The sequence below is a fragment of the Spirosoma harenae genome (genome assembly GCF_054776975.1).
In genome coordinates, this window is record NZ_BAAHBD010000006.1 from 461,372 (window position 1) to 519,042 (window position 57,671).

At 46.6% G+C, this 57,671-nt stretch carries 41 protein-coding genes (2 of these 41 running past the window's edge); 29 read left to right on the plus strand and 12 right to left on the minus strand.

What is annotated here, in order from left to right; genetic code table 11:
* A protein-coding gene (locus tag ACYVE4_RS05620; protein ID WP_460995992.1) for an ABC transporter permease crosses the window boundary here: on the plus strand, positions 1 to 172 show its final stretch. 2,279 nt of this gene lie to the left of the window's left edge; 172 of the gene's 2,451 nt are visible here — the last part of the coding sequence; its start codon lies off the left edge, out of view; its stop codon occupies positions 170 to 172.
* A 1-nt stretch (position 173) separates the two neighbouring features.
* On the opposite strand, the gene ACYVE4_RS05625 is transcribed toward ACYVE4_RS05620, so the two are convergent.
* Positions 174 to 1,196 carry a glycoside hydrolase family 43 protein gene (locus ACYVE4_RS05625; protein ID WP_460995993.1) on the minus strand — a complete coding sequence of 341 codons (1,023 nt, stop codon included), beginning with the start codon at positions 1,194 to 1,196 and terminating at the stop codon, positions 174 to 176.
* Positions 1,197 to 1,423: 227 nt separating this feature from the next.
* Here ACYVE4_RS05625 and ACYVE4_RS05630 point away from each other — a divergent pair, with 227 nt between their 5' ends.
* From ACYVE4_RS05630 to ACYVE4_RS05650, 5 genes are all read left to right on the plus strand, one after another.
* The gene (locus ACYVE4_RS05630) at positions 1,424 to 2,533 is read left to right on the plus strand and encodes a DUF2911 domain-containing protein (protein ID WP_460995994.1); all 1,110 of its coding nucleotides are present in this window, start codon (positions 1,424 to 1,426) and stop codon (positions 2,531 to 2,533) included.
* Positions 2,534 to 2,579: 46 nt separating this feature from the next.
* On the plus strand, positions 2,580 to 5,006 hold the full coding sequence (locus ACYVE4_RS05635) for an ABC transporter permease (RefSeq protein ID WP_460995995.1): 2,427 nt from the start codon (positions 2,580 to 2,582) through the stop codon (positions 5,004 to 5,006).
* 71 nt (positions 5,007 to 5,077) lie between these two features.
* Positions 5,078 to 7,513: an ABC transporter permease gene (locus ACYVE4_RS05640; protein ID WP_460995996.1), complete on the plus strand. Its 2,436-nt coding sequence runs from the start codon at positions 5,078 to 5,080 to the stop codon at positions 7,511 to 7,513.
* A gap of 26 nt (positions 7,514 to 7,539) precedes the next feature.
* Positions 7,540 to 7,998: an SRPBCC family protein gene (locus ACYVE4_RS05645; protein WP_460995997.1), complete on the plus strand. Its 459-nt coding sequence runs from the start codon at positions 7,540 to 7,542 to the stop codon at positions 7,996 to 7,998.
* The gene (locus tag ACYVE4_RS05650) at positions 7,995 to 8,861 is read left to right on the plus strand and encodes an alpha/beta hydrolase (RefSeq protein WP_460995998.1); all 867 of its coding nucleotides are present in this window, start codon (positions 7,995 to 7,997) and stop codon (positions 8,859 to 8,861) included. The genes ACYVE4_RS05645 and ACYVE4_RS05650 overlap by 4 nt, the downstream gene beginning before the upstream one ends.
* A 67-nt stretch (positions 8,862 to 8,928) precedes the next feature.
* Here the strand turns inward: ACYVE4_RS05650 and ACYVE4_RS05655 are convergent, their stop codons facing one another.
* Both ACYVE4_RS05655 and ACYVE4_RS05660 read right to left on the minus strand, forming a co-directional pair.
* Positions 8,929 to 13,248 carry an SdrD B-like domain-containing protein gene (locus tag ACYVE4_RS05655; RefSeq protein WP_460995999.1) on the minus strand — a complete coding sequence of 1,440 codons (4,320 nt, stop codon included), beginning with the start codon at positions 13,246 to 13,248 and terminating at the stop codon, positions 8,929 to 8,931.
* A gap of 391 nt (positions 13,249 to 13,639) precedes the next feature.
* Positions 13,640 to 14,188 (minus strand): DNA-3-methyladenine glycosylase I, encoded by a 549-nt coding sequence (locus ACYVE4_RS05660; RefSeq protein ID WP_460996000.1) that lies wholly within the window; start codon positions 14,186 to 14,188, stop codon positions 13,640 to 13,642.
* 116 nt (positions 14,189 to 14,304) lie between these two features.
* Between ACYVE4_RS05660 and ACYVE4_RS05665 the strand changes: the two genes are divergently transcribed.
* From ACYVE4_RS05665 to ACYVE4_RS05675, 3 genes are all read left to right on the plus strand, one after another.
* On the plus strand, positions 14,305 to 14,910 hold the full coding sequence (locus ACYVE4_RS05665; protein ID WP_460996001.1) for a Crp/Fnr family transcriptional regulator: 606 nt from the start codon (positions 14,305 to 14,307) through the stop codon (positions 14,908 to 14,910).
* 83 nt (positions 14,911 to 14,993) lie between these two features.
* The gene (locus ACYVE4_RS05670; protein ID WP_460996002.1) at positions 14,994 to 15,434 is read left to right on the plus strand and encodes a carboxymuconolactone decarboxylase family protein; all 441 of its coding nucleotides are present in this window, start codon (positions 14,994 to 14,996) and stop codon (positions 15,432 to 15,434) included.
* Positions 15,435 to 15,546: 112 nt separating this feature from the next.
* Positions 15,547 to 16,065 carry a DUF4269 domain-containing protein gene (locus tag ACYVE4_RS05675; RefSeq protein ID WP_460996003.1) on the plus strand — a complete coding sequence of 173 codons (519 nt, stop codon included), beginning with the start codon at positions 15,547 to 15,549 and terminating at the stop codon, positions 16,063 to 16,065.
* 16 nt (positions 16,066 to 16,081) lie between these two features.
* Here ACYVE4_RS05675 and ACYVE4_RS05680 read toward each other — a convergent pair whose 3' ends face one another.
* The 3 genes from ACYVE4_RS05680 to ACYVE4_RS05690 all read right to left on the minus strand — a co-directional run bounded on the left by ACYVE4_RS05680 (position 16,082) and on the right by ACYVE4_RS05690 (position 18,141).
* Positions 16,082 to 16,360 (minus strand): helix-turn-helix domain-containing protein, encoded by a 279-nt coding sequence (locus ACYVE4_RS05680; RefSeq protein WP_460996004.1) that lies wholly within the window; start codon positions 16,358 to 16,360, stop codon positions 16,082 to 16,084.
* Positions 16,357 to 17,004, minus strand: coding sequence for a hypothetical protein (locus tag ACYVE4_RS05685; protein WP_460996005.1), 648 nt, complete (start codon positions 17,002 to 17,004; stop codon positions 16,357 to 16,359). Before ACYVE4_RS05685 ends, ACYVE4_RS05680 begins: the two co-directional genes overlap by 4 nt.
* A gap of 96 nt (positions 17,005 to 17,100) precedes the next feature.
* Positions 17,101 to 18,141 carry an NAD(P)-dependent alcohol dehydrogenase gene (locus tag ACYVE4_RS05690; RefSeq protein ID WP_460996006.1) on the minus strand — a complete coding sequence of 347 codons (1,041 nt, stop codon included), beginning with the start codon at positions 18,139 to 18,141 and terminating at the stop codon, positions 17,101 to 17,103.
* Positions 18,142 to 18,332: 191 nt separating this feature from the next.
* Between ACYVE4_RS05690 and ACYVE4_RS05695 the strand changes: the two genes are divergently transcribed.
* A complete protein-coding gene (locus ACYVE4_RS05695; protein ID WP_460996007.1) occupies positions 18,333 to 20,753 on the plus strand; it encodes an ABC transporter permease in 2,421 nt (806 codons plus the stop codon).
* A gap of 100 nt (positions 20,754 to 20,853) precedes the next feature.
* On the opposite strand, the gene ACYVE4_RS05700 is transcribed toward ACYVE4_RS05695, so the two are convergent.
* Positions 20,854 to 21,309, minus strand: coding sequence for a hypothetical protein (locus ACYVE4_RS05700; protein ID WP_460996008.1), 456 nt, complete (start codon positions 21,307 to 21,309; stop codon positions 20,854 to 20,856).
* Positions 21,310 to 21,345: 36 nt separating this feature from the next.
* Here ACYVE4_RS05700 and ACYVE4_RS05705 point away from each other — a divergent pair, with 36 nt between their 5' ends.
* Both ACYVE4_RS05705 and ACYVE4_RS05710 read left to right on the plus strand, forming a co-directional pair.
* Positions 21,346 to 23,772, plus strand: a complete 2,427-nt coding sequence (locus ACYVE4_RS05705) for an ABC transporter permease (protein WP_460996009.1) — start codon at positions 21,346 to 21,348, stop codon at positions 23,770 to 23,772.
* 103 nt (positions 23,773 to 23,875) lie between these two features.
* Entirely contained in the window at positions 23,876 to 24,415 is a 540-nt protein-coding gene (locus ACYVE4_RS05710; protein WP_460996010.1) for a hypothetical protein, read from the plus strand.
* Position 24,416: 1 nt separating this feature from the next.
* On the opposite strand, the gene ACYVE4_RS05715 is transcribed toward ACYVE4_RS05710, so the two are convergent.
* A complete protein-coding gene (locus ACYVE4_RS05715; RefSeq protein ID WP_460996011.1) occupies positions 24,417 to 25,589 on the minus strand; it encodes a hypothetical protein in 1,173 nt (390 codons plus the stop codon).
* A 127-nt stretch (positions 25,590 to 25,716) separates the two neighbouring features.
* On the opposite strand from ACYVE4_RS05715, the gene ACYVE4_RS05720 reads away from it, so the two are divergent.
* The 4 genes from ACYVE4_RS05720 to ACYVE4_RS05735 all read left to right on the plus strand — a co-directional run bounded on the left by ACYVE4_RS05720 (position 25,717) and on the right by ACYVE4_RS05735 (position 34,185).
* Complete coding sequence (locus tag ACYVE4_RS05720) at positions 25,717 to 26,433, plus strand: DUF5020 family protein (RefSeq protein ID WP_460996012.1); 717 nt, start codon at positions 25,717 to 25,719, stop codon at positions 26,431 to 26,433.
* Between the two features lie 279 nt (positions 26,434 to 26,712).
* On the plus strand, positions 26,713 to 29,118 hold the full coding sequence (locus ACYVE4_RS05725) for an ABC transporter permease (RefSeq protein ID WP_460996013.1): 2,406 nt from the start codon (positions 26,713 to 26,715) through the stop codon (positions 29,116 to 29,118).
* A gap of 64 nt (positions 29,119 to 29,182) precedes the next feature.
* Positions 29,183 to 31,648 (plus strand): ABC transporter permease, encoded by a 2,466-nt coding sequence (locus ACYVE4_RS05730; protein WP_460996014.1) that lies wholly within the window; start codon positions 29,183 to 29,185, stop codon positions 31,646 to 31,648.
* Between the two features lie 104 nt (positions 31,649 to 31,752).
* Positions 31,753 to 34,185: an ABC transporter permease gene (locus tag ACYVE4_RS05735; RefSeq protein ID WP_460996015.1), complete on the plus strand. Its 2,433-nt coding sequence runs from the start codon at positions 31,753 to 31,755 to the stop codon at positions 34,183 to 34,185.
* Positions 34,186 to 34,262: 77 nt separating this feature from the next.
* Here the strand turns inward: ACYVE4_RS05735 and ACYVE4_RS05740 are convergent, their stop codons facing one another.
* A complete protein-coding gene (locus ACYVE4_RS05740) occupies positions 34,263 to 34,733 on the minus strand; it encodes a Uma2 family endonuclease (protein WP_460996016.1) in 471 nt (156 codons plus the stop codon).
* A 58-nt stretch (positions 34,734 to 34,791) separates the two neighbouring features.
* On the opposite strand from ACYVE4_RS05740, the gene ACYVE4_RS05745 reads away from it, so the two are divergent.
* The 13 genes from ACYVE4_RS05745 (at position 34,792) to gldG (ending at position 56,585) form a co-directional block, all read left to right on the plus strand.
* Positions 34,792 to 37,215: an ABC transporter permease gene (locus ACYVE4_RS05745; protein ID WP_460996017.1), complete on the plus strand. Its 2,424-nt coding sequence runs from the start codon at positions 34,792 to 34,794 to the stop codon at positions 37,213 to 37,215.
* 62 nt (positions 37,216 to 37,277) lie between these two features.
* Positions 37,278 to 39,701 (plus strand): ABC transporter permease, encoded by a 2,424-nt coding sequence (locus ACYVE4_RS05750; protein ID WP_460996018.1) that lies wholly within the window; start codon positions 37,278 to 37,280, stop codon positions 39,699 to 39,701.
* A 4-nt stretch (positions 39,702 to 39,705) separates the two neighbouring features.
* Entirely contained in the window at positions 39,706 to 42,132 is a 2,427-nt protein-coding gene (locus tag ACYVE4_RS05755; protein WP_460996019.1) for an ABC transporter permease, read from the plus strand.
* A gap of 91 nt (positions 42,133 to 42,223) precedes the next feature.
* A complete protein-coding gene (locus ACYVE4_RS05760; RefSeq protein ID WP_460996020.1) occupies positions 42,224 to 44,674 on the plus strand; it encodes an ABC transporter permease in 2,451 nt (816 codons plus the stop codon).
* Between the two features lie 89 nt (positions 44,675 to 44,763).
* Positions 44,764 to 47,208 carry an FtsX-like permease family protein gene (locus ACYVE4_RS05765; RefSeq protein WP_460996021.1) on the plus strand — a complete coding sequence of 815 codons (2,445 nt, stop codon included), beginning with the start codon at positions 44,764 to 44,766 and terminating at the stop codon, positions 47,206 to 47,208.
* A 19-nt stretch (positions 47,209 to 47,227) separates the two neighbouring features.
* Complete coding sequence (locus ACYVE4_RS05770) at positions 47,228 to 48,142, plus strand: hypothetical protein (RefSeq protein WP_460996022.1); 915 nt, start codon at positions 47,228 to 47,230, stop codon at positions 48,140 to 48,142.
* A 147-nt stretch (positions 48,143 to 48,289) separates the two neighbouring features.
* Positions 48,290 to 48,865: a hypothetical protein gene (locus ACYVE4_RS05775; protein WP_460996023.1), complete on the plus strand. Its 576-nt coding sequence runs from the start codon at positions 48,290 to 48,292 to the stop codon at positions 48,863 to 48,865.
* 92 nt (positions 48,866 to 48,957) lie between these two features.
* Positions 48,958 to 51,345, plus strand: a complete 2,388-nt coding sequence (locus ACYVE4_RS05780; RefSeq protein ID WP_460996024.1) for an ABC transporter permease — start codon at positions 48,958 to 48,960, stop codon at positions 51,343 to 51,345.
* Between the two features lie 409 nt (positions 51,346 to 51,754).
* Positions 51,755 to 52,201: a hypothetical protein gene (locus ACYVE4_RS05785; protein ID WP_460996025.1), complete on the plus strand. Its 447-nt coding sequence runs from the start codon at positions 51,755 to 51,757 to the stop codon at positions 52,199 to 52,201.
* Positions 52,202 to 52,209: 8 nt separating this feature from the next.
* Positions 52,210 to 52,707, plus strand: a complete 498-nt coding sequence (locus ACYVE4_RS05790; RefSeq protein WP_460996026.1) for a hypothetical protein — start codon at positions 52,210 to 52,212, stop codon at positions 52,705 to 52,707.
* Positions 52,708 to 52,878: 171 nt separating this feature from the next.
* Positions 52,879 to 54,564: a hypothetical protein gene (locus ACYVE4_RS05795; protein WP_460996027.1), complete on the plus strand. Its 1,686-nt coding sequence runs from the start codon at positions 52,879 to 52,881 to the stop codon at positions 54,562 to 54,564.
* A 28-nt stretch (positions 54,565 to 54,592) separates the two neighbouring features.
* Positions 54,593 to 54,781, plus strand: coding sequence for a response regulator transcription factor (locus tag ACYVE4_RS05800; RefSeq protein ID WP_460996028.1), 189 nt, complete (start codon positions 54,593 to 54,595; stop codon positions 54,779 to 54,781).
* Positions 54,782 to 54,917: 136 nt separating this feature from the next.
* Entirely contained in the window at positions 54,918 to 56,585 is a 1,668-nt protein-coding gene (gene gldG, locus ACYVE4_RS05805; RefSeq protein WP_460996029.1) for a gliding motility-associated ABC transporter substrate-binding protein GldG, read from the plus strand.
* A 71-nt stretch (positions 56,586 to 56,656) separates the two neighbouring features.
* Here gldG and ACYVE4_RS05810 read toward each other — a convergent pair whose 3' ends face one another.
* The 3 genes from ACYVE4_RS05810 to tatC form a co-directional block, all read right to left on the minus strand.
* A complete protein-coding gene (locus ACYVE4_RS05810) occupies positions 56,657 to 56,878 on the minus strand; it encodes a hypothetical protein (protein WP_460996030.1) in 222 nt (73 codons plus the stop codon).
* 2 nt (positions 56,879 to 56,880) lie between these two features.
* Entirely contained in the window at positions 56,881 to 57,504 is a 624-nt protein-coding gene (locus tag ACYVE4_RS05815; RefSeq protein WP_460996031.1) for a Uma2 family endonuclease, read from the minus strand.
* Between the two features lie 90 nt (positions 57,505 to 57,594).
* Positions 57,595 to 57,671 carry the 3' end of a twin-arginine translocase subunit TatC gene (gene tatC / locus ACYVE4_RS05820; protein WP_460996032.1) on the minus strand. 787 nt of this gene lie beyond the right edge of the window, so only the last 77 of its 864 coding nucleotides appear in the window; its start codon lies off the right edge, out of view; the stop codon is at positions 57,595 to 57,597.

Genomic DNA, 57,671 nt, shown 5'->3' on the forward strand with positions numbered 1-57,671 from the left:
CTGGTGGGCTATGAGCAAATGGCTGGATGAATTTGCTTACAAAATTTCCATCGATTGGTGGATGTTTGCGCTGGCAGGACTGCTTACGCTGACCGTTGCGTTACTCACCGTTAGTTTTCAAAGTATAAAAGCTGCGCTGGCAAATCCAGTCAAAAGTTTACGTTCAGAGTAGCCTATGGCCGATTGACTTGCCATTTGATTTCTACTTTTTCGGGCGTAACCGTCATTGGGAGCCACAGGTAGCGCGAATCTTCGAGATTGGACTTGTTCCAGCGATCGGCCATGAATAGGAATTTACCCCGTTTTGCGTCGAGCGGTAGTACGTACGTACTTTGTGATTGAAACGTCGTTTCGGCATTCGGTCCTACGCAGGGATTGTCGTGCAACTCCCAATCACCCAAAGGCGAATCAGCAACAGCAACGGCGGCTGGGCTTGGGCTCCAACCTGTACAATCGGAAGTAATCATGTAGTATTTGCCAGCGTGTTTAAACACCGCCGGAGCCTCGCGCCGTTTGTTCTTCAGCGCACGAACATAGGTTGGTGTCGCCCGCAGATAATCATCGGATAAGAGGGTGATCAGAATGGTATTATTTGCCTCCGATGAGTGAATCAAATACGCTTTCCCATCATCGTCCTGAAAGACTGTCATGTCGCGTGAGTCGTGTCCATTAGGTTTTATACTGCGTAAGTACCGATAGGGTCCGGTTGGGTTCGTACTGACGGCCACACCGGCATGCGCATAGCTATAGTCGTTATGGTCAATATGCACCCACATGACGAATAACTTTGTTTTTTGGTTATACACCACTTTGGGCCGTTCGATGACGTGGCTCGTATCCAGATCACTTTTACGGTTGTTGGTCGTTGCCGATAACACTACACCTTCAAATTTCCAGGTTTTTAAATCCGTGGAAGAGTAACAGGAAATCCCCCCCGCCGGTACGCGATAGCATTCCCAATCCTGACCGGGTACGAGCCAGGTTTTGCCTTTTTTGATTTCACCAAACCAGTAATAGGTTCCGTTGTGCTGAAGCATACCCCCGCCGTGTGCGTTAATAAACTTCCCATCCGTATCAGTCCAGACACCACCTTGACCTGGTGCTACTGGTGTAGGATTTTTGACTACCTGCGCCTTAACAAATGCGCCCCCTACCCAGTGCAGGAATACAAACAGTAAGACAGACGTATATTTCATTAGCCAGCAGTTTCATAATGGAGTATTGCCGTAAAAATAGAGGATTCAATGATTCATTCGTAGACAAAATGACTAACCTAAAAAACAGACTTAGCGTCTGTCCGCTCTCTGTCCAATTGCGGACATTTTCAAGGCACATCTCAAGCATAAACCACTGATTAACAAACTATTACATACACGGCATAACATTTGAGGTTATGTAGAATGACGTACACCTACCTGACTCCATGCGTATTCCAATAGTCTTTATCAGCTTATGCTTGTATTCGCTTGTCAGTCAGGCGCAGCTCACAACGGCACCGATTGGCGGAAACAAAAAAGCATCGGTTTCAGAGCAAATTGGTCTGACTTCTGTTACTGTCCATTACGATCGGCCCGGTGTGAAAGGGCGCGAAGGAAAAATCTGGGGAACCCCCATTGCTCACTACGGATTTCAGGATTTAGGCTACGGCCCCGGCCAACCCGCTCCCTGGCGAGCTGGGGCAAATGAGACTACAGATATTACATTCTCGAATGATGTACGGGTTGAAGGCAAGCCATTGGCGGCTGGCACATACGGGCTATTTATGAACCTTGGCGAACAGGAAACCACCGTCATTTTCTCCAAAATCGTTGTCTCCTGGGGCAGTTACTATTACGATCCGGCGATGGATGTTTTACGCGTTACGGTAAAGAATCAATCGCTCGACAAATCGGTGGAATGGTTAACCTATTCATTTATAAACCAGACGGATAGTTCGGCAGCGGTGGCCTTGTCATGGGAAAAGCGTATGATTCCGTTCACAGTTAGTGTCGATTTGGTCGGCCAGCAAATGGCTTCCTTCCGACGTGAATTACTTTCAAAACCGGGCTTTACCTGGCAATCCTTGGTGCAAGCCGCTACGTATTGCCTGGAAACCAGCCACGATCTGAAGCAGGGACTCATCTGGGCCGATCAGGCCATTACTGCCCGCTACGTTGGTCAGAAAAACTTTCAGACATTGAGTACCAAAGCAGCTATTCTATCGGCCATGTCCAGACCCGACGAAGCGACAGCGTTGATGAAAGAAGCTATACCGATGGGCAACATGAACGAGCTTCACCAATATGGCCGAAGCCTACTAGCTAGAAAGCAGAATCAGGAAGCCTACGTAGTTTTTAAAACTAATTATGACAAAAACCCAAATCAGTTTACGACGAACCTCGGTATGAGTCGAGCGCTGATAGCGATTGGCAAACCCAAGGATGCCTTACCTTATTTACAGGCAGCGTTACCACTGGCACCCAACGCAGTAAATAAGAGCAATGTGGAAACCATGATCAAAGCTATTTCAGAAGGTAAACCCGTTGTTCAGTAAGAAAAACAAAACTATAGCTAGCCATTTACCCAAAACCCTCTGCCCTATGCTACTCAACTATCTCAAAATCGCCTGGCGGACCCTTCGGAAACAGCAGGGATTTACGTTCATCAATATTTTTGGACTGGCTACGGGTCTGGCCTGCTGTATGCTCATCATGCTCTACGTACTGGACGAGCTGAGCTATGATCGTTATAATGAAAAGGCCGACCGAATTTATCGGGTACAGTCCGACATCAAATTTGGCGGAAACGATATGCATTTTGCGGTTTCGCCAGACCCGATCGGTCCGACGCTGAAGAAAGACTATCCACAGGTAGAGCAGTTTGTACGCCTTCACCAACAGGGAACATGGTCTGTCAAGCGAACAGGCGAGTCGACCAATTTGCGCGAAGACAACATTACGTTTGCCGACTCAACGCTGTTTGATGTCTTTACGTTGCCGCTCATATCGGGCGATCCTAAACGGGCACTGGCCGAACCCAATTCGGTAGTCATCAGCGAATCGGCTGCGAAACGACACTTTGGAACCCAGAATCCAATGGGTCAGACGCTGGTATTCAATAATAAACAGACGTTTAAGGTCACGGGTGTCATGCGCGATATGCCTAGGAACGCACACTTTCAGAGTAATTTCTTCCTGAGTATGCTGAATGATAAGTATACCTGGGGGCAATGGCTCAGCAATAATCACCACGCCTATATTCTGATGAAACCGGGTACGGATGTACAAGCATTTGCGAAAAACTTCGATACGGTCATTGAGAAATACGTTGGTCCGCAAGCCCAGCAATTCATCGGCGCAACGATGGACCAGTTTCGCAAGGCAGGGAATAGTATTGCTTTCTGGCTTATCCCATTAACAGATATCCACCTCCATTCGAAACAGCAAGTAGAACTGGCACCGAACGGCGATATTCAATACGTATACATTTTCTCGGCGGTAGCGCTGTTTATCTTGTTGATTGCCTGCATCAACTTTATGAATCTGGCGACGGCCCGCTCAGCGAATCGGGCTAAAGAAGTGGGAGTTCGCAAGGTGATGGGCTCTGAACGGCAGCAACTGATCGGCCAATTTATGACGGAATCGGTACTGACAACCGTACTGGCAATGGTGCTGGCTGTATTTATAGTTGGGCTGGCCCTGCCAAGCTTCAACTCTCTCGCGGCTAAAGAATTGGCTCTTAGCCAGTTAGTATCCCCTTATTATTTCCCTGTTCTCGTTTCATTACCGATTGTCGTTGGCTTGTTAGCCGGAAGCTATCCAGCGCTTTTTCTCTCTTCGTTTCAGCCAATTACGGTATTGAAAGGCAAAATCAACGTAAGCTTCCGAAGTGCCGGACTACGTAGCGGATTGGTCATTTTTCAGTTTGCAATGTCAGTGATCCTTATTGTCGGCACTATCATTGTTTACCGTCAAATTACGTTTATTCAGCATAAAAACCTGGGTTTTAACCGCAATGAGATGCTTACCGTTTATGGTGTAGATGCTATTGGCAATCAGGCGGAAGCCTTCCGTCAGGAAATTCTGCGTCTACCGGGTGTAGTCAACGGCAGTATTTCGGGCTATCTACCCACGCCATCCAATCGCAGTGATAATTCATTTTTCGCTGAAGGGCAAACCGATATGAACAAAGGCGTCAGCATGCAAAGTTGGGCAGTTGATCATAACTACGTCAAGACAATGGGAATGAAGGTAGTTCAGGGTCGCGATTTCTCCAGCAAATTCGGTTCAGATTCGGCGGGCATTATTTTGAACGAAGCCGCCGTACGGGTATTTGGATTTAAAAATCCCGTTGGCAAACGCATCTGGCGATACAATGATGCTCAGCTAAAAGAGCGCAAAACCTTTACTATAGTTGGCGTCGTTAAAAACTTCCATTATGAATCGCTCCGTCGCGACATTGGGGCATTATCAATGTTCCTTGCCCCCAATTCTGGAGCGGCTTCATTCCGGATTAGCAGCGCCGATTTGCCCGCACTTGTCAAACAAATTGAAGCGAAATGGCGACAGATTGCTCCTGGTCAGGCCTTTAGCTATCAGTTCATGGACGATAGTTTCGATCAATTATACCGGTCTGAGCAACGCATTGGTACCATTGCGCTGACCTTTGCCATATTAGCAATCCTGATTGCCTGTTTGGGTTTATTTGGATTAGCTGCGTTTATGGCCGAGCAACGGACCAAAGAAATCGGCATCCGCAAAGTACTAGGCGCGTCGATTCCCAGCCTGATTGGTCTACTCTCCAAAGACTTCCTGAAACTTGTCTTGATTGCCATTGTCATTGCGTCGCCTATTGCCTGGTACATGATGAACCAATGGCTAGCCGATTTTGCGTATAAAATTGACATTGAGTGGTGGATGTTCGCCCTGGCAGGTATATTAGCCGTCGGTATTGCGCTGCTAACCGTCAGTTTCCAAAGTATCAAAGCCGCGTTGATGAATCCCATAAAATCATTACGATCAGAGTGATGAGTGATGAACGATGAGTTATGATCGAACATTCATCCCTTATCACTTATCGTTCATCACTCCCAATACCTATGCTTAAAAACTATGTCAAAATCGCCTGGCGGACGATTCGTCAGCAACGTATATATAGTCTGCTCAACATCTCTGGCCTTGCGCTCGGAATGGCTACGTGTGGACTACTGATTCAATACGCTCGTTTTGAAACCAGTTACGACCGGGTAGCAGTCGACCGCACTGTAACAGATGACAAACCCATTTATCGAGTAGAAAGCCTTTTTTACGGAGCTGGTCATAAAAGCGAGCATTGGGCGACAAGTACGAACGGTTATGCGCCAGCGATGAAAGCTAACTTTCCAGAAGTGGAAAGCTTTACCCGAATCTTCTGGCGAAACTCGGAGCGAGTCGTTCGTTACGAAAAACAGAAGTTTCGCGAACCACACGTTTGCCTGGTCGATTCCAATTTCTTTACCTTCTTTGATTACCCTGTTCAGCAAGGTGATCGGAAAACGTTTCTGAACGAACCAAATACAGTTGTACTGTCGGAATCAGCAGCCAGGAAATATTTCGGCTCACAGAACCCGTTGGGTAAAACACTCGAAATCAGTACGCTGGCAAAAACCCAAACGTATCAGGTAACGGGTGTTTTCGCCGATCTGCCTGTCAACTCGACTATGCAGTTCGACATGCTGATTTCGGGCAAAACGGCTACACCCAAATTCTGGAATTTCTGGTATCAGCATGCGAGCTATACGTTTGTTCAGCTCAAGCCGAACACTGATCCTGGTCGAGTTGAAGCCAAATTCCCCGCCCTCGCTGAGCAGCACAAAACGGAGCAGGCGATGAAAGACGAAACATGGGGCATTAAACTCGTACCCCTCCGCGAATTACATCTCAATCCGGCCACGCCCAACGAAATTGAAGTGAAAGGCAACCGAACTGTTGTGCGGTTTCTAACGATCATTGCGCTTGTTATTCTACTGATTAGCTGGGTCAACTACAGCAACTTGACTACGGCGCGAGTGATGTATCGAGCTAAAGAAGCGGGCGTTCGACGGATGATTGGCTCAACACGATGGATGTTACTGTTTCAGTTTGTCATCGAGTCGTTGTTGCTGCACACGATTGCGCTGTTGGTGGCAATTCCATTGCTCCTGCTGGCCACACAATGGCTACCTGATTCGCTGCATTTACATTCAGCACAAGCCGTTTGGAGCGATCCAATTGTTGTCTTCGGGATGATTGCTTTATGGCTCGTCGGGATTTTGATAACAGGCTTATATCCAACATTTTCACTGCTTCGCATTGCTCCCGTATCAGTACTAAAAGGTCGCCTGTTGTTTTCGGGAAAGGAGCGAACGATGCGCCAGTCGCTGGTGGTCGTGCAGTTTGTTATTTCGGTGATTCTGATGGTCAGTACGTTGGTTGTATATCGACAAACGGCCTACATGATGAACCAGCGTGCCGGCGTTTTAACTGATCAGGTTGTTGTTCTCAAATCGCCAATTCATACACCTAATCACGCTGAAAAAGTAGAACGGTTTAAAAAGCAGGTCAATGCGCTGGCAAACGTATCGAACGTAACGGGTTCGGGAGCCGTTCCCGGCAAAGAAGTCGGGCAATTTCTGGCGAATCGTCGTTTTGAGGCACCAGACGCCAGCAACCGACTTTTCGAAATGCTGAAGGTCGATTTTGACTTCATGCCGACATATGGCCTGAACGTGATTGCCGGTCGTGGTTTTGACAAAACTCGCCCTGCCGATTCAACTGCTTTGGTACTCAATGAATCAGCGATTAAGCAATTTGGCTTTACGTCGCCCGAACAGGCAATAGGCCAGAAAATCGCGCTGGAGACCACGCCCGACCGAGCCAACGAAATTATCGGCGTAATCAAAGATTACCACCAACGTTCACTCCATCAGACCTTTACACCCATCATTCTATTTATGGATCCAAAATTCGGCTGGATTCCCACAGAATATTATTCCATAAAATTCCACGCCGATGATCCACAGAACTTGCTGGATCAGGTATCAGCCATTTGGGAAACTACGTTCCCGGAATCATCGCTGGATTATTTCTTCCTGGACGAGTTTTATGGAAAACAATACCAGTCTGACAAACAGTATGGTCTGTTATTCAGCATTTTTTCGGGCCTTGCCATCTTTATTGCGTGTCTGGGATTGTTCGGTTTAGCGACGTTCAGTGCCCAGCAGCGCACCAAAGAAATCGGCGTCCGCAAGGTATTGGGAGCCAGCGTCGCCAGCATCGTTACGTTGCTTTCCAAAGATTTCCTGAAACTGGTTCTGATTGCGATTGTCATTGCCAGTCCGATAGCCTGGTGGGCCATGAATCACTGGCTAGAGAATTTTGCCTACAAAATTAATATTGGCTGGTGGATATTTGCGCTGGCAGGCTTGTTAGCTATTTTGATCGCTTTTGCCACCGTGAGTTTTCAAAGCATCCGGGCCGCACTGGTAAATCCAGTTCGCTCGCTACGCTCGGAATAGCTTGGGATTGCCAGCGTTTCTATAACATGGTAGCAGACAGAATTATACACCGAATTATTCATATTGATGCGCCCATTGCCAGCGTCTGGAACGCACTGACGAATCCTGATGCGATGAAAACCTGGATGGCCGATTCAGTGATTAACATAACTGATCTGGCTGTTACCTGGCAGGTTGGCAGTTCATTAGTTATTCGTGGAGATTTGCATGGAATACCCTATGAAACCCAGGGCATTGTCTTAAACGCCGAGCCGGAGCAATTTCTCCAGTATACCAATTGGAGTTCCCTGTCGGAATTGCCGGATACACCCGAGAACCATTCAGTTATTGCCTTTCGCTTAACGTCAATGGACAAGGCGACAACACTTACCTTCACGGAACGTAATTTCGCGACCGAAATAATCTATAAACACTCCGAATTTTACTGGAATACGACGCTGGAAATCCTGAAAAAATTACTGGAAGAATCGAAGTCAACGGAATGAGAGTTGCCCTGACTATTTTTATCCTGATCGCCTATCGCATTGGTGCCATTGCTCAAACAACACCAGCGACGCAAACGCGCACCAGTAAGCCGTTTGTGTTAGGCACTATCGAAGAAATTTACTCAGCACAACTAGGCGAGAGAAGAACGCTGAACATATACCTACCTGCTGATTACAAGCCAACTGACACTACAAAATACGCCGTCATTTATCTACTCGACGGATCAGCTGACGAAGATTTTATTCATGTCGTCGGTCTGGTTCAGTTCAACAACTTCCCCTGGATTGACCGAGTCCCTAAAACCATTGTCGTTGGCATTGCGAACGTAGACAGGCGACGCGATTTTACGTATCCGACGACGGTTGAAGATGATAAAAAGCGTTTTCCAACTACCGGCCATTCCGATAAATTCATCGCCTTTATTGAGAAAGAATTACAGCCATTTATTGAGAAAACCTACAAAACAAACAACTCAAAAACGATTATTGGGCAATCGCTTGGTGGATTGTTAGCCACCGAAATTCTTCTAAAAAAGCCAGCTCTCTTTACTAAATACATTATCATTAGCCCAAGCCTTTGGTGGGATAATGGCTCGCTATTAGATCGAGCTTCCGGGCTATTACCAAACCACATTACGCAAAAGACCGACGTGTATATTGGCGTTGGGAAAGAAGGTCTGGCTCCTACAAAAATCCCTCATGTGATGGAAGTAGATGCGAATCTGTTAGTCGAAAAATTAAAGAAAATCAGTGGAAAACAGACTACCATCCATTTCGACTATCTACCTCAGGAAGATCACGCGACCATAACGCACCAGGCCGTTTTCAACGCATTCCGGCTGCTGTATCCTGCGAAAGAATAATCATTACCTGTGACGAAACAGCATTCGTCACAGGTAATAAGAGGTATTATATCCATCAAAAGGATGATTAGTGAATTGGATCACCGATGCGCCGGGGCCGCTTGGTTTGCTGCATAAGGAAAGGAACGCAACGATCATCGGGACAGCCACATATCGTTGGCAGCAGCATAACCGTCCTATCTGCATAGCATCCTGATCGGTTGTAGACCCGAACTGTATAGGCTGTCGCTACGGCTGGATTGGCTAGTGTTGTGGCAATGACACCATGAGTAGGGATTGCCTGAGCTGGCCCCGACAGCGAAGCCGCCGGATTGAACGTATCGCCCAGCGAATACTGATAGGTATTTGTGGCATTAAATTGACTCAACACCAATCGCCCATTGTGTTGCGGAGAATTACCCTGACAGGTAGCCGCTACCGTGATGGCCTGGAAAGCAGATAAACTGTCAAGCTCCAGAATAAACGGGCAGCAGGAAAAGGTAGGGCAATCGCCATTTGAGAGGGGTGCTTCCAGACTGTATGCTCCCGGTTCGCGGATGGTCAGTGTATGACTGCGCTGATCGGGAATCAGGATACCATCTTTAAACCAGTTGTATGAGGAGCGTCCAGCAGGGGCCGTCAGGATATACTCATCTCCAGGGCACATCAGCGTCGGTATGGAGGTACACACTTTCGATGTATCGCCCGGAATCATAGCCGTATTATACAAAATTCCGGTACTATCCACCCTGGCCTGAAAAGTCAGGGTTAGCTTCTGGCCAGGACTAATACTCGCTACGCGCCAGCTGCTTACGGGCGTCCCTTGGGTAAAAGTTGTAGCGGCTGGAATAGTAGCCGAGTTGGCGAGATAGTGTAGCCCGGCCGATATGGAGTCAATTACGACGACATTTGTAGCCGAAGTCGATCCGGTATTTGTCAATGCGATCGTATAGGTTAACAAATCTCCGATTTTAGCAACGGATTTGTTAACCAACTTTTGCAGAGAAAGCACTGGAACTGCGGGAGCTATTGAGCAAGACGCTGGTGCGGTATACGTGGTACTTACCGAGCTGCCACACTGAGCAGTCAACGCACTCACTACTGTAACGGTTTGAGACCCTAATCCGCTGGTAAGTCCTGTCAAACTATAACTGATTGTCGGTTGCCCAGCTGTAACACTGACGACTTGGGTGATAGCGCCCTGACTTATGGTCAAACTTTGAGCGGGACCGTCTGTAAGTTGAACAGTTCCCGACACACTATACTGATTTGTGGCTGAGTTACAGACTGACGCATCGGCGGAAACCCCCTGTATCACGCAGCAACTGGCCTGGGCCAACGTCGTGCTAAGCACTGTATAGCAATTGGGGCCGTTATAGAGGATTACCTGATAGGCTGTGCCGGTACTGCTTGTAGGATTGCTCAGGCCCGTAAACGATACAGAGGACGTTGAAACAGGCTGGCTACCGGTAGCCGTATACGATGGAACACCACCGGTAACCAGAAACGCTTTATCTGCATTTTGAATGGAATTAATGGTGATTTGCGCGTTATGCTGGACGTCCCCATTCTTACACGTAGCTGGTGTCGTATGGATGCCAGCAGTCGTAATTGGCAGGCAGGTAAAGCCAACATCCAGGGAATGATCGATATGGCCATACGCTCCCGTCGTCAAACTAATGACCGGGGCCGTTATACCCGCTATGGTAGTCATCTGGGCATCAGAATCGTTAAGGTCATTTGCTGTTGCTGAAACGCTGTTCGCCGTTGTCAGTTGATACGTACCAGAATTGATAGAAAGGATGCCGTTGGCAAATTGGTTACCACTACCAAACACGAGCTGATAGACTGTATTCGGAAGCAGATTTGTCGTTGAGATCGTACCAGTTACGGTACTGCTGGTCGGTAAATTGTTGAAATAATATTCACCATCCGCATTCGTGGTGGTCGTGGCTACTAAAGTGCCACTTCGATAAATTGATACATGAACGCCAGCCAAAACAGGTTCGCACGCGTCCTGAATACCATCGGTATCCACATCCAGCCAAACCCGGTTTCCAATCTCAAGAAGCTGTGGTTGGCTGCACAGAATTTCCAAATCCCCCAAACCAGCTGCTTTTCCAAACGTACCATCGCGAGTTCCTGACGTAGGCGACGAATACAGAGCAAAGGCATTATTCACCAAGCCAGTCGTATTATTCATGTGCCGGATGCCGCCGGAAAACGCAATAAAGTTATAGGCCGTGTTAATGCCGGTTGGGTCCATAACACCAGTCACGACCTCGCCTGAGCCGGGCCGTAATGCTAATGAACCTAAGCCAATTTCGGCATGGTAGAGGCCATCTGAACCAGCCCCAGCTCCTGAATCATCGACATAAAACTCCCCAAAACCAGGTCCTTGATTGTTCCTGGGGCGGCTCCCAACAAAAGGACCTGCTTTGGCCGCATTTTCCAGAACAAAAACACCCTGTCTTGAAAAAGCGCGGAGAATGTCTCCGGCTACGCGGCCACTATAATTACCGGTTCCCGACAGGTCATAATTTCGGTGTCCCTGCTGGAAACCGGCACGATCACCGAGTGCCAAAATCATAGAGCCATCAATGTCGAACTCAATATCAGTCAGGATCGGTTGGGGGCGGATTAAGGTAATAGATGCATTTGCACCACTGCTGAATGTAACTGATGTAATTTGGCTACTGAATGAATTACTCCAGGGAAACCAGCCCGTTATGTTCGCGTCTGCCCAATCTGCATAGCCTTTTGGGTACGTGAGGGGAAAATCAAAAACAGGCTGGGTATTGAAGGTATTTGTCGTTGGATCGAACGAAAATACGCCAGCCCGTAGATTGGATTTGGAACCCGACAGCGCGTCACAAACCGACCCGACATACACCTTATTCTTTGAGAATTTGACCGCCCACGAACGTTGAGTACCATTAACACAACCTAAACTTGGTACTGCGTAAGGCCCATTCGCCAATCGTATATCTTTCGTATTACCTGTTGTATTATAGACACTTAGATCCAGCGCATAGAGGGAATTATTCTTTACATTCATGAAATAGAGCGTGTTTCCATCACTGGACATACTCATTCCCCCAATGCCTACCGTCCCAATCAAACTAAACGACTGAGGATCGGCTGAAGGCAGTGTCTTATCACCGACTAGTCCACGAGCTGTGTTCGAAGGTACGCTACCCACATCAACTCCTACATCACTCAGATTGATGTAAACAGGGGCAGACGGGGTGTTCGGGCTAGTTAGATCTGTAATATAGATCGCATCCAGCCCCCCTGGGCCTAAACCGGCGTGACGCTTTAACATGGCTGCGCTAAACAGTTGTTTTGTTACTTTATTGTAAGCTTGCGCCCATAAAGAACCGGTTAGGGAAGTAGCCATACTAAATGATCTTGGCGTACTGGTTCCGTTCCCGCCCGAATTATAGGGAATGCCAATTAACCCCTGGCTAGTACCAGCTGAGCCAGTTACTAAAGGATTTCCGCTGGTATATAAGGGCAAAACAAGCATTGGGTTATCCTGACAATAATCCGTTGGATCGTTGAGACCCAGATTTACATCACAGCGGCTGTGATCAATAAACTGGACGGTTGTCCGACTGTTGACTCCCTGACGCGTCGAACTTTGTAAATACATGGCTGGGATCGCTGAGAATTCTACGCGCACTGGGTACACTAAGGATGCATTAGTGGTCCATATGCCGTAGGCATCGGTGGTTGCGGAAACCGGCGTACCAACACAGGGATATATCGTTACAGCGATACCCGCTACACCGTTGGCTTCCCCAGACTCCTGTGTACCATTGGCATTGTAATCATTGAAAACCTGTCCGCCTAAGTTACCCGACGAGCATACGGTTGGTAAACAGGATACAGGAGCCGTGAAGGAACCCGTTGCTGAGCAGGCTGCACTCGTTGACCATTGTGCCGTTATGGCTCCAGTTGCCCCCGTAGCATTGACCTCAAAGGCGACAACCTGGGGCGAAACAATTGTCTGTGAGCCTGTTGGCGTCGATGTACCACCGTTCCCATAATTTACGGAAATGACACCCGGTGTAATGGTTCGACTTTGGGTACCAGTGGTAACAACAATATGGCCATTGGATGGTGTATTCTGCCAGGCAACTTCTACACTAACAGTCGCTTTGCTTAGGCCACTTACTGAATAACAGCCTGACGTTATAACTCGGCTGATAGTCAGCGAACATTGGGCTTTTGCAGTCCCCATCGCAACCATGAACAAGACCAATGTGATAACTAACTTGATGTACGCTACATCGTACGTTTGATGAGTAATCCCAGAAAAAAGCAGGTTGAAACAAGTAAATGGGGATGTTTCGGTTGTTGTATGGACTGGCAGTCGCCGTTTCGCATAAATAAAAGTTAACATGTAATAGCAATTAGTATTATAAAAAAGTTACGCAATAGTATCTTTTAGAAACAATACTTGTGCCACTATAAAATTTAATTTATACTTATGCAATTTACTAATCAAAAATGGGCAATCAATCACCTATAAGTGAATTGATTGCCCATTTTCTGTTTGCGCATCACGCTCTTTACAATTTATATGCCACTTATCAGTTATATGTATCTTAAATTTTTAATTTACATCTCAATAAGTAGACTATAGAAACCTAAATAGCTGTTTCTTAACCTACTTTGTAAAAAAATAAGTAAAATTGGGGCGATGAAGTGAAGTAATTTGACTCTATAATAATTTAATCTCAAAAGCGTAGATCGACTCAATCCGCTTAGACTAATAGAGACGAGTGGGTTTATCAATTGGTTGCCCATTTGGGTCCCGTTTCCAAAACAGTCTGGTAAACGGAGCAATCGGCCGTATGTGCGCCGGGTAAATAGCCGATACTCATAAGAAACTCGTTTACAATTTCACCACCTGTGAAGCGGAACGTTTTCTTGAACAGCTTTACCCATTCTTCCTTTGTTTTCGGATGCTGTATGTCTAGCCATGCAGCAAATGAACCATGCTCTTGCTGCAATCGCTGAATGGTTTTTGCATTTTCGATGGCAGCATTGATTTTCAGACGATTACGAATAATCCCCGGATCAGCCATAAGTCGCTCGCGGTCGGCATCGGTATAAGCCGCAACTTTCGTCAAATCAAAATTATCATAAGCTTTGCGGAATGTAACTTCTTTTTTCAGGATCGTTTCCCAACTCAGACCAGCCTGGTTGATTTCCAGCACCAGACGGCAAAACAATTCATTGTCATCGTGAATCGGGAAACCATAGAGGTGATCATGATACGCTTTATGGAGAGCTTTACGCTCTCCAGACATGGATTCGATAGCACGGCAGTAGGACATTAGATCGTTTTGGGGAATTGGTGAATAAAAACAAACCGATTCTGCTTCATCAACGGCTTTCTTTGTAAAGATTTGACGGAAACGGTGTAGTAAAAGTACGTCTATTCAACTTATTCATGAACCAGTTTAACGAATCAGTGAGCCCAAGGGAGCCACATCCTTTATTCAGGCACATACAAAAACAGATCGCCGTTGATCCGGAAAGTGAAGGAGCTATTCTGGCTTACTTTCAACCGCTTCAAGTCAGAAAAAAGCAGAATCTGATTGAAGCGGGTCATGTGTGTAATACGCTTTATTTTGTTGTAAACGGTTGCCTGCGGTTGTTCTTTCTGAACGAAAAAGGAGTTGAACAAACCACTCAGTTCGCTATCGAAAACTGGTGGCTAACCGATTTTTTGGCCTTTCCTCATCAGCGCGTTACGGAGTTTTCCATTCAGGCGGTCGAGAATTCCGAATTGCTTTCTATTAGCTTGTCGTCTTACGATCAACTACTCATGGAATTTCCTCAGGTAGAGCGTTATTTCCGATTGATCTATCAGCGAGCTTACGGGGCTTCACAAGTCAGAATGAAATACCAGCACATTTATTCTCGTGAAGAGATGTATCACCATTTCTTAAACCACTTTCCTCAATTTGTTCAACGAATACCGCAATACCTACTTGCTTCGTATCTCGGATTTACCCCCGAATACCTGAGTGAGTTACGTAAGAAGCGTTCTTAAACCAGTTTAAGTTTTTCCAGAAATCGACCACCGACCTTTGTCATGCCAAATGCAATAACACAAAGCGTTAGCCGATCAACATCATGGAAACTCGATTAAACATGCAAGCAACTCAACCTCAATTGTTTAAAGATTTGTTTGTTCTATCAACTCACGTACAATCTACCTCATTAACCAAAACCCATCAGGAGCTTATTAAGTTAAGAGCATCGCAACTAAACGGGTGTGCCTTTTGTCTCGACATGCATACCAAAGAAGCCATGAAATCGGGCGAAAGCATCCAGCGTATCGTCTTGTTAGATGCCTGGAAAGAAACCACTTTGTACACAGAAGAAGAAAAAATTGTTCTGGCGTTAACAGAGGCCGTTACTTTAATCAGTCAACACGGTATAACGGACGAGTTGTATAAACGAGCGGAGCAAACATTCGGTGACGTATATCTGGCTCAGATCATTATGGCCATCGTTACTATTAATGCCTGGAATCGAATTGCGATCAGTACGCAGTTACAACCAGGCGCCTAATTGTCTGGAGCAAAGTCTTTATCAGGAATCCGGTAGTTAACAGGTTTATAGATTGTAAGCCCGATAGCTACCGGATTCGTAATATTGTGGCTTCATCGGCTGTTTAGCAGTTATGTTGTTTGAGACAATAGACTATTTGATCGAAGGCACACCCAGGCAACGGGAAGCATACACCACACTAACCAAACACGCTGTTCTGGCAAAGCTTGAACCATTTACACCCATATTGGTAGGCACCATTCCGATCAACATTGATATTGAATCCAGCGACCTGGATATTATCTGCTACTGGGCTGATAAACAAGCCTTTTATTCGGCAGTACAAATCAGTTTTGGCAACGAAAAGGCATTTAGCATCCGGGAATCTTCAGCGTTGGGCAGAGATGCCATCGTAGCAAATTTCTGGGTCGACAATTTTGAGGTAGAGGTTTTTGGTCAGAACATGTCTACTACGCAGCAAATGGGTTATCGGCACATGCTGATCGAACATAAACTGCTGATCGAACGTGGCGAAGCGTTCCGGCAGCAAATCATTGCTCTCAAAAAACAGGGCTACAAGACCGAACCAGCCTTTGGTAAATTACTTGGCCTTGGAGCCGATCCCTACACAGAATTATTAGCCTACGAATAGTACGATTCCACACAGCTCAATTAAACGACTGGCGATACTCGATTGGCGATACGTTGGTCTTGCGTTTGAAAATTTTGTTGAACGATTGTGGATGCTCGAAGCCAAGTTGATAGGCAACTTCGGCGGTGGTCAGGTTGCTCGAACTCAGAATCTCCTTCGCTTTCTCAATCAACTTATTCTGAATGTGTTGCTGCGTGCTCTGCCCCGTAAGCGAACGAAGCATATCGCTCAAATAACGGGGCGATACAGCCAGTTGATCCGAAATATACTGCACCGTTGGCAAGCCTTCAGTCAAGGTTTTCTGCTTGTCGAAAAGTCGTCGAGTAACGTTTCCAGCTTCGTCAGAATATCGTGATTGACGGCTTTGCGGGTGATAAACTGACGATTATAAAATCGATTGCTGTAATTGAGCAACAGGTCAATCTGCGAGACAATCACATCCTGGCTAAACTGGTCGATAGGCTGTTCCAATTCGTCGCCGATGTTTCTAAACACGCCCATGATCGTCATTTTCTCTTTTTCCGACAAGTGCAGCGCTTCGTTAGACGAATAGGAGAAGAAGCCGTAATTTTTGATGGTCTTGCCTAGTGGATAGGAGCGAATAAAATCCGGGTGAATCATCAGCGTAAAGCCTTCGTAATTACCCTGCGGTTGTGGCTCGGCTTCCGAAATCAGTTGATTTGGCGAAACAAAACAGAGTCCGCCTTCATTGAAGTCGTAGTACGTTTGCCCATACCTTGCCTTGCCGGTGAAGTGTTTTTTGTACGAAATCTTGTACAGATTCGTCATCAACCCCTTTCCAATATCAGTAACATCGGCCCGGATATTCTCGTAATTGCTCAGGCTAACCAGCGGATGCAGTGGTTTAGGTAATCCCAATGCCTCATGCAATTCGGCAACCGAATGGAAATAGTATGGTTGTTTCTGTTCTTTTTTCATATCAGGCTGGGCAGCTTCACCCCTAAATCCCCTGAAGGGGACTTTATTAGTAAATACAATAAGTCCCCTTCAGGGGATTTAGGGGTGAAAACAATTTTACAACGTGGACATATCAATCACAAAACGGTATAACACATCGCCTTTCAGCATCCGTTCAAAAGCGGTGTGAATGTCTTTGATGTTGATTAGTTCAATGTCGGCTACGATGTTGTGTTCGGCGCAGAAATCCAGCATTTCCTGGGTTTCTGGCAATCCCCCCGCCCCAGAACCCGTTACAACTTTATTGCCCATCGCTAACGTAAACGAAGACAATTGCCAGGGCTCGGCAGGCATTCCGACATTAATGTAGATTCCATTCGTTTTGAGCAACGCCATGTACGGGTTGACCTCATGATTGGCAGCCACTGTATCAATAATGAAATGGAAAGACTTGGCTGCCGACTTCATTTGCTCTTCATCTTTTGTCACAACGAAATGATGCGCCCCCAGCTTTTTAGCCGCTTCCTCTTTATTGGGCGACGTACTTAGCACAGTCACTTCGGCCCCAAAGGCTACCCCAAATTTCACAGCCATATGCCCCAAACCGCCCAAACCGACAACAGCCAGTTTATGCCCTTTACCGACGTTCCAACGGCGTAGGGGCGAGTAGGTTGTGATGCCTGCACATAGCAGTGGAGCTACAGCGGCAAAGTCCAAGTTTTCGGACACATGATGCGCAAAATCTTCGTGCAGAACGATGTTATTAGCATAACCACCGTACGCAGGCATTCCATAATGGTCCAGATTATTATACGTAACCACCGGACTCACCGTGCAAAACTGTTCCTGCCCATTTTGGCACTCTTCGCATTCCCGACACGAATCCACCATTACACCCACCGCAGCCCGGTCGCCGGATTTGAATTTCGTTACGTGGTCGCCGACCTGCGAAACGATACCAACAATTTCGTGACCAGGTACCATGGGAAACAGGCCAGGAAACCATTCGTTACGGGTCAGGTGAATGTCGGTATGGCAAACTCCACAATAGGCAATGTCGATCAGTATATCGTGTGGGCCAACATCCCGTCGGCTAAAATTCCAGGGGGCTAAATCGGTCTCAGCGCTTTGAGCGGCATATCCTTTCGAGTAAATCATAAGTACTGTTTTCAAATTGCGTTGACAAAGGTCCATGCTTACGCAAAAACAACTGTTGCCAAATCCGCAGATGTTGTAGCCAAAATGCGGTGTGCGCCCTTAACATCTTTTAACGGGCTCGCAATCAACTCCTACGACAAACGTAAATACCTTCACGGCGTCAAAAGTCCGTAGTCAAATCCGTTTATTTTATGCTACAGAATTATCTCAAAATCGCGATTCGGAACCTGCTTCGGCGAAAATTCTACGCCCTCGTTACGCTGCTCGGCCTGACCGTCGGCATTACGTTTCTCCTACTTATTGGCAATTACATTCAGGGCGAACTAGCTGTCAATAAAACGCTACGTCATGCCGATCGGCAGTATCTGCTACAGAGTCGCTGGAAGGAATCAACCATGGGAATGGATATCACTACACTGGGGCTTATTGGCCCGACGCTCAAGCAAGTATATCCAAATCTGATCGCAAATTATTACCGATTTTACGGTGTAACAGCCATCATCTCGAAAGGGCAAAATCATTTTCGGGAAGGAATCGAAATCGGCGATTCGACGATGCTATCGATGTTCGGATTTCCGATGGCCTACGGCGATCCTAAAACAGCGATGCTGGCTCCTAATTCCATTGTTATTACGTCCGAAATCGCACAGAAGTATTTTGGAAGAACGAACGTACTCCGAGAACAACTAACCGTTCAGACGCCCATCGGCGGCAAGCAACTATTTACGATAACAGGCGTATTAGAAAACCCACCTAAGAACAGCGTAACCGATCTGCTACCCACTCGCGATCAGGTTTTCATTCCCATGCGGGATGTCGGGTATTTTACACCAGCAGATGGCGTAAACTCCTGGCAGAATCAGTACATTCCTAATTATCTCGAACTCCAGCCGGGCGTCACTGCTGATCAACTTACTAAGCCGCTTGAGCAAATGCTGGCTACCTATGCACCACCCGGTTTTAAGGAAAATTTGCATCCTTACCTGAGCCCACTGGATACATATTATCTGAAAGCACAAAATGGTCTGGTCGAAAAAATGGTGCTGACGTTGACCATAATCGGCCTTTTCATTCTGCTAATGGCTGTGGTAAATTTCGTCAATATTACCATCGGCATGTCGGCGACACGCTTGCGTGAAATAGGTGTTAGAAAAGTACTTGGCGGTTTGAAAAAGCAACTCATCGGGCAATTTCTGGCCGAAAGTCTGTTGCTCACTTTCGGCGCTACGTTACTGGCGCTGATTTGCCACGAAGCGTTTCGCTTTACGTTTGCCGACATCTTAGAGCGTCCAATTCCCTCGCTCATATCCTGGTCAGCTACGGCTTATCTGGCTTTGGTCGGAATAGTGCTGTTTATCGGGTTATTAGCTGGTGGATACCCAGCGTTTATTCTATCCCGATTACCTTCGGTCGAATCGTTAAAAGGCAAACTCGCGACTTCCGTACAGAAAGGGATTGGTCTTCGGCGGGCGCTAATTGTGTTTCAATTTACGGTCGCCATTTTCGTGTTTGTGGGCGCTATGATTATTAGTCGCCAAGTCTCCTATTTCTTCACCAAGGATTTAGGCTACCAAAAAAGCCAACTTATGACGGTTGCTTCTGTTCCCCGCGATTGGTCGCCAGCGGGTGTGCAGCGTATGGAAGGTGTTCGGAGCCAGTTAGCTCGCATTCCCGGTGTGAGCGACGTCAGTTTTTCGTTTGTTATTCCGGATGGTAAATCCAGCGGCAGCGTCCGTATCTTTCAGCAAGGTCGCGACAGTAGCAGCGCAGCCGTTGCGGCAGTAATGACCACTGACGAACGTTTTGCCGAAACGTATGGTCTAAGCATGCAGGAGGGAGAATTTTTCCATCCCTACGGCGGCAGTTACGATTCTACAGAGGTGGTTATTAATGAATCGGCGGCTAAGACGCTGGGGTGGAATGATCCAAGCAAAGCAGTAGGACAACTGATTCGAGTTCAGGGCGGAGGACCAGCGAATCGAGTTGATGGTGTACTGAAAGATTTTCACTTTGGTTCGCTGCATGAATCTATAAATCCACTCGTTTTCGTCCACGTTCGAGCGAACCCGCGTTATCGCTACTTCACGTTTAAACTAACACCTTCTAGCAATTTACCCGAAACCGTAGCAGTAATCGGGAAAGAATGGGCTAGATTATTTCCCGACGCGCCGTTCGAATATTCGTTCATGGACGATACGCTTCAGAAATTGTATCAAACGGAAATACAACTTCAAAAAGCCTCAAAACTGGCTACAGTATTGGCCTTGGTCATTGTCCTGCTGGGTGTACTGGGGTTAGTATCGTTGAACGTAACGCGTCGCACGAAAGAGATTGGTATTCGCAAAACGCTGGGTGCTTCGACAGCGGGTATTGTGCATCTATTCCTGAAAGAGTTCGTACCCATTCTGTTGATTGCCAACATTATCGCCTGGCCACTAGCCTATTACCTACTCCGAAACTGGCTGACGCACTTCGCTTATCGTACCGACCTTTCGTGGTGGCCGTTTGCGCTCGTAGGACTTGCACTGGCATTACTAACGGGTTTGGTCGTCAGCACGCAGGCTATCCGAGCTGCGCTGGCGAATCCAGTGAAAAGCTTGCGGAGTGAATAAGAACCGGGATTTATGAGATTTAACTGATTAAGCTGATTTTGTTTTTCGCTTTGAAGAAGCGCCCATCCCCATCTACAAAATCAGCCTAATCAGTTAAATCTCATAAATCCCGGTTCAGGAATTGATTCAAATCAAGCTGTAGAATTTCAGAGTATGACGATTCTGTCGTTAAGCCGCCATCACCGAAACGATACAGTAGCCATTTTTCTGTATGATAATCATAGATGAAGCCTTCACGAATCCCGTAATCATCTTCGTCAATTAATTGAACGACTTTACGCAGATCACCTCTCAACCCATTTATGTGGCATATTTCAATAATAATGGGCGTCTGAGCTATCCGATTATCACGCAACGATATATCAGGGACCTGACTAGCCTTGCCCTCATCAAGCATCGTTTCGGGCAGCGGTTCAAGATGTATTGCTTTCTCTCGATAGAAAAGTACACCCAATCCAGTCATGAGCTTGGCAATAACACGCTGATGATCAGCCGGCGCCCAAACATCTTGATCTTCGTGAACAAGTGATGGCGGAGTTAACGGTGGGAAATACATATGTATCCTGTTTTGAACAAATATAACCAAAACTCAATGATTCGCAATTGCATCAAAACGGCCTTCCGAAACCTGCGTTCGCAGCGTGTTTATACCCTTCTGAACTTGACAGGCCTGACCATCGGGATGGCGGGTGGATTGCTGATTTTTCTATTCATTCGCTATCATATCAGCACCGACCGGCACCACACTAAATTCGACCGAATTTTCCGTGTCGTGCTGGATTTGCATCTTGATGATGGTTCGGTAGAAAATGATCCTGGAGCACCACTTCCGATGGCAAAAGCACTACGTACCGACTATCCACAAGTTGAGCAAGCTGCTTTTGTGAAAATGAACCGCGAATTGACCGTAGAAATTGGTCCTTTGATTCAGCAACATGTAGCGTCTCCCAAGTTGAATCAGGGAATGCGGTTTCTGGAACATAAAAGTACGGCCCTGGCAGAGCCTGAGTTATTTGACATTTTTGATTACCAATGGCTACGGGGAAATCCCAAAATAGCCCTTCGGGAGCCAGCCAGCGTGGTACTCACCGAATCGTGGGCAAGGAAATATTTTGGCGATAGCGACCCGGTGGGTCAGACACTTCAACTAAACCATATCGTTCGCGCAAAAGTGACGGGTATACTAGCCGATCCTCCCAAAACGACCGATACTGACATTAATCTATTCATTTCTATCGCCACCCTTCCTCAACTAGATCCCAAGTACGACTCGAACGATTGGAGCAACATTAACAGCACAGATCGACTGTTCGTTACGCTCAAAAATCCGCAGTCAGTTGCCAGTATGGAATCGGCCATGCCTGCCCTTAGAAAGAAGCATCTTGGCGAAATGGCCAAATACTACCATTTTCATTTTCAGCCATTAGCCGATGTGCATTTCGATGTAAAACGGGTTGCCGGTGGCGCCATTCGACCTTCGTTACTCTGGTCGCTGGGGTTGATCGGGCTCTTTTTGGTGCTCACGGCTTGCATCAATTTTGTCAACCTGGCAACGGCGCAGGCATTACGTCGGGGCAAGGAAGTGGGTATCCGTAAAACGCTGGGGAGTAGCCGGGGGCAGTTGGTTTGGCAGTTCTTGCTCGAAACGGCTATTATTGTTCTCACGGCATCGAGTCTTGCCTTTCTGCTAGCCATTGTTACGTTGCCTCTGCTCAATACGTGGTTATCCACCTACTTATCGCTACGTCTGGACGTAGTGACGGTATGTTTTATCATCTTGCTCAATGTCCTGGTAATTGTGCTGGCGGGTATTTATCCGGCGATTGTATTATCCGGTTTTAGTCCGTGGGCGGCTTTAACAGGTAAGCTTTCGGTAGGTCATCAGGGTAGTTTTTCGCTCCGCCATTCGCTGATTGTGGTGCAGTTTGTGGTTTGTCAGTCATTACTTATTGGGGCATTAGTAGTTGCTTCGCAGGTTCGCTATTTGCGCGAGGCCGATTTAGGATTTAACAAAGACAATGTTCTTATTGTAAATCTGCCAACGTCGCAGAAGAGCCAACGCGATGCCCTCAAAAATGAATTGGTACAGTATCCTGACATTAAATCGGTGAGCCTGAGTCAACGTCCACCCTCGGCTCAGGCCCTGTACAGCGGCTCGGTGAAAGTAGAGGGTCGTAGCGACTGGGAAGCCTATTCGCTTCGGGAACGTATCGGCGACGCAGATTATCTAAAGACCTATGGTTTACAGCTCATTGCCGGACGTAATATCATACCCAGCGATACCATCCGAGAGTACCTGATCAACGAAACATTTCTGAAGAGGTTGAATCTTCGCGACCCAAAACAGGCTATCGGACTAAAAATTCAGTACTATTTATCGCCGGTTCTGTTACCGATTGTTGGCGTCGTGAAAGATTTTCACCAACACTCGTTACACGAGCCAATCGGACCTTGTTTCATTGCGAGCTATTCCCCATCGTTTAAGCAAGCAGGCATTCGGGTATCGGGAAAAAACCTTGCTCAGACGCTTCAACACGTACGGCAAGTCTGGCAGACCTTATACCCGAACGATGTGTTCGAATACACGTATCTGGACGATCAACTGGCGCAATTCTATGAAAGTGAAAACATGCTTTTCCGGCTCGTCAATACGTTCACGGGCATCGCCATCCTGATTTGCTGCCTGGGTTTGTACGGACTTGTATCGTTTATTGTTACTCAACGCACCAAAGAAATCGGCATTCGAAAAGTGTTAGGTGCTTCCGTTACCAGCATCGTTACGCTGCTTTCAAAAGACTTTTTGAAGCTCGTATTGATTGCCATTATTTTAGCGAGTCCACTAGCCTGGTGGGTCATGAATCAGTGGTTGCACGATTTTGCTTATCGAATTGATATTGCCTGGTGGGTATTTGCACTGGCTGGCGCGCTAGCCAGTGGTATTGCGCTGCTAACGGTAAGTTATCAAAGTATAAAGGCGGCATTAGTAAATCCGGTGAAAAGCCTGAACCGGGATTTATGAGATGTAAGGATTAAAACAGATTTTGTCTTTCGCTTCGACGAAGCGCCCATTCTATCTACAAAATCATAGTCAGTCCGTTAAATCCCATAAATCCCGGTTCTGAATGCTTATTCCTGTCCCTGAAATTATCATCGAATCGGGCTATTTAACGATTCCCTCCTACCCTTTCAAACCGTCGATTGCTTATCGGCAAACCCGTTTTATAGCAACTGATTTTACCAATATAGATGTATCGGCGGCCCCACCTGCAATCCGTGTAAACAATGAATTGCTGTTTGTTTCGGCCAAACAAAAAGATAATTTGATTTGGTTTGCCGAGACAAATCAGATACCCATCGTGAAGCGAGATGATCTTTGGGATGGCTTGCTGGAGCCTTTTCTGGATACCGAATACACTGACGAAACTCATCAACGGATTGTGAATTGGTTAGGAACGTATGGCTTGTCGGAAGAGATGATTGCGTCGATTCGCGACGAAGTGGAAAAGCCAATGTATGCTTATAATTTCGGTACAATGCTCTGGGAATGGGTGCATTTAGGTGCGTTCGACGTGTTATGCGCAATGCAGTCAACATATAATGCCGACCGGTTTGCCGACTTTTACCGAAGCGTTATGACCATTGCTTTATTGCCTGACAAATAGCTCATTCACAACGTAGCCCATCCAGACGAACGTATTTAACCCTAACGGGCATTACGGCGGTTGAATCAACAAATCCTTTTAATGCAAACAATCCGAGGTATTTGGGCTTCATCCCAAAATTGTATGTAGTGATTTCTTTAAACGAGAAATTATCGACAGGACTGGCAGAATATAAAATCCGAAATTTCTGTCCCTGTTTCTCGATTCGGAATGCTACATTCTTCAGGTTGGTTACGGCGATACGTCGGTCGTTGGCGTTGCCAATGCGGAATAGTGGTTGGTGAATAAACTCTTCCAGGTTGCGGTCGCTTTTTCCGTTCGAAGCCGTTGCCTGAATAAGAATTTCGCTTGGTTGGCTCAGACCGCCAAAAAAGTCGTTGTAGGAAAGCGAGAGCCGGATGCTTTTGCCTGTAAATAAGGTGTCTTCCAGTAATAACAAACCCGCTTGCTGCCAATTGCCGCCAGGAACGAAATCAGTCAAATGCACTTCCGTGCGAAAGCAATCAGACTGTATTGCATGCAATAGCAAGTTTTGCACACGCGGGGATTCATCCGCTTGTGGCCAGCTATCACCTTTGAGAGTAAATAAGGTTAATTGACCGGGATTCTCCGTTCGGCGATTCCAGTAGGTAGCGTTTTTATGCTGAACCAACCAGCCATTTTGCCGTAGTGAAGCATCGTCAATAGCCCGGAAATTATCCTGAAACGATACCACATCTGCCGGTCGAAACCACACAAAACCAATTATACTGCCTAGTATTAACGTAGCACCAACAATAAATCCTAAACGACGATTGGATCGTGTGCTTTGAGGAACGCTAACCTGTTGGACCGGCAGCATCTGCTCCCGATAGCGAAACCAGTATGGGAAATGCTCGCCCGTTTTTTTGCGCTCAGCTTCCGACGTAACGGGCGCATCGAATACATAACGAGCCAGCGTATCGAGCGTTGCCGTTGACGGATTTTCCTGTTTTGCGGACGTTGGATTCAGCACAAAAGCGGCATAATTTTTTACACTCCGCCAACCGATGACTAATCCGGTGGCTTCTTCGATTTCGCTGCTCAAATGCTTACTCTCCGGCTCAGATAATGGATTGTCCAGCGAGTGGCTGAAACATTTCATGACCACCGCATTCAACAATTCAGAAAATACCCGCCGATCAAACTCGTCCATCTCTAAAAAATACGTTCCTGCCTTTAACGCTAATCAGACGCCGGAATTGACATTTCCGTAACGTTTCCGCCCAAATTCCGTCCGTTCCGGGCCTTCCGATGAAGTTTTACCGAAAAAATCGTCGGTCATGAAAACTACTTTTTTGATTATTTTCTACCTCACTTTCGGACTAGTGCAAGCCCAGCAACTTCAACTTCACTACGATTTCAGGCATTCGCTCGACCCCGATCTGAACCGGAGAAATTTTGCGTCGCTATCTTACGAATATTTCAAAAGCAACGATTCAACAGGGTCATTTCTGCTCAAAATGCAAACCGACTTCTCGGGCGAAAATAACAATGTTGGTCAGCTTTTTTTGCAGGTTTCCAAGAATATACGCTTCTGGAAACCCAAAGTGTATCTGGCTCTAACCTACACGGGTGGATTGGGCGTTGCCCCGCCTTCATATGGTTATTACCTCACCAATACGTTCGGCGTTGGTGTGGCTTATCCGTTTCAATGGAAAAGTGCCTGGTTCAGCACAAGTCTGGTATATCGATACAATGCTTTCCCAAAAGCTAGCTACGATCCACAACTTACATTTTACTTCGGAAGAGGATTTTTCAATTATCGGATTATGATTGCCGGCAGCCTGGTTGCCTGGAGCGAAAATCGGAATCAGGGGAACGAATTCACGAAGGATATGAGCGGCAAAAAAATAGCCTTTTTCGGCGATCCGCAATGCTGGGTCAAACTCACCAAAACGGTTTCTATCGGCACCCGAATTAACCTGTTTTATCACACGCTCACCAACGCAAATCAGGTACAGGTTTACCCGACACTAGCTCTGAAGAATCAGTTTTAAGCTGGCATAGGGCTTGGGGTTCGGCCACAGGGTTATACATACTAATTTCTTCCCTATACCTTCCCCTCTCCCCTATTCTCCCCTGTCCGTAACCGTCCGATTTGCGTCCGTTAGCGGACAATCCACTGTACTAAGCCATCAAAATACCACTGATAATCAGAGACTTATTTTTCTGGTACGGCATTTGGGACTTGGATATAGATGGCAGGGGATTCGTGAGTAGCCTGATTAACTGCCTTGATATTCACCCAATCCCTACAACCCCTGCCTCAACTCGTTATGTTACGCAATTATCTGCTTATCGCTTTTCGGAACCTGGTGAAACACAAAACGTTCAGTTTCATCAACATTGTAGGTGTGGCTGTTGGACTAGCGTGTTTTCTGTTGATTGCCCTTTATGTCAAAGACGAACTTAGTTACGACCGATATAATTCGAAGGCCGACCGCATCTATCGCGTTTCGCGAACTTTTCTTTCATCAGAAGGAACACCGTCGTTAAAATTGGCACAAGCTGCTCCGCCATTTGGGCCGCTGATCAAACAGGATTTTTCGGAAGCTGAAGAAGTGGTCCGAACGCTTGATAATGGAGCACTGATACGCTATGGCGAACATTCGTATAACGAAGACGAAGTGTTCTTTGCCGAAGCGAATCTGTTTAACGTATTTGATTTTAAGCTAACCGCTGGCAATCCGGATTATGCGCTGGTCAATCCGTTTTCGATTATGTTTTCGCGCCCGATGGCGGAGAAATATTTCGGAAAGGAAAATCCGATGGGCAAAACGGTTCGGATGAATAACCAGTTCGACATGACGGTGACGGGTGTTTTTGAACCGCTGCCTTCCCAAGCGCATTTCCATCCCGACTTTCTGGCCTCCTTCAGTACATTCAACGACAATCGCATTTACGGAGCTGAACAGCTGCGGACTAACTGGGGCAATAACTCGTTCAACACGTACATGCTCCTCAAGCCCGGCGTAGATCCTAAACGGGTAGAAGCCGCTTTCCCGGCTTTTCAGGATAAACACGTACCCTCGCAGGAGGGCGTAAAACCATCTACCTGGTCAGTGCTGAATCTGCAAAATGTGAGAGATATTCATCTGTATTCACATACAGATTCGGAAATAGAACCGACTGGTGATATCAGCTACATTTATCTTTTTTCGGCTATTGGTCTGTTCATTTTGTTGATCGCCTGCATCAATTACATGAATCTGGCAACAGCCCGTTCGGCGGGTCGGGCCAAAGAGGTTGGGATGCGCAAGGTTGTAGGGGCTTTGCGCACCCAGCTTATTGGCCAGTTCCTGAGCGAATCGTTTTTACTAGTGGTTTTCGCACTGGCAATTGCCTTGTTTCTGGTGATACTGGGATTGTCTGCCCTGAATGACTTTACCCATAAACAACTGGCCCTCACACAATTACTTGACCCTATCTTCCTCACCATTCTGATTGGCATTACCTTACTAACGGGACTGACTGCGGGTAGTTATCCAGCTTTCTTTCTAACCTCGTTCCAACCGCTTGGTGTATTGAAAGGCCAGATTGCGGCCACCATGCGAAGTGGAAAAATGCGTCAGATATTGGTCATAACGCAATTTGCGATTGCGATTGCACTCATGATCAGCACGGTCGTAGTGTATAATCAAATGAAATACATTCAGGATTATCGGTTGGGATATGCTAAAGATCAGATGTTGCTGCTGTCGGATGTAGGCGATTCAACAACCAATTACGAAACCCTGAAACAACAGCTCCTTCAAACAGGCGCGGTACGCGATATGGGTCGTTCGTCGCGCATTCCGTCGGGGCGGCTGCTCGACTCGCAGGAAGCCCGAGCCATGAAAGGCGACAGCATGGCTCCGGTCAAAATAAACCTGCGCGGTTTACGCGTCGACTACGATTTTATTCCTGCCTACCAGATAAAAATGGCCGCCGGACGTAATTTTTCCCGCAACTATTCGACCGATACGTCGATGGTAGTGCTGAACGAAACGGCAGTACGTCAGTTAGGCTGGACGCCCGAACAGGCGATTGGCAAACCGTTTCACTACGGCTCAGTTAAAGGACAGATTATTGGCGTTACCAAAGATTTCCATTTCGAATCACTGCATCAGCAAATGGCTGCACTAGCCATGGTGATGGATGTTGACGATTTTAACTGGATTTCGGTTCCGTTGAAAGGCGATGTAACAACAGCGGTAAAACAGGTCGAAGGGGTATGGAAGCAGTTTTTCCCCGCCCAGCCATTCGACTACCAGTTTCTGGACGCGCGTTTCGGTCGGCTCTACGCCCGCGAACAAACCCAGCAAACGCTGTTCAGTGTTTTTGCCGGTATTGCCATTCTAATCTCTTGTCTGGGACTATTCGGCCTGTCGATGTTCATGGCCGAGCAACGGACTAAAGAAATTGGCATTCGAAAAGTACTGGGTGCTTCAGAAATAAGTCTGGTGACGCTCTTCTCCAAAGATTTCCTGAAACTGGTACTAGTAGCGCTGGTCATCGCTTCACCCATTGCCTGGTATGCCATGCACAACTGGCTTGCCGACTTCGCTTACCGTACCAACATTCACTGGTGGGTATTTTTACTTGCTGGTGGTTTAACGGTCTTGATCGCCTTACTAACTGTGAGTTTCCAAAGCGTAAAAGCCGCCCTTACGAATCCAATAAAGTCACTACGTTCAGAGTGATTAGTGATGAGTGTGCGTTCATAACTTATCGCTCATCACTAATCACTCATCGCTCCAAAAACTTATGCTTCTTAACTATCTTAAAATCGCGGTTCGGAATCTGCTGAGGAGTAAGTCGTTCTCGGCGATCAACATTTTTGGGTTGTCGGTCGGGATGACCTGCTGCATGTTGTTGCTGCTGTATATCCGTAGCGAACTGTCGTACGATAAACATCAGGAACACGCCAGTCGGCTATACCTGATGGCGCAGGAAACCATTATCGGAAAAGGGAACAAAGGCGCAAGTAGTGACAAAAACGCCACCGCGTCGGCACCTTACGCCTTTGCATTGAAATCACAATTTCCGGAAATTGAACAGGCAGCTCGTTTGTGGATCAATCTTATCGACGACAAAGCCCTGCTTCAGGTTCGGGAAGGCGGCAAAGCAGTCAAAGCATTCTACGAGACCAAAGGTTATCAGGTCGATTCTACTTTTTTTGACTTGTTTACCTACCAGTTTACCGAAGGCAATCCACATACCGCACTGGTTGACCGTAATTCGGTGGTGCTGTCGGAAGAAATTGCCCACAAATTGTTTGGCGCTACGTCGGCCCTGAACAAACTAATACGGATCAGCGGGACAACGGGCAATGGTGAAGAATTTAAAGTGACGGGCGTTTACCGGGACGAAAATGCCCGATCGCACATCGACGCCAAGTTCTTTTTACCAATGTCGGCCGGTTGGGTTGGTGAATTTTTGCGGGAAGGAAAACTCGATTTCTGCTGCAACAACATGTTCGTTACGTACCTGAAGCTTCGCCCTAATGCAAACGTAGCGCAGTTGCAGAAAAAATTTCCAGCGTTTATGGAAAAATACGCCAGTAAAGACCTGAACGCCGTGGGTTTCGACAAAAGACTGTTTCTGGTTCCTATACCCGAGCTCCATCTTTTCGACGAAATAAACACCATCGTTACCCCTACCAATACCACAACGTACTTGTATATTCTGGCTTCGATTGCGCTGTTTACTTTGCTGATTGCCTGCATTAATTTCATGAATCTATCAACGGCGCGATCAGCTAAACGAGCGGCTGAAGTAGGCGTTCGGAAGGTGATGGGTGCCGAACGTGGTTCGCTCATCGGGCAGTTTCTGGGCGAATCGATGGTTTTGTCGTTACTGGCGCTGGGTATTGCCATCACCTTAGTTTCCGCCTTCCTGAGTGTTTTCAATCAACTGACAGCCAAGTCGTTGCAGTTATCGGAGTTAGCCGAGCCACGGATCATACTTACGTTTGTATTGCTAGCACTAGTAACAGGCTTATTGGCAGGCAGTTACCCGGCGTTTTATTTATCGTTATTCAACCCGGCGCAGGTATTGAAAGGAAAGTTTGCCAATACGTTGTCGGCAGTAATGCTACGTCGGGCACTAGTGGTTTTTCAGTTTGTGATTTCGGTTGGCCTGGTGCTGGCTACGTTCGTTATTCAGGAACAGATGCGCTTTATGCGAAATAAGTCATTGGGTTTCACGCAGGAACAGCAGATTGCCATTCCCTTAAGCAGCAAGGAGGCTCGTAGCATTTACACTGCCTACCGGACTGAAGTTTTAGCTAATAATCAGGTCGAAGGCGCTTCCGGAACCCAGTATTACCCCGGTATCAACAATGCAACTGATTTTCTGCTGTACAAACCAGATCAAAGTGCGCTCAATGCTGAAAGTATCAAAACCAATTGGGTAGATTATGATTATCTGAAAAACATGGGATTCAAGTTGTTGACTGGTCGACTATTCGCCCGCCAATTCCCGGGCGATACCAGCAACCGGCTCGTTGTGAACGAAGCCACGCTCCGTACATTCCAGATTCCCCTAAACAAAGCCGTTGGCCAAAAATTGAATTTCGATTGGCAGGGCAAAACGAATCAATACGAAATTGTGGGTGTGGTAAAAGATTTTCATTTCGAAAATCTGCACCAGACCATTCAGCCTTTTACATTTTTGCTGAACAGTCGGCCTGATTTCAATTACATGATTGTTCGTGTGAATACGGCTAATATGGCGAATGTGCTGAGTTTTCTGGAGCAGAAATGGAAAGTGTTACGTCCTGATGAGCCTTTCCAATACTCATTCCTGAACGAAGATTTTCAGAAGAATTACGAAGTCGAAGCCCGTACGTCGCGGATTGTGAGTTACTTCACCGCTATATCGATTCTAATTTCCTGTCTCGGACTATTTGGCTTAGCGGCTTTTGCGGCTCAGCAGCGGACCAAAGAAATTGGTGTCCGCAAAGTGCTGGGTGCATCGGTCACGAACATTGTTCTGCTACTGTCCAAAGATTTTCTAACGCTAGTCATTATTGCTATTCTGATCGCTTCGCCCATTGCCTGGTACGCAATGGACAAATGGCTCCAGAATTTCGCCTATAAGATTGCTGTTCCGTGGTGGGTGTTCGCCGTCGCAGGTCTGCTGGCGCTGGCGATTGCCTTCATCACCGTGAGTTTCCAAAGTATCAAAGCCGCGTTGATGAATCCGGTGAAGAGTTTGCGTAGTGAATAATTGTAGAGACGCGATCCCTCGCGTCTCAGGCGCGTCAGCAATACAAGACACCATCCGGTTATAAGACGCGAGGGATCGCGTCTCTACATAAATCTTCTACATCTATGCTTCTTAACTATATCAAGATCGCCTGGCGGAATTTAGTCCGCAAACGCGCCTTTACGTTGCTCAATACGCTGGGGTTGAGCGTAGGAGTAACCTCGGCGTTGTTATTATTTTTAGTGGTTCGTTATGAGTTGAGTTTCGATACTTTTCATACGCATTACGACCGCATTTATCGGTTAGGGCGACACGATTTTTATCCGAATGGAAGTGAAGATTTTTCGTCAGGAAGTGCGCTTCCTGTGGCCGCAGCCCTTAAAGCCGATATACCCCAATTCGAGAAAATTGTATCCGTCTATGGTATGCTCGACCCGCAGGTGACCGTGCTGGGCAGTGATTCTAAAGCGACGAATTCAAATTCGAAATTCATTGAGAAAGGCGAAGGATTACTGGTTGAACCGGCCTTTTTCGAGCTGTTCAATTTCCGCTGGATTCTGGGTCGGCCCGACGTACTAGCGCGACCGAATGTAGCGGTTTTGTCGAAGACGTATGCCGAGAAATACTTCAACGATTACCAGCAGGCTGTCGGGAAATACATCCGAATCAACAATCAGACGACGATGCAGGTGGTTGGCATACTGGAAGATGCGCCCAAAACCACCGATTTCCCAACCAACCTGGTAATTTCTTATGCATCGAAACGCGCCCGGCCTGATCTGTTCGGCTTTGGAACGTTCGACGATTGGGGTAGCACAAGCAGCAACGACCAGATTTTTGTGCTGATGCCGGAAAAATTTTCAGTAGCAACGGCCAATTCGCTGCTCGACAAATTCGCCAACAAACATTACGAGAACCGAAAGAGTAACGAACATAGAACGCATTTTCTGAGCCCATTGTCGAATATGCACCACGACGAGCAACTGGGCAATTTCAGAAGCAAAGCTGTGCCTAAACAACGTATTCAGAACATTGCAACCGTGGGAATTCTGATTCTGTTGATGGCCTGTATCAACTTTATCAATATCTATTCAGCCTTAGCCACCCGAAGGGCCAAAGAAGTTGGGGTTCGGAAAGTACTCGGAAGCCAGAAAAATCAACTGGTATTTCAGTTTCTGACTGAAACGTTTCTAGTGGTGCTGGCTTCGGTCGGTTTTGGGCTTGTGCTCACGTACTTGTCGTTGCCGTTGATTGAAAAAGCATTCGACGTACCCGCCGATCCGTCTTTGTACTTAACGCCAGGAACGGGCTTATATCTGTTAGGATTACTGAGCATTCTTACGCTTTTGTCGGGGCTATATCCCTCGCTGATTTTGTCGTCTTTCTCTCCCCTGGAAGCATTCCGTAAAAACGTGTCGAAAGGCTGGATGCAGGGTGTTTCCCTACGTCAGGCACTGATTGTCTTTCAATTTGCAACGGCGTTAATCCTGATTATCAGCACGATGATCAACCTGCGGCAGATGAATTACCTGAGTCGACTCGATCTGGGATTCGAGAAAGAAGGCGTTCTCACACTGAATATGGATACTGAGTACCGCACACGTTTCAACACCTTCCGCAACGAACTGCTACGTCTCTCCGATGTAAAAGCGGTATCCTACTCCTCCGATCATCCTTCGTCTGAGAATAACTGGCGAAGTAGTTTTGCCTTTACCAACCTATCGAAAGAGGAAGACTTTGAAATCTCGATGAAGTTCGCCGACGGTGATTATTTCGCTACGTACGGCTTGAAATTTTTGGCGGGCGGACCTTACGCAATCAATGATACGCTCACCAAGTTTGTCGTGAATGAAACCCTGCTCAGAAAGCTAGGTATTAAAAATCCAGAATCGATTATTGGGAAAAAGCTGCGAATGGGCCGCTGGGAGCCCGCTACGATTGTGGGCGTGGTCAAGGATTTCCATACCAGTTCCGCCCGTGAAGCCATTAACCCAATGCTGATTACCGTTTCGGACAAATTCTACTGGAATGGAGGCATCAAAATTCAATCGCGAAATCTACCACAAGCCGTCGACCGAATTAAGGCGATTTACGAAAAGCTCTTTCCAGAAGTAGCGTTCAACGGTAAATTCTACGACGAAAGCATCAACAATTATTACAAAGCCGAACGTCAGATGGGGCTGCTGTATCAGGTTTTTGCCGGCTTAACCATCTTTATTGCCTGCTTGGGTCTGTTTGGATTAGCAGCTTTCACCGCCGAAGCTCGCACCAAAGAGATTGGGGTTCGGAAAGTGTTGGGCGCATCGGTGGTCAGTATCGTATCGCTCCTCTCGAAAGATTTCCTGAAACTGGTGATCGTAGCGATTGTGATTTCTACGCCAATTGCCTGGTACTTAATGCAATCGTGGCTACAGGATTTCCAATACAAAATTGGTATCGAATGGTGGGTTTTTGTACTGGCCGGAGTCTTATCCATGCTCATTGCGCTGCTGACCGTGAGTTTCCAGAGTATCAAAGCCGCACTGGTGAATCCAGTAAAGAGTTTGCGTTCGGAATAAATGCCTGGGGCGGAGGGCCAGGGGCATAGGGAAGGTTTAGGCGACCCATTGCTCCGAACCCTCTGCCCTAGACTAACTTACCCTTCGAAAATTTCGCTTAGGGTAAGTTGAATACCTGTCACAGGGTCGGCAACAATTCCTTCAGCGAAATTGATCTGTCGACGGTCAGGAAGAAGAATTGAAACGGTCTGCACGGTTGGAACAACTAACCAAACGGACTTCACACCAGCAGGAAAATGTTTTTTATAAATACGATCGGTTAAGCTATTCAGGCTTTGTTCAGGAGAAAGAATTTCGATAGTGGTAAACGGTACTTCCTGAACAATGATTTCATCAGCTAACCAATCTACCTTACGTTTGGGCATGATAGCAAGGTCGGGGCGCATTTTACCAGACGCAAAATCGAAATCAGGTTCGGTGAGAATACTGTATTGAGTACGATAGGCCAGCATCAACAAAAAAGCTAGATGGCTCTGCAATTCAGAATGATTTAGGCTCGACATTTTTTCGTCTTCGAAGTCGATGGGTTGTTCGATAATGGTCTCCATGGTATAAGGACGTTTTCAATAGACGAGCTTTCATTAAAGGTAACAAAAATAGAGGAAGATGCTTACAAACTACATAAAAATCGCCTGGCGGAACCTGCTTCGGAATAAAGCTTTTTCGACGATTAACATCGTTGGCCTGGCGATTGGCCTGGCAACGTGTCTGCTCATCAGTTTATTCTTACTCGACGAATTGAGCTATGACCGATATAATGAGAAAGCGAATCGGATGGTTCGCGTCGTGTTTCACGCCGTTATGAATGGTGGAGAGATCAACGAAGCCAACGTTATGCCGCCCGTTGCACAAACCCTGAAAACGGATTATCCAGAGGTCGAAGAAGCGACCCGGATTCATACAGTTGGTTCACCGGGCATTACAATTGGAGATAAAACGTTTCGGGACGATCAGCTAGCTTATGTCGATTCCAATTTCTTTCAGGTTTTCTCACTACCACTGATTCAGGGCAATGCAAAAACAGCGTTATTTCAGCCTAATTCGGCTGTGATTACGCAGGAAATGGCCCGGAAGTATTTCGGAAATGAAAATCCAATTGGCAAATCTGTAACGATTAAAAGCTGGAACGCGCTCTTCAAGGTAACCGGCGTTATTGACAAAATGCCGGTCAATTCCCACTTCCATTTCGATGTACTGATGTCGATGGCGGGCGTTCCGGATGCGAAATCGCCTTCATGGATGACGTCGGGGTACTTCACCTATCTGGTTCTGGCCAAAGGATACAATCCGAAACAACTGGAAGCCAAATTTCCACAAATGGTCACTAAGTACATGGGGCCACAGCTCCAGCAGGCGTTTGGGATGAGTATGACCCAGTTTCGCCAGAAAGGAAATGATCTTGGTTTTCGCCTGCAACCCTTAACCGATATTCATTTACACTCGGACCTGACGGGTGAAATAGCCGCCAACGGCGATGTTCAATACGTATACATCTTCGGGGCCATTGCGCTGTTCATGCTGCTGATTGCCTGTATCAATTTCATGAACCTGTCGACGGCCGGAGCCTCAAAACGAGCTAAAGAAGTGGGCATTCGTAAAGTAATGGGTTCAGTCCGGCAAAGTCTGACAACTCAGTTTCTGATCGAATCGCTGCTGCTCACCATGATTGCACTGGTACTGGCTGTTGGTATCGTTTATATGGCCCTACCGCTCTTCAATGAGTTGGCGGGTAAAACACTGACGCTCAACATTAGTGGCAGTTTCTGGGTATTACCGAGTCTGCTGGTACTAGGCGTAATCGTGGGTATTCTAGCCGGAAGCTATCCTGCTTTTTTTCTGTCGTCGTTCAAGCCAATTGCCGTACTGAAAGGCACCAAATTTACGGGCGACCGGAAAAGTATTGGACTACGTAGTGGTCTGGTCGTTGTTCAGTTTTTCATTTCCATTATTCTAATGGTTGGCACTACGGTGGTCTACCAGCAGCTCAATTACATTCAGAATAAGAAGCTGGGCTACTCCAAAGAGCAAGTGTTGGTACTGCCCGATACGTGGCAATTGGCCAAAAAAGAAGAGGTTTTCCGCAACCAGATTATGCAGGACCCTCGTGTTATGAACGTCAGTATGTCGGGTTATCTGCCAGCGGGGCCAAGTTACAAAAACAACTACATGATGTTTCCGGAAAGTAATCCAACACAATTTGTGAAGGGACTTCGGTACAATGTCGATTACGATTACATTCCGACCTTAGGTATGCAGATGGCGGCTGGCCGAAACTTTTCCAAAGAATTTGGCACCGATTCGTCGGGCGTGATTATCAATGAAACAGCCGCCCGAACACTTGGCTGGACGAATAATGCCCTTGGCAAAACCATCGGTCACTCTGAAAACGAGGGAACTAGAAAGATGTACAAGGTGATTGGCGTCGTGAAAGATTTTCATTTTCGATCATTGCATGAGTCGATTTCTCCGCTGGTGATGACGCTCGGTGAAAATTCTGGGGCCGTGATTATCAAGGCAAAAACCAAAGATATGTCCGGTCTGCTGGCTTCGCTGGAAAAAGAATGGAAAAAACTCACTACCGATGCGCCTTTTACGTACTCGTTCCTCGATAAGCGATTCAACGATACGTATCTGGCCGAACAGAAAACCGGCCGTATTCTGGGCTTATTCGCCGGACTCACCATTTTTGTTGCCTGCCTGGGTCTGTTTGGTCTGGCTACGTTCACAGCTGAACAACGCACCAAAGAAATTGGGGTTCGGAAAGTATTGGGCGCATCGGTTTCCAGTATTGTTGGCTTGCTTTCTAAAGACTTTCTCCGGTTGGTAGCTATCGCTATTGTACTGGCCAGCCCGGTTGCCTGGTACGTTATGAATCGCTGGTTGCAGGAATTCGCCTATAAAATTGACATCGAGTGGTGGATGTTCGTGCTGGCGGCCGTGCTGGCTGTTGGGATTGCGCTGTTGACAGTCAGTTTCCAAAGTATTAAAGCGGCCCTGATGAATCCCGTGAAATCACTTCGTTCAGAATGATGAATAATGTGTTATGGATAAACATTCATCGCTCATCATTCATCGCTTATCACTCCTAAAAAATGCTGCTTAACTATCTAAAAATCACCTGGCGAAATCTACTTCGGAACCGTACCATCAGTACGATCAACATTGTTGGTCTGAGTGCTGGGCTGGCCGCCGTTATGTTTATTCTGCTCTTTGTGCAGGATGAAGTGTCGTATGACCGTTTTCATACACACCGAGATCAGCTGTATCGGGTCGTGTTAAACACAACCACTCCAGAAGGCAACGAAGTGGTCACAAGCGCAACGGGTATTCCACAGGGACCCGCCTTTGCGGCTGAGTTACCAGAAGTCGCTGAATTCTGCCGGGTGCAAGGCTATGAGATGCTGATTCGCCAGAAAGAAGACGTGATGTATAAGCAGGTGATGTATGTAGATCCTTCTTTTTTACGACTGTTTAGTTTTGAGTTGCTGAGTGGCAATCCGAATACGATTCTGAACGATCCGGGAAGCGTTGTCATTACCGATGAGATGGCCCGCAATTACTTTGGTACAACAGACGTACTGAATCAGCTTCTGACCATCGACGCGGGAGGTAGTTTCGAAAACTATCGGATAACAGGGGTCGTAAAAACACCACGCGTCAACTCAAGCATTCGGTTCGACGTGCTACGTCCATTTGTGGCCGCGCTCCCGCCCGACCGCAAAGACTGGCGCGAGCAGGATTGGTCGGATGGATTTCTGAATACATTTCTGCTACTACGCACCGACCGAAATGGTGTGGGTGCCGATCCAGCTATGTCGGAACGGAAACTGGCTGCGGTGTTTGAAAAATATGCCAGCCAGCAACTTGCGCAACTTCGGAAAGAACATGGTTCATTCACGCTGACGTATCACCTCCAACCGTTCACGGCTATGCATCTCGATGCCCGTTACGACATGGGCAATGGGCTTCAACGTGGCTCATCGTCGGTGTATTCGTATATACTCAGTGGCATTGCCGGGCTAATTTTACTACTGGCCAGTATCAACTTTGTTAACCTGACACTGGCCCGGTCGTTGCGCCGAACGAAAGAAATTGGGGTTCGCAAAGTAACGGGCAGTACCCGTCGGCAACTCGTCGGGCAGTTTGTGGGCGAAACGTTTCTAGTAACATTACTGGCTTTTATTCCAGCAGTAGGATTGGTCTACATCCTGCTCCCTCAATTTTCAACGCTCACGAATAAAGCCTTACAACTAACATATCTCACTAATCCTCAAACACTTGGCTTATTTGCGAGCTTAATCGTCCTGGTTACCCTACTGGCGGGTTTTTATCCGGCACGAGTGCTATCGAGTTTTAACCCTACGCAGATTCTATACAGCCGCCTTCGATTAGCTGGAAGTAATCAGATAGGGAAATGGCTGGTTGTGTTTCAGTTCTCGATTGCAATCATACTAATGATTGGTGCCGTCGTGCTACATAAACAATTCACGTACATTCAAACGGCTAATGTAGGCTACGAACGTGCCAATCGCGTACGAATCTACGTACCCTGGGGGCGCGAAAAACAGGGCGAATTAGTGAAGCAGAGCCTTCGACAACAAATTGGTATCGAGTCGGTTGGCCGAAAATCAGGCGGCCATCGAGCCGGTACGTATTACGTTCATAACAAACAGGTCAAATCAGGAAATGAGTGGATTGACGACCAATATCTAAGCCTGGTCAATATTCCAATTCTGGAGGGACGTGCTCTCAGTGCGGCTAATCCCACAGATAGTGTGTCTAATATTCTGGTCAATGAAACATTTGCCCGGCAGTTTCTGGCAGCGAACCGCTCGGCTGTCGGACAGATTATTCAACGGCAAACGGATGATAATAACCGGACAAATCTGACCATAGTCGGTGTAGTGCGCGACTATCAATACCGATCTCTGCGCGACAAACCGGAGCCGGTTTTGTTTCAGCTTGGCAAGGCTGAACAAATGAATCAGTTATACGTGAAACTAACCCCCAGCCAGGCGCAGACAGGGTTACAGACGATTGAGCGCACCTTTAAACAATTGATTCCCTACCAACCGTTTTCCTATCATTTCATGGAAGACGACCGTTTGGAGGATTATGCCGACGATGCTCGCTGGAAACAGATCATCACGTATGCTACGTTGCTGGCCATTCTGATTGCTGGACTAGGTTTATTCGGTCTGGTTTCCCTGACTATCGAACAGCGGACAAAGGAAATCGGCATCCGGAAAGTGTTGGGCGCCAGTCTACTGGAAATCACGCAGGCTCTATCCATCAATTTCCTAAAACTGATTGCATTCGCATTTATAATTGGCGCGCCCATCGGTTGGTATGCTGCCCGTTTCTGGCTCAACACGTTTGTACATCGAATCGAGCTGAATGGGTGGCTTATCGGTCTGGTTGGCCTGACAGTATTGAGCCTCGCCCTACTAACGGTTAGTTTTCAAAGCATCAAAGCCGCATTAATAAATCCGGTAAAATCACTACGATCGGAATAGTTCTATGTTACTTAACTATCTTAAAATCGCCCTGCGAACAATCAGGAAAGACAGTACATTCTCACTTATCAACATAGTGGGATTGGCTACGGGTTTGGCTGTGGCCTTGCTCATTATCCAGTATGTACGCTTCGAGTTGAGTTACGAAAACACATACCCACTGGCGAATCAGCTTGTGCGGCTCACCACCGACTATATGAACGGTGGAGCAGTGGATGCGCAGGATGCAGAAGTCTATCCTCCGGCTGCGCCCAGAGCCAAGCGGGAAATGAATGAAGTAGTCAACTACACCCGCGTCTACCCCATCCGGAAACCTAAAGCAACGGTTCAGATTGATGACAATTATTACTTAGTAAATAACGTTTACGCTGTCGATTCTTCTTTTTTCTCCATGTTCGGCTACCCATTGCTCCGGGGAAGCCATAAGGGACTTTTTACCAGACCCCGGCAGGCTGTTCTCACGAAATCAATGGCGCTGACCTATTTCAAGACGCTCGATATACTGGGTAAAACTCTGAAAATGCCCCAGAAGGAGGGCAGTATTCTGCTGGAAATAGCGGGTGTAGTGCCAGATAGCCCAGTCAATACGCACCTGAAATTCGATATGCTTCTCTCCTATCCAACGATGTTGTCGGATTTTGGCGAGCGGGAAGACAATTGGAACAACAATAATACCTACGCTTATCTGCAATTGGCCCAAAATACCAGCTACGAAGGATTTACAAAATCGCTGGCTGCCTTCAGCGACCGATTGATCAAGGGGAAAAAATTAACTAACGAGCGACTGACCGGCCAGAAAATCAGCGACATCCATCTGTATTCTCACAAAACCTTTGAGACCGAACCCAATGGCGAAGCGCAGTCGGTATACTTTCTGCTGGGGGTAGCGTTTCTGGTACTTATTAGCGCCTTTGTCAACTACGTCAATCTCACCACGTCCAAAGCCCTCGACCGGGCGCGGGAAATCGGCATGAGAAAGGTCGTTGGCTCTACGCAGGGGCAGATTAGAACGCAGATTTTCATGGAAACTGTACTGATCAATATTGTTGCTGGGGTGCTGGCAGTAGGGTTGGTAGCAGGTCTTCGTTCCGTGTTTGTTCAGGTAGCTGGGCTTCCCGAAGGTTTTAACGTATTCGGAGACGTATTTTTCTGGGAAAGCGTTGGGGTATTTCTCTTGATGAGTATCTGCCTGTCGGGGTTTTATCCGGCCGTCGTGTTGTCTTCGTTTGATCCGGTTACTGTACTCAAAGGGGCTTTCTCACGATCAATTAAAGGCACTGTTCTACGTAAATCGTTAGTCGTTTTCCAATTCGCGATTACCCTTATTCTGCTGGTGCAAACGTTCGTCGTTTACCGACAGGTGGCCTTTCTGCGGGAGCAGAAATTAGGCGTAAACATTGATCACACGCTGGTGTTAAAAGCCCCGGTGGGTAGCAACGCCCGAAAAGATTACGGTGCGTTTCGACAAATGATGCTTGCTCAGGCACAGGTAAAAGCAGTATCGCTTTCTGGCACTGTACCGGGCCTGGGATCAGCCCAAATGGGGACGACGACAGGTATCAATTTATCAGGTGCCGTCAAGAAAACATATTACAATTATTACCTAACCAAAATAGATACGTCGTTCATCGACTTGATGGGACTCCAGCTACTGGCGGGCAAAAACTTCGATGCAACCACCCGACCGGGCTTTTCAGATACGACGAATCGGCAACTTATTGTCACCGAAGAAACCATCCGACTCTGGGGAATCCCCACGCCTGATGAAGCCATCGGCAAACGGGTAGACCTCTGGGGAAATCAGGCCACGATTCGGGGAGTTGTCAAAAATTACCATTACGAATCGCCCAAAGCGGCTTATCTCCCGATTATTCACATGTATTCTCCCTCGTTCGATTCGTTCGCCAGTGTGAAGTTTTGGGAAGGAAATGCCGGGGAGCAACTCGCCACGTTGAAGAAGGTGTACGAAGCCAGTTTTCCCCGTTGCCCATTCAGCTATTTCTTCATGGATAGCGAATATGACAAACAATACAAAGCCGATGATCGATTCCAGCAGGTATTCGGCGCCTTAACGGGCTTCGCGATTCTGATCTCCTGCCTGGGCCTGTTCGGTCTGGCTACGTTTACCGTTTCCAAACGAACGAAGGAAATCGGGATTCGGAAAGTGATTGGAGCCAGCACCACAAACCTGATGATTCTACTATCGAAGGATTTTATCCGAACGGTTCTGATTTCCATAGCAATCGGCCTTCCAATCACCTACGTTGTCGTCAAAAACTGGTTGGCCAATTATGCGGCTCGGATCGAGCTAAGCTGGTGGCTTTTCGCTGCACCTGCTCTGCTAGTCCTGATCCTGGTGTTAGTCTCCATTGGCGGCAAAACGATTGCGACGGCTTTAATGAATCCTGTAAAATCACTTCGTTCTGAATAAATAGCCTGGATAGCATGGGTAGCATGGTCTTGTTGGGATTGTTTTGACATCCCTGCCATCCAGGCTCCCACTGCTCCACGCCCCTACCTCTATGCTCACAAACTACATCACGACTGCCCTGCGCGCGCTGAAGCGCAACTGGAGTTATTCCATTATTAACGTTCTAGGCCTAACACTGGGTCTGGCCTGCTGCTTACTTCTATTTGTAACGATACGTTACGAACTGAGTTTTGATCAGCACAACACCAATGCTGACCGTATATTCCGAATTATTACGGTTAATAAAACGGCTACCGATCCCAAACCGGGAGCGGGCATTACGTTTCCAGCGCTGGCAGCTCTCCGAACTGATTTCCCGGAGTTGAAACACCAGCTCACAATGGTCAGTCGGGTGCGGTCGGCGGTGGTATCGGTAGGTGGTCAGGGTAATTCCGAGAAGAAACGTTTTCAGGAACCAGACGGCGTCATTACGTTTGCCGAACCACAGTATTTTAATCTGTTCGATTACAACTGGCTGAAAGGCAGTCCGCAAACGGCACTTGCCAATCCTAATACGGTAGTTCTTTCGGACCGTATCGCCCACAAATACTTTGGTGATACCAACCCGATGGGCAAAACCATCCGACTTGAGAATAAAATGGATTTTGTGGTAACTGGCGTTGTCGAAACTCCTCCTGCCACCAGCAGCCTACCGTTCGACGTATTCCTGACCCACGCGTCTGTTCTGGCCTACGGTAATACGTCTCCTCCCGACGATTGGCGGTCGACCTATGGTGGCGCTCAAATTTATATGCTGCTTCCACCTTCGTCGCCCGGTTCGGAAACACAGGCCGCCCGGATGGAAAAGCTATTGGTTGGCTTCGTTCAAAAACACCATAATGCAGATAATGCCAAGAATTTACGGTATCTCTTACAGCCACTGACCGATATTCATTTCGCCACCAACATGTCGAATTATGCCCAACGTAGCATCAGTATCGAAATGATCTGGGCGATGGTGCTGATTGGTCTTTTTATTCTGGGAACAGCTTGCGTCAACTTTATCAATCTGGCAACAGCTCAGGCTATTCGCCGGTCGAGAGAGGTGGGCGTCCGGAAAGTGCTGGGAAGTTCACGCAGTCAACTAGTCCGGCAATTTTTGGGTGAAACTGGGGTATTGACCAGTTTAGCGGTTGTACTCGCGCTATTGGTCTCTCAGATTTCACTCCCCTACGTTAGTCAATTGCTGAATATCATTCCGGGAGCCGTTACGCTCTTTACTCCAATTGTACTGGGCTTCCTGATTGTATTGGGCGTGCTGACAACCGTTCTCGCTGGCTTCTATCCGGCTCTGGTATTATCTGATTATCAACCGATATTAGCACTAAAAGGAAAAGTTCAGGCTGTGGGAACAGGCAATTATTTAACGCTCCGACGGGGATTGATTATCGGGCAATTTGCCATTTCTCAATTGCTGATTATTGGCACTATTATCGCCTATAATCAAATGCATTATTTCCGTTCGGCAGATCTAGGCTTCAGCCGGGATGCGATCCTAACGACTAAATTACCCCAGAATGAGTCGGGTCAACTGGAGAATTTACGGGCCAAACTCACTAACATTCCCAATGTACAGTCGATTAGTTTTGGGATGACCACTCCGTCATCGGCCTTCAACTGGACAACGGGTTTTCGCTTTGAAAATCAGGATAAAGATCCTGGTTTTGGTGTAGTCATGCGCCCCGGCGACACAGCCTATGCACGCACCTATGGATTAAAATTCCTGGCCGGACGAATGTATCAACCCGCCGACTCGATTCGTGAAATTGTGATCAATGAGACGTTTATGAAGCGGCTTGGCTTCCAGAAGCCGGAGCAGATCATTGGGAAACAAATGACGGTAGCTGGTGAGAGCGTGAAAAAGCCAATTGTGGGTGTGGTAAAGGACTTCAATCTGTTTTCACTACGCGATCAAGTCGAACCAAGTGTTTTAACGACAGCGCGAGATCAGTATACAACGCTGGGCATTAAACTGTCGACAAAACAGGGTGGTACGGAAGCCATTAGCCAACTTATCAAACAGGTGGAAAACGCCTGGACAGCCACCTATCCCGAATTTGTTTTCTCGTATGAATTTCTGGATGAGACGCTGGCCAATTTCTACAAAACCGAAGAGCAAACGTATTCACTCTTTCAACTATTGGCAGGAATTGCGCTGTTTATTGGCTGCCTCGGCCTGTATGGCGTCGTCGCGTTTATGGCCGAAACCCGCACCAAAGAAGTAGGTGTCCGGAAAGTACTGGGTGCCTCTGTCGGTAGTATTTTCGGGCTATTTTCCTTTGATTTTGTCAAACTGGTTTTGATTGCACTGGTCATCAGTTCGCCCCTGGCCTGGTACGTTATGGATAAATGGCTACAGAAGTTTACCTATAAAATTGACATCGAGTGGTGGATGTTCGCCCTGGCAGGTATGCTGGCAGTGGGTATCGCCTTATTAACCGTGAGTTTCCAAAGTATCAAAGCAGCCCTGATGAATCCCGTAAAATCGTTACGATCGGAATAAATAGCAGAGGGCATAGGGATCGGGGCATGGGGTTAAAATTTGTTTTTAGCTTACCCATGCCCCGATCCCTATGTCCCCTATCCTTACCTATGCTAAGAAACTACTTTAAAATCGCCCTTCGCAGCCTCAGTCGTAACCGTCTGACGACGTTGCTTAACGTAGCTGGCCTTTCCGTAGGTATTGCCTCCTGTCTGGTTATTTATCTGATTGTGCAGTTTGAACTTAGTTTCGATAAGCAGATACCGAACAGTGGACAGGTTTACCGACTGGTGTCGAAATTTAAGTTTGGCGACGACTTTTATCACAACCACGGTCTATCAGCCCCAATTCCGGAAGCTGTACGAACAAAATTGGCTGGTGTAAACACCGTTGCTCCTTTCCATACAAGTAATTTTCAGGTCGTTGACATTCCTCGCCAGGGTAAGGACCCCGTTCAGTTTCGGGCTTCTAAAGAAGAGCAGGAGGACTTTATCAGTACAAACGGCGCATTTTTCGATATTTTCCCCCGGCAATGGGTAGCTGGTAACCCTAAAACAGCATTGGCTAAACCAGATCAGGTTGTTCTGACCGAAAAACAGGCTCGACGGTATTTTGGCGCAGCAACTCCGGCTATTATTGGTCGTCGGCTGATTGGGCAGCAATACAAGGATACGCTCACGCTAACCGTTTCGGGACTGGTAAAAAATTTGGATGCGCCCAGCGATTTTGATTTCCAGACATTCGTTTCGCTGGCAACCCAAATGACCAGCAAAAAACGTCGGGACAATCTCGGGTTTGATCAATGGAATAATACGAATTCATCGTCGCAGTGTCTACTCAAACTGACTCCCGGTACGGATACGAAGCGCTTTAGCGAACAGGTTACGAAGATGGCGGAGGCTAATCTACCAGTCGGTGAAGATTCGGGAGATCGTCAGTTGCTGCTTCAGCCGCTGGCCGACGTTCATTTCAATGCCGACTACGCCAACGGACACGTTGCGCATCGACCTACTTTATTGATTCTAGGGTTGGTTGGAGGCTTTTTATTGCTGTTAGCCTGTATCAACTTCATTAATTTGGCAACTGCCCAATCGACTCAGCGGGCTAAGGAAATTGGCATTCGTAAATCGTTGGGCAGCAAACGGAAGCAATTAATGATCCAATTTTTAGGAGAAACGCTGATACTTACCCTGTTGGCGAGCAGCTTATCCATTCTATTGGCTCACAGCGCTTTAACCTACCTGGGCGATATCGTACCAAAAGGCGTTGAACTTGATAATACCTGGCCCGGTCTTTATTTGTTTTTACTCAGTGTTGCTCTTGTAACAGCGCTATTGGCTGGGCTATATCCAGGTGCATTACTATCTCGGCTATCGCCTATATCCACCTTAAGGAATCAAACGGGGCAAGCGAGTGGTAACGCTACATTGCGCAAATCGCTTATTGTCGGTCAGTTTACGATAGCACAAGTGTTTATTATTGGCGCTTTGCTGGTAGGACAGCAATTGCGGTTTATGATCAATTCCGATCAGGGCTTTCAGCGGGAAGCCATCGTAACTTTCTCTACGCCAACCAGTTCTTTTTTCAACGGTGATCACCACGGCGTTCGGTATACCCTGGCCGATCGTATCCGCAAACTAGCGGGTGTCGAGCAGGTTAGTATGGCGAATCAGACACCTCTTTCGGGTAGTTGGTCAACATCTACTATGGAATTTACGGGCAAAAAAGGCAAATCGGAGGTCAACGTGTATCGGAAAGAGGTTGATACCAATTTCGTAGCGCTCTACGGATTGAAACTTCTGGCTGGCCGTAATCTGATCGCGAGTGATACCGCCCAGGAATTTGTGATTAACGAAACGCTGGCCCGCTATATGGGTTTTCAAGAACCATCGAAGGTCATCGGACAGTTGCTGAATAAAAAGCCGATTGTAGGGGTTATTCGCGATTTTAACCACCGTTCGCTACACAACACAATTCAGCCTACGGCGCTGATGAGCCAAAAAGAGAATCTGCATGTTTTTAATATACGGTTTAGCCGGAGCGGAGCCGCTTCGTTCGATCAGGTGCTGGCCCAAATCAAAAGCCTCTGGGCCAGCACCTATCCGGGCGATCCATTTGAAGCCAGGTTTTTTGATGAATTCGTCGCCGAACTCTACCAGAAAGAGCGGAACATTGGCAAGCTGATCAATCTGGCTACGGGAATCGCCGTTCTGATCAGTTGCCTCGGACTGTTTGGGCTGGTCACGTTCTCGGCCGAGCGTCGGAGAAAGGAAATCGGCGTGCGAAAAGTGTTGGGCGCGTCGATCTCCAGTATCGTTGCATTACTATCTAAAGACTTTCTCGTTCTCATCCTGATCGCCATTGTCATTGCTTCGCCACTTGCCTGGTGGGGTACAACGAAGTGGCTTGAAGGCTTTGCTTTTCGCATCGACCTATCCTGGAGCCTGTTCGCTCTTGCAGGCCTGCTGGTCGTTGGGATCGGGCTAATTACCGTCAGTTTTCAGTCGATCAAAGCCGCGTTAAAAAATCCCGTAACGAGTTTACGTTCAGAATAAAGTAAAGAAGATCTGACTCATGATAAACAGAATAAGCCTTTCGGGTAGTCTACTAGTCATAACGTTGTCCAGTATAACAGCGATCGGCCAAAACACCCCGTCGGCCCGGTCGATGTACTTAAATCAGGCTCCTCCTGGCCTAACCCCGCAGGTATTTGCGCCGGACAGAATCTCCCTGAAAGATCGCTATGAATACGGCTCTGTTTTTTCTACGGACGGTAAGGAATTCTACTATGCTGCAATCGTAAATAAGAAGCCACAAATTCAGGTGTCAACATTCGTCTCGAACCAATGGACCGAGCCCAAAATCGTAATCGCCAGCGACAAATACGAGTATAATGATCCCTTTCTATCGCCCGATGGAAAAAAGCTGTTTTTTATTTCAGATCGACCTCTAAATGGCCAAGGCGAGAAGAAGGATTTTGACATCTGGTATCTGGAACGCAGGAAAACTGGCTGGTCTGACCCCATCAATGCAGGGCCAGCAATCAACTCCAATAAGAATGAATATTATATGTCGTTCACGACCGATGGAACGATGTATTTTTCTTCTAACGGCGCAACAAGTGCATCTAACGATAAGAATTACGACGTCTATTATTCCAAATTCACGAACGGATCATTTCAGCGTTCGCAGAAATTGGGTAGTAGCGTTAACAGCGAACACTACGAAGCCGACGTATTTGTTTCGCCGGATGAATCCTACCTGATATTCTGTGGAGAAAGGCCGGATGGACTTGGAAAAGGTGATTTGTTCATCAGCTTCAAAAATAAAAAAGGCGAATGGCAGAAAGCGCAAAACATGGGAAACGTCATTAATACAGAGGCTTATGAATTCTGTCCGTTTGTTTCCAGCGACGGCAAATATCTGTTTTTCAGTCGCGATGGCGATCTTTATTGGGTAAGTGCCGATCTTATAAAAACGCTTCGTTAAACTGCTTTATCCAACTAATTCAAGGCATGTATTTGCCCTGTCCGGTTTGTCAGGCATATACATTGCTTTCCTGTAAGTTTTCAGTCGATCCAAGCAACGTTACGGAATTCGGTTACCTCTTTATGGTCAGAATAAATAACCATCGACATGAAAACACCCCTTCTTATTGCGCTGGTACTGACCAGTTCATTCGCTATTGCACAGCACAAAAATTCGATCAGCCGCAGCATTAATGATGACGGTAAAACCCTATCCATCCGGGTAAATGGAACCGTCGATGGTAAGGATGTTGACTATGATCGCACGTTCGATGTATCGAATCTAACTAAGGATGAGCGAACAGCACTCCGTGAGCGAGTACTGGATTCGCTAAACGTATCGATGCCTGAACCACCTCGTGCCCCTCGCGCACCTATTGCCCCAAGAGCTCCGCGTGCTCCCCGATACAGTGAGTCCATATCCATTAGCAGCGACAATGATGGGTCAGTTGTAGCGATCAACGGTGCCGACAACGTAGCTATGGCGGTCAGCGGCAAACACCCCTACACAAAAATGGTAAAGTTTAATTCCGATTCTGGAAAACTGTACCTGCGCTACAGCTTTAAGAAAGACGGCGACGATTTTACCTACGAACGAACGCTCGACGCCCAAAACAAATCAAAGGAAGAACGCCAGAAAATGATTGAGGATGTTGAAAAAGCAATCGGCGTTCCGACGAAGTAAATAGCATAGGGTATGGGGCAACGGGTTGAAATAAAGACAAATTTTCACCCTGTGTCTAACCCCTTGTCCTACGCTCCTAAATCCCTAACACCATGCTACTGAACTATCTAAAAATCGCCTGGCGGAATTTACGGAAAGACAAATTTTACAGTCTTATCAACATTCTGGGGTTGACAATCGGCGTTACCTGTGGATTACTGCTATTGCTCTACGTAACGGATGAGTTGAGTTACGACCGGTATCAGACAAAAGCATCGCAGATTTATCGGCTTGTTTCGCACATTACTGAACCAGACAAAGTAAATCACTGGAGTAGTACGCAACCCGCCTTAGCGCCAACGTTGAAGAAAGATTATCCGTTTGTCAAAAATTACGTCCGCCTTTTCCCCTACGGACGGGTAATGTTCCGTCAGGGCGAAAAGCGATTTTACGAAGACGATATCTATGCTGCCGATTCCACGGTATTCGATGTTTTCAGTTATAAATTCATTGAGGGCGATCCCCGAACGGCGCTGGCGCAACCCGGCAGTGTGGTACTAACGAAGAAAGCCGCGCAGAAATTTTTTGGCTCAAAAAGCGCGGTTGGGCAATCGCTGCAAACCAACGATACGACATTCTATAAAGTTACGGCGGTACTGGAAGACATCCCGAAGAATTCTCATTTGACCTTTAACGGATTGATGTCCATAGGCCAGAACGAACGCAGCCAGGCCAATAACTTTGGTGGATTTTATCTATACTCTTATCTGGTACTCCCTAAAAACTTCGATACCAAAATTCTCGAAAGCAAATTTCCGGAGGTGTACGACAAATACATCGGTCCGATTTTCAAGCGAATGGGCATCAAAGTTACCTACGAAGTACAGCCATTGACTCGCATTCACCTATATTCGAATCAGGAAGGTGAAACCAACGGCAACATCGGGTATGTATACACTTTTAGTGCCGTCGCCTTTTTTATGTTACTGATTGCCAGCATCAATTATATGAATCTGGCAACTGCCCGTTCGGCCAAACGGGCAAAAGAAGTTGGTCTCCGGAAAGTAATGGGTTCCGTTCGGAGCCGGTTAATGGCTCAGTTTCTAACCGAATCCGTCCTGATGACAATGCTGGCTCTGGCTGCTAGTTTGCTTCTGGTTATTGCCCTACTGCCTTTTTTCAATACTGTTTCAGGCAAAGAAATTGAGTTCCGGGAATTGCTTCGGCCTCAGTTTCTGCTAATTGCACTCGCTATCATTGTCTTTACGGGCTTCATCAGTGGTAGTTATCCTGCTTTCTATTTATCAGCATTCGAACCTGCCTCTGTATTGAAAGGCTCATTCAACGCCAAAGGCGGAAGTATCTTTCGAAAAGCGTTGGTAGTGGCTCAGTTCGCCATCTCGCTGACGATGCTCATCTGCACCTGGATTGTGTATAAGCAACTGAATTTCATGCGTAATCATGACCTTGGCTACGATCAGGATCAGGTGTTAACGATCAACTACCAGGACAGACAACCGCGCGCTGCGTACAACGTATTCCGAAATGAGTTGCTGGCCAATCCGAACATTCGACAGGTAGCCTCGGCCTCTTCGCCAACCAGCAACATCGGCGGGCGAGTCATTTTCACGGTCGAGTCGAACACAGGATTGAAAGAGATGGGATTCAAGCCTATGCGCGTTGATTATGACTACCTAAAAACGATGGGCATGAAACTTATAAACGGTCGTGATTTTTCCGAAAAAATCCCAGCGGATACGCTCAATTCGGTCATTATCAACCAGGCCGTTGTTGATCGAATGGGCTGGAAAGAGCCACTCGGCAAAAAAATTATTCTAGGTAGTTTGCCCCAAAATGGCCAGCCAAGTCCGCCAACGGCGCAGGTTATCGGTGTCGTGAACGATTTCCACCAACAGTCGCTCTATAGTCCTATCGAACCATTAATTATGCTTTGTGGTCGTGCTCTTCCAGTTACGCATATTAAAATTCAACCGCAAAACATCGAAAAAACGATAGCGTTTATCGGTCAAAAATGGAAAGAAGCCTATCCTGACCGCCTGTTTGAATACCGCTTTCTGGATCAGGATTTTGAATCAGCCTATAAAGCCGATGAACTCCGCGGACGGATTTTCACTGCTTTTTCAGCCATGACTATTCTGATTGCCTGCCTGGGTTTATTCGGCTTAGCCACGTTTACGACCGAACAACGGATCAAAGAAATTGGCGTTCGGAAAGTGTTGGGGGCTTCAGTGGGTAGCGTCGTATTGCTACTCTCAAAAGACTTCACGAAACTAGTCCTGTTCTCATTTCCCATCGCCATTCCGATTGCCTGGTATTCGATGTACATGTGGCTACAAAATTTCCCCTACAAAACGGATATAGGTGTCTGGGTATTCATAGCTGCCTGCCTGCTTACGCTGTTCATCTGCTGGGCAACCGTCGTCTACCAAAGTGTCAAAGCTGCGTTAGTGAATCCTGTGAAGAGTTTACGTAGTGAATAGCGATAGACTGATCGCCTGACGGAATACTATTCTAGTAATAACGCTTTTCAACGATCAATAGGCTGAACCTGACACTCAGCATGTTGATCGTTTTTGATTTTCTGTGGATAAGTAACGAACCAATGTGGATAACTTCCACGCGAATCCGTCATCAGACAACTGATTGGAAAAATGTCGGCCAAAAAACCATTATTCTGTAATTGGCATGTAATTTTTTTGCCTTATCAGGTAATAGTACGTTTATATTTTCGTGTATAGCCGACAAAAAACACCCATCTTGATTACCTTGCACGAAAATTGTTAATAAATTATACTAGAAATTAGTACTATTTTAGGTAATCCAACTATCTAAAACCTTCAACATACGTTAGTTATGAATGCTTATTCTTTCGTTAATGAATAAAATAGAATGGATTCCGTACAACAATCATATCCTTCCTCGGCTCCCCAGAACCTTGCTAATGGGGAAACCAGTCTTTCTCTGTACGACCGCTATGGCTCTCTAGCCTATGGGATTATTTTACAAATCATTCCGGAGCCAGAACTTGCCCAAACAGTGCTGATCGACTTGTTCACCTCTCCAGAAGTAAAATCTTATTCGGAAAGTCCTCTCCTGGTGAGCAGTAAACTCATTCAGCTGGCCCGGTCCAAAGCCCTGAAGGTAAGACCGGCTCATTTCATGAGATCGCTCAGTGTTTCCCCTTCGACTAATGATGACCTGGGCAAACTCGTTTTTGATCTTTCATTTTACGAGGGCTATAACGTTCAAGAGATTGCGGAGAAATTGAATCTGTCTCGCGCGAATATATTGAACATGATCGCCGTATACTTTAAGCAGCAACGCACCTCAAAATAGCTTCGATTTTGAAAAACTATCAATATTTAAAAAGTGGTATTCTAGAAGCTCATTTGCTAGGCTTGGTTACAGAGGAGGAAAAACAGGAGCTTGAGCGTCTATTAGCCACTGATGACGATATTTTGTCAGATCTAAGCGAAATTGAAATGGATCTGGAAGCATACTTTCTGAAAAATTCCGTACCACCCCCGCCCGATCTCCGCGAGAAAATTGAGCTACGAATTAGCCAGACGGATCTAAAAAAATGGGAAGAACCAATTCCTCATCAATCATCAGAAAGTTTCGGTAAAACTCAATCGTCTGAGCCCAATTATGTCCATGTAGAGGTAGATAATACGCACATACGAGTTCACAAACACTGGAAGGTGGCGTTTATTGCCGTTTTTATTCTCTCGAAAGTATTTCTGATTCTTGGTCTCTATTTTTATTTCAAAGCTACCAGTTTAGAGCAAGAGGTAAATCGCCTAAAAACCGAAGTTCAGCAGTCAAGTCCTCTCCACCGCTGATAAATCAAAAATTAAGCGTATACGCCATTAAATGGATTATGCGATCGATCTGCAAATTCGAGTTGGATAGCCGAACGATATTGGCCTTTCGCTAGAATGTTTTTTAGCTTTATTGATATATCGATCTATATTGTTCCTGATCTAGGCAAATAGTGTATAAACAATATGGCTATGAAATACGTACTATTGATTCTGATCATACCGCTTTTCTTTGCCTCTACTCATCTATACGACCCATCGACTAAAACCAGCGACAATATTGCTATATGCGGAGCTAGTCCTAATGGGCGCGTATATGCCATGAAAAGCGGAAAATTTATTGTCGCACTACCCGGCTGGGGTAAATATTCCTATCCGATTTCTACCCGCGTTGACAGTGCTCAGTTTTATTTTGATCAGGGGCTGACGATGTATTACAGCTACCATATGAAGGAAGCTATGGCTTCCTTTAAAGAAGCAGCTCGTCAAGATTCCACTTGCGCAATGGCCTGGTGGGGACAAGCGCTGGCGGGTGGCCCCTACTATAATTCAGCTCACTTATACAAACTACCCGCCGACATATATACTATTCTGGCTCGTATGAATGAACTGGCTCCTTTGGCTAGCGCTAAGGAAAAAAGGTTGATTCAGGTGATGAACACGCGATACAATACCGATCCGACAGATGCGCAACGGAAACAACTAAATCAGGCGTATGCCAACGCAACCCGGCAACTAATTCCAGTAGTTAATGATCCAGACCTTAAAATGTTGTATGTAGACGCCATCATGCTGCTACACGCCTGGGACTTCTGGAATAGTGATGGTACGCCAAAAGCCTGGACGCCGGAAGTTGTTGATCTAACTAAAAACGTACTGGATACTTATCCCGAACATCCGGCTGCGTTGCATTATTATATTCACCTTACAGAAGCATCTAAACATCCAGAAGTGGCTTTTCCAAACGCCGACAAACTCAAAACTCTGTTTCCCGGTGTAGCACACATGGTCCATATGTCGAGCCATGAGTATCAACGAAATGGCTATTATTCACAGGGAGTAGTTGTCAATGATTTAGCCGATGCCAATCTTTTACTGTACGATTCTCTAGCGTCTCACTTAGGACTGGTAAAGCACTCTCCCCATTATTTTGCGGTGCAAACGTATTGCGCTTTGACCGGAGGAATGTATGCAACTGGACTTAACGATGCCCTTCGCTGTCGCCGATCCGTATCGCCCGCAGCCGACAATCCGTACGATCAGTATCTATACATGCTGCCATCTCTAGCCCTGGTCAGATTAGGAAAGTGGCAGGAAGTTTTAGCGACCGATAAACCGGCTGAAAACTGGCCTTACGCTTCGCTATTGGATCATTTTTCCAGAGGAATGGCGTTTATTCGTACAAACAAATCAGCTGAAGCCAGCCAGCAATTGAAGCTGCTCCGGGAGCGACTTACCGATCCGATTCTGAGCAAGCGACGGGTTCCATTCAATGCCCCGTTACCGATAGCTCACATTGCGGAGCATATTCTGGAAGCCTCTATCCTGTTTTCGGCCAAAAAACCCGAACAAGCCGTGAAACTCCTCGAACAGGCCATTCAGCTTGAAGATCAACTGATTTATACCGAACCTGCGGACTGGCCCCTACCAGCCCGACAGTTTTTAGGCGCTTTTCTGCTGGACGCACACCAATGGAAAGAAGCCGAAGCGGTATACCGTCAGGATCTGGTTCACAATCCGGGCAATGGCTGGTCGTTGGTGGGACTTCACCGGGCACTACTTGAGCAAACTAAAAAAGCTGAATTAGCGCCTGTTGAAGCCAGTTACCGAGCTGCTTTCGCAAAAGCTGAGCAGATCCCTGTTTCTTCTGTTTATTAGTTTGTCAATCTTACTGATAAGACGATTTATGGATTTAACACTTCGTGAGAAAGAATTTTTAAAACTGCTTGCCCAAGGATACACGTACGTCGACATAGCTAAAAAGTTAGGTCTTTCTATCCGTACATTACACGGGCATGAAACTAATTTGGTTGAGAAATTTCAACTCGAAACAGACACTGGCGTCTATCAATTGGCCCGAACGTTATTTCCTTGATAGCCATTTACATCAATATTTATTAACCTTTTTAATAATCTATAGCTCAGCTAAACGTTTGAAGACTTTGCGGGGTAACTCCGCACGAATCTGGACCTATTGGCAGAGTAAATCAATGAAAAGGGTATAATCGCGAATGAAGTCTCCTATCCAACGTACACTGCTGATTATTGCAGCTTTAGTTCTTGTTAATGTATTATCAGCCTTTGTGTTTTTTCGGCTCGATCTGACGCAGGAAAAACGCTATACACTCTCTGAAGCTACCCAATCGTTGCTTGAAAATTTGCCGGATGATATCCACGTTGATGTTTATCTGACAGGCGATCTGCCACCCGGTTTCAAACGGCTCGAAAATGCCGTTCGCGAAACCTTAGATGGTTTTCAGGCAGAAGCTGACAAAAAAGTGACGTATCGGTTCATCAATCCAGATGATGCTGTTACGGTTGATGAGAAAAATAAACTGATCGACAAACTTCAACAACGAGGTTTACTGCCTACAAACTTGTTTGCGAATGAAGGGGGAAAGCGGACGGAGAAGCTAGTTTTTCCTGGCGCAATTGTGTCTTATAAAGGAAAAGAAACTCCGGTTCAATTGCTGAAAGGGAATAAAACGTCCTCATCAGAAGATCAATTAAACCAATCGTACGAAGGCGTTGAATTTCAGTTGGCTTCCGCAATTCGAAAGCTAATCCAAACGGAAGGTAATCGCCGACGAGTTGGCTTGTTGGTTGGTCATACTCAAGTTCCCCCTTCCCGATTTGCCGATCTGTTAGCATCAATTCAGGAAAACTACGATCTATACTTTTTAGATTTGAGTAAGCCGGGGCCTATTAATGGGCTCGATTTACTGCTGGTTACCAAACCGGATAAAGCCTTCTCCGAGGATGAACTGTTCAAGATTGATCAGTTTGTCGTCAACGGTGGACGAGCGTTATTTTTCGTGGATGGTCAAAAAGTCGACAGCGTCAGTAATCAGGGTACCTATGCCCAACCGCTGAGCCTGAACCTTGATGACCTATTTTTTCGCTGGGGTGTTCGTATAAACCGTGATGTTGTGAAAGACATCTACTGCGCTCCCATTCCGTTCAACGTGGGTAATCTGGGCGATAAACCCAATATTCAACTAGTCCCCTGGCGGTTTTACCCTCTCTTAAACAATTTCGGCCGTTCAGGAAACCCGATTGTACGAAATCTGGATGCGGTCTTGGGTCGTTTTGTAAGTACGCTCGATACCGTCCGATCGGCAGGCATTCAAAAAACGCCCTTGCTACTGACGTCAACCTACACCAAGGTCCTGAAAACGCCCGCCCTGATTTCGTATACCGAAGCCCGACAACAGCCCGATCCCAGCACCTATACGGATGGTTCACGCATTATTGCCTGTCTGCTCGAAGGTAACTTTCAGTCGTTATTTGCGAACCGAATTTTACCCAGCGATCCACGGGCGAATGGTTTCAAAGCAGAAGGTTTAGCCTCGCGCATCCTGATTTGTTCCGATGGCGATTTAGTCATCAATGATGTCGACTACAAACGTCAGACCCCTTATCCCCTTGGTTTCGACCGATATACGCGTAATACCTTCGCCAATAAGGATTTTGCCTTACATGCTATTGACTATCTCATTGATCCTAATGGCGTAATTGCCGCTCGAAGTAGGGTAGTAGCGCTTCGCCCTCTGGACAAAATTCGGGTCGACGCGAACCGTACGGGCTGGCAAGTGCTTAATGTACTGGGCCCGCTGGCATTACTTGGCTTAATAGGTGCTGTTTGGCAATTCGCCAGACGACGGAGTTATGGTAGATAAAGACACGCTAACCGATTTATTTTGGTATTCCGACGACCGGAGGCATGACAAAAGCGGAAACAGATTCGTTGTTAATTATCGCTTAAACTGCCTTTTACAGATTCGTAATCCGATTTTAGGCGCCCCATTTCTTTAGCCAGAAAACTCTGCAATTGCCGATTAAACTCTTCTTTTTCATCGTCGGGTAGCGAAGCGTATAAATCCTTCAATTCCTGATTGATAGCAGCCCTTTCGGCATCGTTTGCTGCATTGATGGACCGATAATGGTATTTGCGAAAATCGTATTGGGGCATATTTATTCTTCAGGTAGGTTGGCAAAAATTTCACTTAGTTGAACCTGAAACCCATCTATATTAATCAATTGATCGGGTACGGCATAAGCCGTTTCAATCCATACATTGGCTTGTTGTGTACGGCGACAAACAATGACTTCATGTTCGAAAGGGTCAACAAATACGAGTTCCTGTAAGGATTCTATTTGTTCGTATTTGCGTCTTTTCGCTCCTAAATCATAGTTAATAGTAGATTCGGAAAGGATTTCAACAATCAAATAGGGGTTTGTAATAATAGAACGCGACTTGCTTTGATAAATAGGTTTATTTTTAATCACCACTACATCGCCATTGTAGTGGCCTTTTTTGCCACCTTTTCGAATTCCAGCATTACTGCCAACTACATAAAACGGCTTTCCTAAGTAATATCCTGTAAGTAAATAACCTAAGCGAATGACTAATAGCTCGTGAATAATTGTAGCTAATCCCATTATAACGATTTCTCCATTATGATACTCAGCGCGGTAGTCAGTTTCGGTTAAAAACTCCTCAAACTCCTCCTGCGATGCGGCAATAGTCACAGATTGTCCTGCTGCCAACATTTCTAATTGAGCATCACTCAACCGTATTTTCTCTAGACCTTGCATAGTCTACTTACTTTTCAGTAAAGATACATAACGTACTAGAAAGCAAAAAGCCCTTTCTAATGAAAGGGCTTCCCGTTTAATCTGATTTGCTTATGAGTTCATTAACTCCCGGGTTTCTTTTAAGCGTTGCCGTTCAATACGGCCCGAAACAATGATACTGACTTCAT

Excerpts from the sequence above, each read along its gene's own strand:
- ACYVE4_RS05625 (WP_460995993.1), bottom strand. The coding sequence starts at position 1,196 with ATGAAATATACGTCTGTCTTACTGTTTGTATTCCTGCACTGGGTAGGG.
- ACYVE4_RS05630 (WP_460995994.1), top strand. The coding sequence starts at position 1,424 with ATGCGTATTCCAATAGTCTTTATCAGCTTATGCTTGTATTCGCTTGTC.
- ACYVE4_RS05635 (WP_460995995.1), top strand. The coding sequence starts at position 2,580 with ATGCTACTCAACTATCTCAAAATCGCCTGGCGGACCCTTCGGAAACAG.
- ACYVE4_RS05640 (WP_460995996.1), top strand. The coding sequence starts at position 5,078 with ATGCTTAAAAACTATGTCAAAATCGCCTGGCGGACGATTCGTCAGCAA.
- ACYVE4_RS05645 (WP_460995997.1), top strand. The coding sequence starts at position 7,540 with ATGGTAGCAGACAGAATTATACACCGAATTATTCATATTGATGCGCCC.
- ACYVE4_RS05650 (WP_460995998.1), top strand. The coding sequence starts at position 7,995 with ATGAGAGTTGCCCTGACTATTTTTATCCTGATCGCCTATCGCATTGGT.
- ACYVE4_RS05655 (WP_460995999.1), bottom strand. The coding sequence starts at position 13,248 with ATGTTAACTTTTATTTATGCGAAACGGCGACTGCCAGTCCATACAACA.
- ACYVE4_RS05660 (WP_460996000.1), bottom strand. The coding sequence starts at position 14,188 with ATGTCCTACTGCCGTGCTATCGAATCCATGTCTGGAGAGCGTAAAGCT.
- ACYVE4_RS05665 (WP_460996001.1), top strand. The coding sequence starts at position 14,305 with ATGAACCAGTTTAACGAATCAGTGAGCCCAAGGGAGCCACATCCTTTA.
- ACYVE4_RS05670 (WP_460996002.1), top strand. The coding sequence starts at position 14,994 with ATGGAAACTCGATTAAACATGCAAGCAACTCAACCTCAATTGTTTAAA.
- ACYVE4_RS05675 (WP_460996003.1), top strand. The coding sequence starts at position 15,547 with ATGTTGTTTGAGACAATAGACTATTTGATCGAAGGCACACCCAGGCAA.
- ACYVE4_RS05685 (WP_460996005.1), bottom strand. The coding sequence starts at position 17,004 with ATGAAAAAAGAACAGAAACAACCATACTATTTCCATTCGGTTGCCGAA.
- ACYVE4_RS05690 (WP_460996006.1), bottom strand. The coding sequence starts at position 18,141 with ATGATTTACTCGAAAGGATATGCCGCTCAAAGCGCTGAGACCGATTTA.
- ACYVE4_RS05695 (WP_460996007.1), top strand. The coding sequence starts at position 18,333 with ATGCTACAGAATTATCTCAAAATCGCGATTCGGAACCTGCTTCGGCGA.
- ACYVE4_RS05700 (WP_460996008.1), bottom strand. The coding sequence starts at position 21,309 with ATGTATTTCCCACCGTTAACTCCGCCATCACTTGTTCACGAAGATCAA.
- ACYVE4_RS05705 (WP_460996009.1), top strand. The coding sequence starts at position 21,346 with ATGATTCGCAATTGCATCAAAACGGCCTTCCGAAACCTGCGTTCGCAG.
- ACYVE4_RS05710 (WP_460996010.1), top strand. The coding sequence starts at position 23,876 with ATGCTTATTCCTGTCCCTGAAATTATCATCGAATCGGGCTATTTAACG.
- ACYVE4_RS05715 (WP_460996011.1), bottom strand. The coding sequence starts at position 25,589 with ATGGACGAGTTTGATCGGCGGGTATTTTCTGAATTGTTGAATGCGGTG.
- ACYVE4_RS05720 (WP_460996012.1), top strand. The coding sequence starts at position 25,717 with ATGAAAACTACTTTTTTGATTATTTTCTACCTCACTTTCGGACTAGTG.
- ACYVE4_RS05725 (WP_460996013.1), top strand. The coding sequence starts at position 26,713 with ATGTTACGCAATTATCTGCTTATCGCTTTTCGGAACCTGGTGAAACAC.
- ACYVE4_RS05730 (WP_460996014.1), top strand. The coding sequence starts at position 29,183 with ATGCTTCTTAACTATCTTAAAATCGCGGTTCGGAATCTGCTGAGGAGT.
- ACYVE4_RS05735 (WP_460996015.1), top strand. The coding sequence starts at position 31,753 with ATGCTTCTTAACTATATCAAGATCGCCTGGCGGAATTTAGTCCGCAAA.
- ACYVE4_RS05740 (WP_460996016.1), bottom strand. The coding sequence starts at position 34,733 with ATGGAGACCATTATCGAACAACCCATCGACTTCGAAGACGAAAAAATG.
- ACYVE4_RS05745 (WP_460996017.1), top strand. The coding sequence starts at position 34,792 with ATGCTTACAAACTACATAAAAATCGCCTGGCGGAACCTGCTTCGGAAT.
- ACYVE4_RS05750 (WP_460996018.1), top strand. The coding sequence starts at position 37,278 with ATGCTGCTTAACTATCTAAAAATCACCTGGCGAAATCTACTTCGGAAC.
- ACYVE4_RS05755 (WP_460996019.1), top strand. The coding sequence starts at position 39,706 with ATGTTACTTAACTATCTTAAAATCGCCCTGCGAACAATCAGGAAAGAC.
- ACYVE4_RS05760 (WP_460996020.1), top strand. The coding sequence starts at position 42,224 with ATGCTCACAAACTACATCACGACTGCCCTGCGCGCGCTGAAGCGCAAC.
- ACYVE4_RS05765 (WP_460996021.1), top strand. The coding sequence starts at position 44,764 with ATGCTAAGAAACTACTTTAAAATCGCCCTTCGCAGCCTCAGTCGTAAC.
- ACYVE4_RS05770 (WP_460996022.1), top strand. The coding sequence starts at position 47,228 with ATGATAAACAGAATAAGCCTTTCGGGTAGTCTACTAGTCATAACGTTG.
- ACYVE4_RS05775 (WP_460996023.1), top strand. The coding sequence starts at position 48,290 with ATGAAAACACCCCTTCTTATTGCGCTGGTACTGACCAGTTCATTCGCT.
- ACYVE4_RS05780 (WP_460996024.1), top strand. The coding sequence starts at position 48,958 with ATGCTACTGAACTATCTAAAAATCGCCTGGCGGAATTTACGGAAAGAC.
- ACYVE4_RS05785 (WP_460996025.1), top strand. The coding sequence starts at position 51,755 with ATGGATTCCGTACAACAATCATATCCTTCCTCGGCTCCCCAGAACCTT.
- ACYVE4_RS05795 (WP_460996027.1), top strand. The coding sequence starts at position 52,879 with ATGAAATACGTACTATTGATTCTGATCATACCGCTTTTCTTTGCCTCT.
- ACYVE4_RS05800 (WP_460996028.1), top strand. The coding sequence starts at position 54,593 with ATGGATTTAACACTTCGTGAGAAAGAATTTTTAAAACTGCTTGCCCAA.
- gldG (WP_460996029.1), top strand. The coding sequence starts at position 54,918 with ATGAAGTCTCCTATCCAACGTACACTGCTGATTATTGCAGCTTTAGTT.
- ACYVE4_RS05810 (WP_460996030.1), bottom strand. The coding sequence starts at position 56,878 with ATGCCCCAATACGATTTTCGCAAATACCATTATCGGTCCATCAATGCA.
- ACYVE4_RS05815 (WP_460996031.1), bottom strand. The coding sequence starts at position 57,504 with ATGCAAGGTCTAGAGAAAATACGGTTGAGTGATGCTCAATTAGAAATG.